Source organism: Bacillus massilinigeriensis, assembly GCF_900117315.1.
GTDB lineage: Bacteria > Bacillota > Bacilli > Bacillales > Cytobacillaceae > Bacillus_BE > Bacillus_BE massilionigeriensis.
In genome coordinates this window covers 3,173,003-3,230,673 of the sequence record NZ_LT630337.1, presented here as the reverse complement: position 1 = coordinate 3,230,673, position 57,671 = coordinate 3,173,003, and the positions used below count along the sequence as shown (strand labels likewise).

53 protein-coding genes (2 of these 53 running past the window's edge) are annotated in these 57,671 nt (G+C 35.5%); 40 read left to right on the top strand and 13 right to left on the bottom strand.

Annotated elements, in window-relative coordinates:
- Positions 1-998 carry the 5' portion of a replication-relaxation family protein gene (locus tag BQ6100_RS16060; RefSeq protein WP_075982590.1) on the bottom strand. Its footprint begins 1 nt before the window's first position, so 998 of the gene's 999 nt are visible here — the first part of the coding sequence; its start codon is at positions 996-998; only part of the stop codon is in view: it crosses the left edge, with 2 bases visible at positions 1-2.
- Positions 999-1,811: 813 nt separating this feature from the next.
- Between BQ6100_RS16060 and BQ6100_RS16055 the strand changes: the two genes are divergently transcribed.
- Together BQ6100_RS16055 and BQ6100_RS16050 are read left to right on the top strand one after the other, a co-directional pair.
- Positions 1,812-2,864: a hypothetical protein gene (locus BQ6100_RS16055; protein WP_075982589.1), complete on the top strand. Its 1,053-nt coding sequence runs from the start codon at positions 1,812-1,814 to the stop codon at positions 2,862-2,864.
- 206 nt (positions 2,865-3,070) lie between these two features.
- A complete protein-coding gene (locus BQ6100_RS16050) occupies positions 3,071-3,904 on the top strand; it encodes a TIR domain-containing protein (RefSeq protein ID WP_075982588.1) in 834 nt (277 codons plus the stop codon).
- A 436-nt stretch (positions 3,905-4,340) separates the two neighbouring features.
- On the opposite strand, the gene BQ6100_RS16045 is transcribed toward BQ6100_RS16050, so the two are convergent.
- On the bottom strand, positions 4,341-5,711 hold the full coding sequence (locus tag BQ6100_RS16045) for a hypothetical protein (RefSeq protein WP_075982587.1): 1,371 nt from the start codon (positions 5,709-5,711) through the stop codon (positions 4,341-4,343).
- Positions 5,712-6,088: 377 nt separating this feature from the next.
- Between BQ6100_RS16045 and BQ6100_RS16040 the strand changes: the two genes are divergently transcribed.
- Together BQ6100_RS16040 and BQ6100_RS16035 are read left to right on the top strand one after the other, a co-directional pair.
- Positions 6,089-6,478 (top strand): type II toxin-antitoxin system MqsR family toxin, encoded by a 390-nt coding sequence (locus tag BQ6100_RS16040; RefSeq protein WP_084780436.1) that lies wholly within the window; start codon positions 6,089-6,091, stop codon positions 6,476-6,478.
- A gap of 17 nt (positions 6,479-6,495) precedes the next feature.
- Complete coding sequence (locus BQ6100_RS16035; protein ID WP_075982586.1) at positions 6,496-7,509, top strand: type II TA system antitoxin MqsA family protein; 1,014 nt, start codon at positions 6,496-6,498, stop codon at positions 7,507-7,509.
- A gap of 213 nt (positions 7,510-7,722) precedes the next feature.
- Here BQ6100_RS16035 and rpsD read toward each other — a convergent pair whose 3' ends face one another.
- Positions 7,723-8,325 carry a 30S ribosomal protein S4 gene (gene rpsD / locus BQ6100_RS16030; protein ID WP_075982585.1) on the bottom strand — a complete coding sequence of 201 codons (603 nt, stop codon included), beginning with the start codon at positions 8,323-8,325 and terminating at the stop codon, positions 7,723-7,725.
- A gap of 521 nt (positions 8,326-8,846) precedes the next feature.
- Here rpsD and BQ6100_RS16025 point away from each other — a divergent pair.
- The gene (locus BQ6100_RS16025; protein ID WP_075982584.1) at positions 8,847-10,718 is read left to right on the top strand and encodes a sensor domain-containing diguanylate cyclase; all 1,872 of its coding nucleotides are present in this window, start codon (positions 8,847-8,849) and stop codon (positions 10,716-10,718) included.
- Positions 10,719-10,867: 149 nt separating this feature from the next.
- Here the strand turns inward: BQ6100_RS16025 and BQ6100_RS16020 are convergent, their stop codons facing one another.
- Entirely contained in the window at positions 10,868-11,347 is a 480-nt protein-coding gene (locus tag BQ6100_RS16020; protein ID WP_075982583.1) for a GAF domain-containing protein, read from the bottom strand.
- Between the two features lie 153 nt (positions 11,348-11,500).
- Between BQ6100_RS16020 and refZ the strand changes: the two genes are divergently transcribed.
- Positions 11,501-12,136, top strand: a complete 636-nt coding sequence (gene refZ, locus BQ6100_RS16015) for a forespore capture DNA-binding protein RefZ (RefSeq protein ID WP_075982582.1) — start codon at positions 11,501-11,503, stop codon at positions 12,134-12,136.
- A 53-nt stretch (positions 12,137-12,189) separates the two neighbouring features.
- On the opposite strand, the gene hisJ is transcribed toward refZ, so the two are convergent.
- A complete protein-coding gene (gene hisJ, locus BQ6100_RS16010) occupies positions 12,190-12,981 on the bottom strand; it encodes a histidinol-phosphatase HisJ (RefSeq protein WP_075982581.1) in 792 nt (263 codons plus the stop codon).
- A gap of 211 nt (positions 12,982-13,192) precedes the next feature.
- Between hisJ and ezrA the strand changes: the two genes are divergently transcribed.
- From ezrA to rarD, 7 genes are all read left to right on the top strand, one after another.
- Positions 13,193-14,914: a septation ring formation regulator EzrA gene (ezrA, locus tag BQ6100_RS16005; RefSeq protein WP_075982580.1), complete on the top strand. Its 1,722-nt coding sequence runs from the start codon at positions 13,193-13,195 to the stop codon at positions 14,912-14,914.
- A 140-nt stretch (positions 14,915-15,054) separates the two neighbouring features.
- Positions 15,055-16,197: a cysteine desulfurase family protein gene (locus BQ6100_RS16000; RefSeq protein WP_075982579.1), complete on the top strand. Its 1,143-nt coding sequence runs from the start codon at positions 15,055-15,057 to the stop codon at positions 16,195-16,197.
- A 1-nt stretch (position 16,198) separates the two neighbouring features.
- Positions 16,199-17,407 (top strand): tRNA uracil 4-sulfurtransferase ThiI, encoded by a 1,209-nt coding sequence (thiI, locus tag BQ6100_RS15995; protein ID WP_075982578.1) that lies wholly within the window; start codon positions 16,199-16,201, stop codon positions 17,405-17,407.
- 84 nt (positions 17,408-17,491) lie between these two features.
- On the top strand, positions 17,492-17,704 hold the full coding sequence (locus BQ6100_RS15990; RefSeq protein WP_075982577.1) for an alpha/beta-type small acid-soluble spore protein: 213 nt from the start codon (positions 17,492-17,494) through the stop codon (positions 17,702-17,704).
- A gap of 255 nt (positions 17,705-17,959) precedes the next feature.
- A complete protein-coding gene (gene mbcS, locus BQ6100_RS15985) occupies positions 17,960-19,543 on the top strand; it encodes an acyl-CoA synthetase MbcS (RefSeq protein WP_075982576.1) in 1,584 nt (527 codons plus the stop codon).
- A 61-nt stretch (positions 19,544-19,604) separates the two neighbouring features.
- Positions 19,605-21,212, top strand: coding sequence for an amidohydrolase (locus BQ6100_RS15980; protein ID WP_075982575.1), 1,608 nt, complete (start codon positions 19,605-19,607; stop codon positions 21,210-21,212).
- Between the two features lie 83 nt (positions 21,213-21,295).
- A complete protein-coding gene (rarD, locus tag BQ6100_RS15975; RefSeq protein ID WP_075982574.1) occupies positions 21,296-22,222 on the top strand; it encodes an EamA family transporter RarD in 927 nt (308 codons plus the stop codon).
- 72 nt (positions 22,223-22,294) lie between these two features.
- Here rarD and BQ6100_RS15970 read toward each other — a convergent pair whose 3' ends face one another.
- The gene (locus BQ6100_RS15970) at positions 22,295-23,095 is read right to left on the bottom strand and encodes an NAD kinase (protein ID WP_075982573.1); all 801 of its coding nucleotides are present in this window, start codon (positions 23,093-23,095) and stop codon (positions 22,295-22,297) included.
- A gap of 146 nt (positions 23,096-23,241) precedes the next feature.
- Here BQ6100_RS15970 and sppA point away from each other — a divergent pair, with 146 nt between their 5' ends.
- The 9 genes from sppA to BQ6100_RS15925 all read left to right on the top strand — a co-directional run bounded on the left by sppA (position 23,242) and on the right by BQ6100_RS15925 (position 31,039).
- Positions 23,242-24,255 (top strand): signal peptide peptidase SppA, encoded by a 1,014-nt coding sequence (sppA, locus tag BQ6100_RS15965; RefSeq protein ID WP_075982572.1) that lies wholly within the window; start codon positions 23,242-23,244, stop codon positions 24,253-24,255.
- A 185-nt stretch (positions 24,256-24,440) separates the two neighbouring features.
- On the top strand, positions 24,441-24,833 hold the full coding sequence (locus tag BQ6100_RS15960) for an RDD family protein (RefSeq protein WP_235816593.1): 393 nt from the start codon (positions 24,441-24,443) through the stop codon (positions 24,831-24,833).
- Positions 24,834-24,914: 81 nt separating this feature from the next.
- Complete coding sequence (locus BQ6100_RS15955) at positions 24,915-25,592, top strand: DUF2953 domain-containing protein (RefSeq protein ID WP_075982570.1); 678 nt, start codon at positions 24,915-24,917, stop codon at positions 25,590-25,592.
- 246 nt (positions 25,593-25,838) lie between these two features.
- Complete coding sequence (gene ytfJ, locus BQ6100_RS15950) at positions 25,839-26,306, top strand: GerW family sporulation protein (protein ID WP_075982569.1); 468 nt, start codon at positions 25,839-25,841, stop codon at positions 26,304-26,306.
- A 164-nt stretch (positions 26,307-26,470) separates the two neighbouring features.
- The gene (tpx, locus tag BQ6100_RS15945; RefSeq protein WP_075982568.1) at positions 26,471-26,971 is read left to right on the top strand and encodes a thiol peroxidase; all 501 of its coding nucleotides are present in this window, start codon (positions 26,471-26,473) and stop codon (positions 26,969-26,971) included.
- Positions 26,972-27,129: 158 nt separating this feature from the next.
- On the top strand, positions 27,130-28,116 hold the full coding sequence (locus tag BQ6100_RS15940) for a class I SAM-dependent methyltransferase (RefSeq protein WP_075982567.1): 987 nt from the start codon (positions 27,130-27,132) through the stop codon (positions 28,114-28,116).
- A 269-nt stretch (positions 28,117-28,385) separates the two neighbouring features.
- Positions 28,386-29,579 (top strand): acetate kinase, encoded by a 1,194-nt coding sequence (locus BQ6100_RS15935; protein ID WP_075982566.1) that lies wholly within the window; start codon positions 28,386-28,388, stop codon positions 29,577-29,579.
- A 109-nt stretch (positions 29,580-29,688) separates the two neighbouring features.
- Positions 29,689-30,537 carry an EcsC family protein gene (locus BQ6100_RS15930; RefSeq protein ID WP_075982565.1) on the top strand — a complete coding sequence of 283 codons (849 nt, stop codon included), beginning with the start codon at positions 29,689-29,691 and terminating at the stop codon, positions 30,535-30,537.
- The gene (locus BQ6100_RS15925; RefSeq protein WP_075982564.1) at positions 30,527-31,039 is read left to right on the top strand and encodes a MogA/MoaB family molybdenum cofactor biosynthesis protein; all 513 of its coding nucleotides are present in this window, start codon (positions 30,527-30,529) and stop codon (positions 31,037-31,039) included. The genes BQ6100_RS15930 and BQ6100_RS15925 overlap by 11 nt, the downstream gene beginning before the upstream one ends.
- An 81-nt stretch (positions 31,040-31,120) precedes the next feature.
- Here BQ6100_RS15925 and BQ6100_RS15920 read toward each other — a convergent pair whose 3' ends face one another.
- Positions 31,121-31,450: a hypothetical protein gene (locus BQ6100_RS15920; protein WP_075982563.1), complete on the bottom strand. Its 330-nt coding sequence runs from the start codon at positions 31,448-31,450 to the stop codon at positions 31,121-31,123.
- A gap of 212 nt (positions 31,451-31,662) precedes the next feature.
- On the opposite strand from BQ6100_RS15920, the gene BQ6100_RS15915 reads away from it, so the two are divergent.
- Positions 31,663-32,871, top strand: coding sequence for an argininosuccinate synthase (locus BQ6100_RS15915; RefSeq protein WP_075982562.1), 1,209 nt, complete (start codon positions 31,663-31,665; stop codon positions 32,869-32,871).
- Complete coding sequence (argH, locus tag BQ6100_RS15910; protein ID WP_075982561.1) at positions 32,868-34,250, top strand: argininosuccinate lyase; 1,383 nt, start codon at positions 32,868-32,870, stop codon at positions 34,248-34,250. Before BQ6100_RS15915 ends, argH begins: the two co-directional genes overlap by 4 nt.
- A gap of 37 nt (positions 34,251-34,287) precedes the next feature.
- Here argH and BQ6100_RS15905 read toward each other — a convergent pair whose 3' ends face one another.
- The gene (locus tag BQ6100_RS15905; RefSeq protein WP_075982560.1) at positions 34,288-34,737 is read right to left on the bottom strand and encodes a universal stress protein; all 450 of its coding nucleotides are present in this window, start codon (positions 34,735-34,737) and stop codon (positions 34,288-34,290) included.
- A 111-nt stretch (positions 34,738-34,848) separates the two neighbouring features.
- On the opposite strand from BQ6100_RS15905, the gene BQ6100_RS21495 reads away from it, so the two are divergent.
- Positions 34,849-35,016, top strand: a complete 168-nt coding sequence (locus tag BQ6100_RS21495; protein ID WP_173719858.1) for a hypothetical protein — start codon at positions 34,849-34,851, stop codon at positions 35,014-35,016.
- A 269-nt stretch (positions 35,017-35,285) separates the two neighbouring features.
- The gene (ald, locus tag BQ6100_RS15900; RefSeq protein ID WP_075982559.1) at positions 35,286-36,407 is read left to right on the top strand and encodes an alanine dehydrogenase; all 1,122 of its coding nucleotides are present in this window, start codon (positions 35,286-35,288) and stop codon (positions 36,405-36,407) included.
- 56 nt (positions 36,408-36,463) lie between these two features.
- Here the strand turns inward: ald and BQ6100_RS15895 are convergent, their stop codons facing one another.
- Positions 36,464-37,561 carry a M24 family metallopeptidase gene (locus tag BQ6100_RS15895; RefSeq protein ID WP_075982558.1) on the bottom strand — a complete coding sequence of 366 codons (1,098 nt, stop codon included), beginning with the start codon at positions 37,559-37,561 and terminating at the stop codon, positions 36,464-36,466.
- 166 nt (positions 37,562-37,727) lie between these two features.
- On the opposite strand from BQ6100_RS15895, the gene BQ6100_RS15890 reads away from it, so the two are divergent.
- The 3 genes from BQ6100_RS15890 (at position 37,728) to BQ6100_RS15880 (ending at position 40,152) form a co-directional block, all read left to right on the top strand.
- Positions 37,728-38,408: a metal-dependent hydrolase gene (locus tag BQ6100_RS15890; RefSeq protein WP_075982557.1), complete on the top strand. Its 681-nt coding sequence runs from the start codon at positions 37,728-37,730 to the stop codon at positions 38,406-38,408.
- Between the two features lie 83 nt (positions 38,409-38,491).
- Complete coding sequence (locus tag BQ6100_RS15885; protein ID WP_075982556.1) at positions 38,492-38,725, top strand: hypothetical protein; 234 nt, start codon at positions 38,492-38,494, stop codon at positions 38,723-38,725.
- Between the two features lie 107 nt (positions 38,726-38,832).
- On the top strand, positions 38,833-40,152 hold the full coding sequence (locus tag BQ6100_RS15880; protein ID WP_075982555.1) for a CBS domain-containing protein: 1,320 nt from the start codon (positions 38,833-38,835) through the stop codon (positions 40,150-40,152).
- A gap of 85 nt (positions 40,153-40,237) precedes the next feature.
- Here BQ6100_RS15880 and BQ6100_RS15875 read toward each other — a convergent pair whose 3' ends face one another.
- A complete protein-coding gene (locus tag BQ6100_RS15875) occupies positions 40,238-40,540 on the bottom strand; it encodes a YtpI family protein (protein ID WP_075982554.1) in 303 nt (100 codons plus the stop codon).
- Positions 40,541-40,732: 192 nt separating this feature from the next.
- Here BQ6100_RS15875 and BQ6100_RS15870 point away from each other — a divergent pair, with 192 nt between their 5' ends.
- Positions 40,733-41,662: a DHH family phosphoesterase gene (locus BQ6100_RS15870; protein WP_075982553.1), complete on the top strand. Its 930-nt coding sequence runs from the start codon at positions 40,733-40,735 to the stop codon at positions 41,660-41,662.
- Positions 41,663-41,735: 73 nt separating this feature from the next.
- On the opposite strand, the gene ytrI is transcribed toward BQ6100_RS15870, so the two are convergent.
- Positions 41,736-42,239: a sporulation membrane protein YtrI gene (gene ytrI / locus BQ6100_RS15865; RefSeq protein ID WP_075982552.1), complete on the bottom strand. Its 504-nt coding sequence runs from the start codon at positions 42,237-42,239 to the stop codon at positions 41,736-41,738.
- Positions 42,236-42,574: a YtrH family sporulation protein gene (locus BQ6100_RS15860; protein WP_075982551.1), complete on the bottom strand. Its 339-nt coding sequence runs from the start codon at positions 42,572-42,574 to the stop codon at positions 42,236-42,238. Before BQ6100_RS15860 ends, ytrI begins: the two co-directional genes overlap by 4 nt.
- A gap of 162 nt (positions 42,575-42,736) precedes the next feature.
- Between BQ6100_RS15860 and dnaE the strand changes: the two genes are divergently transcribed.
- From dnaE to pyk, 7 genes are all read left to right on the top strand, one after another.
- Positions 42,737-46,102 carry a DNA polymerase III subunit alpha gene (dnaE, locus tag BQ6100_RS15855; RefSeq protein WP_075983600.1) on the top strand — a complete coding sequence of 1,122 codons (3,366 nt, stop codon included), beginning with the start codon at positions 42,737-42,739 and terminating at the stop codon, positions 46,100-46,102.
- A gap of 83 nt (positions 46,103-46,185) precedes the next feature.
- A complete protein-coding gene (locus tag BQ6100_RS15850; RefSeq protein WP_075982550.1) occupies positions 46,186-47,415 on the top strand; it encodes an NAD(P)-dependent malic enzyme in 1,230 nt (409 codons plus the stop codon).
- Between the two features lie 15 nt (positions 47,416-47,430).
- On the top strand, positions 47,431-48,054 hold the full coding sequence (locus BQ6100_RS15845) for a FadR/GntR family transcriptional regulator (RefSeq protein WP_075982549.1): 624 nt from the start codon (positions 47,431-47,433) through the stop codon (positions 48,052-48,054).
- Positions 48,055-48,220: 166 nt separating this feature from the next.
- On the top strand, positions 48,221-49,090 hold the full coding sequence (gene accD / locus BQ6100_RS15840) for an acetyl-CoA carboxylase, carboxyltransferase subunit beta (protein WP_075982548.1): 870 nt from the start codon (positions 48,221-48,223) through the stop codon (positions 49,088-49,090).
- Positions 49,084-50,061 carry an acetyl-CoA carboxylase carboxyl transferase subunit alpha gene (gene accA, locus BQ6100_RS15835; RefSeq protein WP_075982547.1) on the top strand — a complete coding sequence of 326 codons (978 nt, stop codon included), beginning with the start codon at positions 49,084-49,086 and terminating at the stop codon, positions 50,059-50,061. The genes accD and accA overlap by 7 nt, the downstream gene beginning before the upstream one ends.
- Before the next feature lie 302 nt (positions 50,062-50,363).
- Positions 50,364-51,323, top strand: a complete 960-nt coding sequence (pfkA, locus tag BQ6100_RS15830; protein ID WP_075982546.1) for a 6-phosphofructokinase — start codon at positions 50,364-50,366, stop codon at positions 51,321-51,323.
- A gap of 23 nt (positions 51,324-51,346) precedes the next feature.
- The gene (gene pyk, locus BQ6100_RS15825) at positions 51,347-53,107 is read left to right on the top strand and encodes a pyruvate kinase (RefSeq protein WP_075982545.1); all 1,761 of its coding nucleotides are present in this window, start codon (positions 51,347-51,349) and stop codon (positions 53,105-53,107) included.
- Between the two features lie 40 nt (positions 53,108-53,147).
- Here pyk and ytvI read toward each other — a convergent pair whose 3' ends face one another.
- Complete coding sequence (ytvI, locus tag BQ6100_RS15820; protein WP_075982544.1) at positions 53,148-54,272, bottom strand: sporulation integral membrane protein YtvI; 1,125 nt, start codon at positions 54,270-54,272, stop codon at positions 53,148-53,150.
- Positions 54,273-54,485: 213 nt separating this feature from the next.
- Between ytvI and BQ6100_RS15815 the strand changes: the two genes are divergently transcribed.
- The 3 genes from BQ6100_RS15815 to icd form a co-directional block, all read left to right on the top strand.
- Positions 54,486-54,965 (top strand): DUF441 domain-containing protein, encoded by a 480-nt coding sequence (locus BQ6100_RS15815; protein ID WP_075982543.1) that lies wholly within the window; start codon positions 54,486-54,488, stop codon positions 54,963-54,965.
- Positions 54,966-55,427: 462 nt separating this feature from the next.
- On the top strand, positions 55,428-56,546 hold the full coding sequence (gene citZ / locus BQ6100_RS15810; protein WP_075982542.1) for a citrate synthase: 1,119 nt from the start codon (positions 55,428-55,430) through the stop codon (positions 56,544-56,546).
- A 268-nt stretch (positions 56,547-56,814) separates the two neighbouring features.
- A protein-coding gene (icd, locus tag BQ6100_RS15805) for an NADP-dependent isocitrate dehydrogenase (RefSeq protein WP_075982541.1) crosses the window boundary here: on the top strand, positions 56,815-57,671 show its 5' portion. Its footprint extends 412 nt past the window's final position; 857 of the gene's 1,269 nt are visible here — the first part of the coding sequence; its start codon is at positions 56,815-56,817; the stop codon falls past the right edge of the window.

The window sequence follows — 57,671 nt, the reverse complement described above, 5'->3', positions numbered from 1 at the left end:
CAGTATTTGCTTAGTGCATCAAATACAATTTGATCGTTTTGTTTCAAAGGAGAAACAATTATTTTCAAACCAGATTGTTTCACTCTATTTGCAATTGCGGAATCTGATACAAATTGTTTCATTATGTTTTCTGCCCTTTTAATTCCACTGCTAAGTGTGGACCGGTTAGAGAAGCTGTTATCAGCGATTACAATGTCCATTATGTGAAGGACGTCTGGGTTCTTTTCTGCTAGGATTGCATATTTAAACACTTTTTGTGCCAATGTTTCGTAAGGTTCCGTTCCCATATCCAATTCTATATTAATGATTGCATCCCTTATTTTCTTGCTTCCTTTTAATTCGATAATCCAATCTGGTTTTACAATCATCATTGTTGCTCCATTTATCTCTGTATTTGATTTATTTTCCGTCATGTACTTTGCTACTTTTGCATGGTAGGCGCCGCTATTTTGCCGGTGTAGGTTTTTATATTTCCTTATCCATTCAGTATACGGAAAAGTAGCAGGTGAGTGGGAGAAGGCAGTTAAATTATATAGAATAGAGTACTTTATTTCATCTGTATTTGGATCTTTTATTAATTCAGCATTTAAATTGGTTAAAATATTGATTGCTGCCTGTTGTGTCGCTAAAAAATGCATAAAGTTCTTTTTTTGATTAAATTTGTAGATTTTTGATTTGTTGTAAGAAATGTCGAGCAGTTTATTTTCTATTAACAAATCCACAGCTTTGCTACCAATACACAGGAATTTAAAGCGTTCTCCGTTAAACCCTTCACTATAATGATCGCCACGAATCAAATGATATTCCTCAAATTTCCGGATTCGATTCTTAAAACTATATTCTGTAATTTTCATTTCAATCAAGTGTTTAGCAGCTTGATAGAATTGTTGCAGCGTTAACATTCGTTGCTGTTCTAAGAATACTAATAGCTGTAAATCAGATTTAGTTAGTTCCAACCGTTGTCTTGCATTTTTCTTTAAGACAATTTTATCTTGCATCGTATTTTCTCCTTTCTTTAGTGTGAATAATATTTGTTTGGCAGAACACTTTTGTGAGTTCATTTTTCACTAATATTGTCAGCATAAAAAAATGCTTCTCAAACATTGTCAATAACGTGAGTAATAGACTTTTCACAAGTAATATGGTTTTTACATTAAATTTTTCACAACGAAGTACATTACTCAGGTGAAACTTTTAAGTGTTCTTAAATAGTGTACTTTTATATTTTGATATTTCTAGTCGACTAATAAATAGCTTTGGAAAAAATTAAAACATGTAAGGAAATACAAAATTTTAAAAGAACATTATAATGAAAAAAGCGGATTGTGAAAGGATGTAGAGGGCAACGTTTAAATTAGTATGCCAAAATAGGCGGTGTTCTAAGGGGGATGATAAATTTGAAGATAGAAAAAGATGATTATAGGAAGAGAAGATTGATTACTACCACCGAAATGCAACAGTAATGACATAATATTTACAATGAATGGCAAGGGATTTACAACAGAATGACAGGTTTTTTACCGGTTTAAAATAATCGTTTAGATTTTACCACCTCTCAAAAAATGACTAATTGAACATATAACACGGTTGAAAAACAACTTCTACAATAAGATGTCACTGGTTATACAGCGATCTTCGGCAAAAGGGCCATTTCCTTGAATAATACTAAAAAAAGAAAATCGAATATACATGTTATAATATAGGGAATATCATGAAAGCAACGCTTAAAAGTAACCGTTAGCTTTTTTTATAATAAGTGCAGTGACTTATTACTTTAATAAGCAAGATTGTTTAACTAGGGGGGAGTAAAAATGGGGAGTGATATAACTGGATATGCAACTTACAACATTTTCAATGATAAGAATGTAGATTTTATTAAAAAAATTGATATTCAAGAAGATATACTTTTTGATTATAGAGAAGATCCTAGTTATTTGAATTGGGTAGATAAAAATAATCAAAGTACATTAATGAGACAATATCAACCAACTACCGATGAGTTAAATAAATTACGAAAAGATTATTACAGCGCTGTCGAACTTATAGTTTACGCCCCAAATGAAGATATTGCTCAGAATATAAGTAATTTAATACATGGAGGAAGGCTTTTAGCCTATCCTGATATTTTCCATAACCCAAGTCCAAAAATTGTTTATGACATAAAAAATAATTTCATATTGTATGAAAATTATAGGCAAAATGAGATTAATGAAAGTATGTTATTTGCATGTCTCGTTGCCGCAAGAAGTTGGAAGAATAAAAACCTGATATACAGTATAGAAAAATATAGATTTAGTCTACAATTAGATTCATTTACACCTCGTTCTGCCTCACCAATACACGGACAAATATTTTCAGTTGAAAACAGAGGTTACACTTACCATGTTTCAGCAGCCTATGCATTTTTAAGTGCTTATTCTATAATAGAAGAGTTAGGTCTTGATATACGTTCAAGTCAGAAAAAACCACGATTTACTAAAAATGACGAATGGAATTCAGTCGTTAAAGAGGATATTATTAAAAGACTTTCTGGTATAGGTGTAAAAGAATATGAAACAATTAATTGGCTTATAAGAGGTACTCCCAGTGAATTATATAAAAGTATTAAACCTAAACTTGGAATTAAATCTAAATGGAATGACGGTGAAATAGTGAATGATCAAGAGATGAAGATTTATGATGCAATTCATTATTGTAGTTACATAAGAAACTTTTTTATCGGACATAAATTTGATGAAGTAATCTCTTATATAAATCCCTATGACATCCATAATGTTCAAATGCTAGTAAGAAGGTTGATATTAGGTAATTTAGACCTTTGGAATTTTGATGAAGATGCACCAAATAAATATATAACAAATTAATTATAATAAATAAGAATACGACTTTGTTCAAAAATTGGAGCGCTTAAAACTAATAAGGAACTAAACTAAAGAGCTTAAAATATGCAAGTTATATGCACTATTGATTTTTTGTTTCTAGTGAAGTAAAAAATGATAGGATATTTATAGACAACAAAGACTTTTTTATCGCAGCGAATAAATTTTTACAAAGGGTTGAGGCTCATATTATGCCAAGTATATCGTTATTGGAATCAAAAATAAAAAGGCTGCACACAGATATAAGTAGATTAGAAGGTAAACGAGCTGGTGCTGTAAAGGAAGAAAGTAACTCAATTAAGAAAATAAACAGTGCTAACTCGGCGTTACAAAGAACGAAGAATTCATCCACAATTTCCTCCAAATTAAAAGAAATAGAACGTGAAAATATAAAAATTCAAAAAGCAAAGGAAGAACAGGCAAAGTTGATGTCTGAAATAGCAAAAAAGAATACGGAACTAAATAAAACACTAACGGAACTAAGTAAAACACAGCAAAAAGAAGCTGGAAAAATATATGCTCAACAGGAAAAAATGGTAAAAGAATTACATGCCCAACAAAAATCTGATTTGAAAATTATAACTTCTTTGCAAAATAATGAATTAGAAGAGACTAAAGAATATGATGTTTTTATTTCCCATTCGGCTAATGATAAAGACAATTATGTTTCAGAATTGGCGGAAGAGTTAAAAGCATCTGGTGTTACCATCTGGTACGACACTGACAACATCGGCTGGGGGCAAAGTATTAGAAAAGAAATCGATAAAGGACTTGCAAACTCCAAATATGGAATAGTGGTTATTTCTCCAAGTTTTATTGAGAAATATTGGACCAATTATGAACTTGACGGAATTTTAAATAAGGAAAGTTCAACTGGAAACCAAATGATACTTCCTATTTGGCACAACGTTACAGCAGACCAAGTAAAAAAATACAGTTATTCCTTAGCAGGTAAATTAGCCCTTAATTCAGCTATTAATACAATTGATGATATTGTTGAAAATGTAAAAAAACTTATAAAATAATAAGAAGAATTGGCTACCGAATAAATTCGGTGGCTTTTTTAATTATCACTTGTTTTTCCAAGTTATACTGTTGGAAAAATTCAGTTGGTCATTTGTGGGTAAAATGTTAATTTCAAGCAGCGAAGAGATGTGCTTAAAGTAACAGACGTTAGCACAATCAGAGATAGTTAAGATTTTCCACAATCGTGGCTTTTATGAGTAACTAAAGCCTAATTTTCAATCTACAACACCGAGAATTAGGCTTTTTATACTTGGTATTCTATACAGTTTAAATCCGCATTTTCCTGACGCTACCCCTCCTTACAAGATAATGAATTAGATGTGCATTTTATTGGTATGGAGTAAGCAAAGCGTTGGAAATTGCTTGTCAAAGACTGGTACAAAAGATGGCAATAGTGGCAAATAATAATGGTCTGTAATCAGGGAAGATCTATATTTAATTTAAATAATATAGATCCTCATTAAAAATGTTAAAAGGAAAAGTATTAATATATGTTGAAACATCTTTTGGACAAGAATACTTTTTACTATTTTTAAGAGAGTGAATACAGTGGCTTTCTTTTTCACAACTTTCTCCCCAATTATTAATCCAGTCTATAAAAATCCCCGGAGTTGATTTTACCTCAAGCATTTTTTCGTATTTATGATATGCATAAGTGTTATGTATATGGCAATATGGACATAATACCATACCACACCATAATTCATTGGCATAGAAAGGAAAGTGTTTTTTTGCATAGAGATGATGAGCGTGCATTTCTGATCCGGATCCAGAATAGCCACAGTTAAAGCAAGTATAATTTTGGTTGATTTTGATTTTATCTGACCACTGTTGCAGGAGGTGGTTAGGTTTATTGTAATAATTTGAGTTACAAACTGGACAGCCGGAGGTAAGTATATCCTTGACTGGTTTGAAGCCACTATATATTCTGCAGTTTTTACATTTACATTCAATCCTATATGAGTTATTTTTGTATTCTAAATTGAATTTTTCCTCAGTTGTAATGAGCAATAGCCCTTTTATTTTAAATCTTTTTATAACCTCTTGATAGGTTAATCTACGATCGATATTAATGAACTCACTTGAACAATGCTTATGCATAAGATGATGAGCTTTAATATCTTGTAATTTTCCCTTTTTTTCTTTTCCGCAATATACACATGTATATCTGATTTTAAATTTTTCACTTTTTCCTTTATAACTTTCATACTCTGTTTTTGTTGTTAAAAGCATAATACTAGGGTAGAGAGATTTCAATTCAGAAAATAATTTTTCAACCTCATTAAAAGGGTAACGAAGTTTATTTCTTTTTCTTTCGTCACCACATTTTTTGCAGCATCCTAGAAAAATTAATGCATAAGGCATATTTATTTTATGACCTTTTGGACATTTAAGCTGATGTATTTCATGGTAACTTTTATATGGTTCAAGTAATTTATATCCAAATTTAGTTGCTTTTTTTTCTGCCTCATCGTGAGAAAAGCCTTTTACAGTTGATATACAAAAGGAACAAATTTGGCCTTTACTGATTAATTCGAGACTGGTGTTAAATGTGTGATCATGGATGATACATTTTACATTAAATGATGACCCCCAGTTTATATACGTAAAGTTTTTCTCTTCTGGAGATAAGTTTAATAAATTAAGCAACTCTAATATCAATGAAGTATTCCAAGATAATCTTTGTTTGCAATTAAGAAGCTTCTTCTTTTTATCTTTAAAATTATTAATAAACTCCTTGACTAATTTATGTTTTATATTCCACTTAGCATCTAAATACTCAACAGGCAAATAAAAAATTTCCATATATACCCCCAAATATGTAATTTTTAGTAAATATCTCCAAATTTCAAAACTTATATTCATGTATTTACAGAGGAAATCACTCCATGACATTAGCAATAAAGTCAATGGTGGAGGAAAAGGAGTGGTTCTTTATCCGTGATTTTGGCTCATTTTGCTCTGTCCGTGATCTGTTACTATTTAAGAAGTATATTTAGCAATTATACAAAATAGAAATGCACTTAATGGGTATATAAGAGCGGTTTTTAATGTTTAATAATTAATTTTAGTGGAAATAATACATATTACTGTTATCGGATGATAACAAAATGATTGACGTTCGGCAATGTTCAGGATATTATAAATGTAGATAGAAAGGTGATCTAGGGTGTGAATTAGTATTGAATGTAGCTTCTAAGCAACAAGTCAACTCAATTCTTTTAAAAATTAAAGAAAGTATACAACACGAACAAGGCAAAAATTTTATTTTTAAAAACAGGGATAAAAATAAGGCAACCTTAACCAAGTTAGGTTGGCTACCATCTCATGTTAAACGAGAAATTTTGACATTAACCTATAAAAATTACAGCAAAGGTCCTGAACAGAATAAAAGTAGTAGTGGAAACAGCAAAGGTTCGGTCTGGACCTTTGGAAAGAAGATTGAAGGTTTAGATATCTATATTAAAGTACATGTAATTCCTTTTGGAATTACTCAATGCGTGTGTATTTCCTTTCACGAGGAAGATTTGGAAGAAGAAAAACTAACTTTCCCATATGCAGATGAAAATTAGTCTTGGAGGTGCTTTTTATGGCATTTGAACATTTCTGTCCAGAATGTTTAGAGACGAGGGGATTTGAAAGTATTTTCATCGAAGAGGACTACCCTGTTAAGAATGAAGTAATAACGATTGATTCACATTATTATAAGTGTAATGAATGCGGAGAGCTTATTCTTGATCCGGAAAATGAAGATGAAAATTACGTAAATGCTTATAATGAATACAGAAAAAGAAAAAACTTATTGTTTCCAGAGGAAATAATAGAAATACGCGAAAAGTATGACATAAGCCAAAGACAAATGGCTAAAATTCTTGGCTGGAGTCACGCAACATTGTCCCGTTATGAAACTGGAGCTTTACAGAGTCAGAGTCATAATAATGAACTTGTCTTACTGCAAGACCCAGTAAATATGTTGAAGATCATTGAACGGAACAAAGATAATTTAACAAAACAGGAATATGATCGAATTAAATCTAAAGTTAAAACAATGATAGTCGACCATAGTAGCAAAAGTTTATATACTATGGTAGAAAGTTCTTTTATAACTGAGCCATGTGAATATAATGGTTTTACCACATTTAATTTAGAGAAACTAATTAATGTGGTTAAATACTTTCTTTACAGAGACTCACAGGTATATAAAGTGAAATTAATGAAATATCTTTGGTTCACTGATTTCCTTCACTTTAAAAATTGGACTGTATCTTTAACAGGGCTGAAATACGCCAAGTTACCGATGGGTCCAGTACCTGACAACTATGATATGTTAATTTCCTTGATATTAAATGAAGATAAGTTAATTAATCGGGAATATATTGACTTTGGAAATGGTCAAGGAGAGTTATTCACTGTAATTGAAGATTTTGACTCGTCATTATTTACAGAAGAGGAAATAAAAACATTAGAGATCATATCTAAACTTCTTCAACCTCATAATTCAAGATCTGTATCTGAACTGAGTCATAAAGAGTTGGCTTGGTTAGAGACAAGAGACAGAGAATTAATAACATATAAATATGCGGAGCAACTAAGTCTAAGTTAAAACAAAACCACAAGTGGAAAAGCATCTTGTGGTTTTTGTTTTATGTTCCGTCTGTCCACACTAATTAATTAAAAATGTCCCCCAAAACCTCCCCCGAATCGTTGGTGGAGAATACATTATTCTACAAAGCTGAATACAAACAAAAAACCCTAGAACCATTGATATATCAAGGTTTCTAGGGTTTTTGAATATGCTATTTACAAAGCATATTAATTAACGAGAGTAGAACTCAACGATTAGAGATTCGTTAATATCAGCTGGTAATTCAGAACGTTCAGGAAGTCTTGTGTAAGTTCCTTCTAATTTATCAGCATCAAATGTTAAATAATCAGGTACGAAGTTATTTACTTCGATTGCTTCTTTAATGATATCAAGGTTGCGAGATTTTTCGCGAACACCGATTGTTTGACCAGGTAATACGCGGTAAGATGGAATATCAACGCGGCTTCCATTTACCAAGATATGACCATGGTTAACTAATTGACGAGCTTGACGACGAGTACGAGCTAAGCCTAAACGGTAAACAAGGTTATCTAAACGAGATTCTAAAAGAATCATGAAGTTTTCACCGTGGATACCTGCTAATTTGCCAGCTTTATCGAATAGGTTACGGAATTGACGTTCGTTCACGCCATACATATGACGAAGCTTTTGCTTCTCTTGTAATTGTAAACCATATTCAGATAATTTTTTACGTTGGTTTGGACCATGTTGTCCAGGAGCGTAAGGACGCTTTTCTAATTCTTTACCAGTACCGCTTAAAGAAATTCCAAGACGGCGTGATAATTTCCAGCTTGGGCCAGTATAACGAGCCATGAATGACTCCTCCTTATGTTTTTATTTTGAGTAAAATAAAAACCGTGTGACAGCAATTATCACTATTTTGTTTTCTAGTACCTTCGCCCTAGCAGCAGAGGGTTACACAGTACCCCATCAATAGAACAACAAAGTCATAGTAAAAAACTATTAACTACTTTCAGCCATAAAAGGTTCTAATGAGGAACAAAATAGAAAATAAAAGTATTTCACATAGGCTGCAATATTTTACACAAAGAATATTATATTATCGATTATTAGTTAAAGTCAAGAACTTTAATAAGTGAGATTGATAAATAATAAAACTTTAATTACATACATATGATATAATAAGAATACGGTTTTTTTGATTCTTTAGACCTATAACTAGAAAATAATGGAAAAATATGGCTATTTTTCAGTAATATTCACATTTTTTTCAGGAAATATAAGTAAGAAAACTATATAATAAAATACATGTAAATGAAATAAAGTTGCTTATATATGAACTTTTGAAACAGATAAAACAGGTGATGATAGGGATGGAAATTCACAATGCCCAACTTATACAGAAACTAAAAGGTCATTTTCTAGATCTCATTAATTTAGATGACGACTTATTAAACTATGAGCTATTGCTAGAAAAAATGATTTTTTCTATTCAACAGCTAACCCACTCTAATGAGGTTACACTTTTAAGTTGTAATAGTTTTACAAATAAAATATACACTGAGGTCTCAACAAAAAAAGAACGGGACAAGAGTACGAAAATACCCTCTATTTCCTGTGCTGATTTATATGAAATGGCCGACTCCTATCCAATCATGCGCACACCTATCTCCATTTCAGGCTTTGAGCAATATGACCTGGTTTTATCATTAGTAAATGAAGGTACCTATCAAGGCTACCTAGTGTTTAAAAATGATCACTCTATGGCTAATTTAGAGGACGAGCTTTTATTGGAATTGGCTGTGGAATGCAGTAAATTTATTAAAAGGATCAAGCACCTATCAAAGGTTCTTGTAGAGGAGAAAAGATATAAACAGCTGTTTCGTGTGACCGAAAAATTCCACTCGTCCATGAATATGGATGTTGTTTTAGGAGAAATCATTGATACTTTAAAAGAAGTCTATCCAACTTTTACCTATTACTTATTGTTATCTCATGATAATAATAGCAATTCTAATTTACCTATCAAGGATTTGGAATATGATAGTGAAAATCTTGCAGCGATGCAAGCATATGTGACAGGCTCTATCCAATTCGAGGATTCCATCCAAGAAAAGCGTTCTGTTCTCTATGCACCTTTGAAGGGTAAGCAAGGTGTCTATGGGGTATTACAAGTCATCACTCCAAATACGCTAGTGTTTCCTGAAAATGAAGTAGAATTTATTACCCTCTTAGCAAATACAGCAGGATCAGCATTAGAAAATGCTCAGCTATATCAGCAGTCAAAACGATTAGTAACCGACCTACAGTTGATAAATGAAACATCACATCGCCTCAATTCCAATCTACGTTTAACTGAAACGATGACATTTATGTCAGAACAAATTATTAAATCCTTCAATGCAGAAGTGGTTGGATTTGTTCTAATATCTGAGGAACGATATGAACCAAAGATTTTAAAAGGCAGTAGCGAATTTTTTTATTCAGAGGATGCAAAAAAATACATTCATTACATTACAAAGAGACTAGAAACTGAACAGGATTCATTGTTCATTGGGGACTTAAGCCTAAAGGAGGAAGAGGTTCGAATTCAATACAAATCTATAATGGCTGTTCCAATGGTACAGACCGGAGTCTATGGGTTTGCTCTAGTCATGCATCATGAACCTTATCATTTTTCTTTTGATAACTTTAAGCTACTTCAGTCGCTAATCCATCATTCAACATTGGCCTTTACCAACGCTATGCTGAGAGAAGAATTAGAAAAAATGGTCATAACAGATCACTTAACAAAGCTTTATTCAAGAAATTACCTCGATAATAATATTCATTCATCGATGGAAAGTGATGCAGAAGGAACCTTTATTTTAATAGATATCGATAATTTTAAAGCTGTAAACGATACTTATGGACATCAGGTTGGGGATGAAGTCCTCATCCAAGTAGCAAATATTATTAAGAGACATATTAGAAAGACCGATATCGGCTCAAGATGGGGAGGAGAAGAGCTTGCCATCTATCTTCCGAACACACCATTAAATTTTGGAGTAACCATTGCAGACCGATTGGTAAATGCAGTCGCAGAGTATTCAAATCCACATGTCACCATTTCTTGTGGTGTATCCTATTGGGCAAGAGATTGTAGTGATACATTTCAGGGGCTATTTAAAAAAGCTGATACAGCTTTATATATCGCCAAGGAAACAGGGAAGAACAAAGTTGTTATACAAAATGAATTACAATAGTAGATGATAATAACAAAATGGCTGCCTCTAAAAGTATTAATTTTGGGGGCAGCTTTTTGTTTACATTTCTTTAAGCCCTGTGAATATAAAAACTGACTCAATAGAGTTGCATCATTAACAACCTTTTGAGTCAGCCCTTCTTACATCTACTATATAAAAGGTAGAATTGCTTCAACAAATTCCTCTAGCTTTTTCTGATCTAATTCATCAAAACGGTTTTTAATTGGTGAATCGATGTCTAAAACGCCAATTAATTCCCCGTTCTTTAATAATGGTATTACAATTTCCGATAGAGAAGCCGCATCGCAGGCTATATGCCCAGGAAATTGATGGACATCCTCCACTCTTAATGTTTTCTGCTGCTTGGCACTAGCACCACAAACTCCTCTTCCTAAAGGAATTCGGACACATGCTGGAAGTCCTTGAAAGGGACCTAAAACAAGCTCGCCATCCTCCATTAAATAAAACCCCACCCAATTAATTTGGTCTAGAAACTGATTTAATAACGCAGAGGCATTGCTCAAATTCGCGATGACATTAGATTCACCTTCTAGTAAAGCCTTTGCTTGTTTTATCACTAAATTGTAATTATCCTCACGGGAGCCTTGATAAGATTCGACTTCAAACATTGTTTTTCACCTAATTCTTGTAAATTTTATATTCTATTCTAGCAAAATAACGGGAAAAAGAGGAGACTTTGTCGAGTTGTTTTCAAAGGAAAAATCATACAAACCAAGAATGTATTAAAAAAGGATATTTTTTTACAAAAGGAGCAGGAGAAAATGAGAAAAAACTCAAAAGATGCCATTGTAGATGCGGCCATAACATTATTTAATATTAAAGGGTTCACCGGGACATCCATCCGGGATATTGCCAATAAGGCCAATATTAATGTAGCCAACATTTCCTATTACTTTGATAATAAACATGGTCTTCTTGAGCATTGCTTTACTATTTTCTTTGAAAGCTATCTTCATGAAATAGAAAAAGGGTATTCCAATGCTGATTTAAGCGCTACTATTGCTCTAAAAGAAATGTCCAAAAACATCATACAATACCAAAGCAAAAATGTTCATTTAACAAGATTTATTTTAAGAGAAATATCCATAGATTCACAGGTCATTAGAGAAATCATGTCAACATATTTCGTTAAGGAAAGATTTTTCTTTAAGGAAGTGTTAGAAAAAGGAATGAAAACAGGAGAATTTCGCAACCTTTCCATTAATTATACGATTATGCAGTGGAAAGCCCTGTTAGCCATGCCATATTTAAATAGCCAATATGCAAGGGAGGTCCTTCAGATCTTCCCTAATGAAGAGTACTTTGCTGACAAATATACTTCAGAAATAAACAATTGGATTGACACGGTGATTACAAATCCATTTATGGAACAGAAGCTAATGGTGGTAAACCAATAGTGCATTGAATCTGAAGATGGTTTCAAAGGTAAAACTTATAATAGATCTTCTTATCACACCATTGAATGAAGCCCTTGTCCTAACTCCTTAACTTGATGGGCATCGGATCCATAAATTAGTGAGATTCCTAGCTCCTTGGCTTTTTTTGCTACCCATTTTGGTGGATAGGTCTCGCGGCAAAGTGGTTTTGCTGTTCCTGCTCCATTGTAATCTAGCTCGTAGCCCTTTGCTTTTACTGCCTTTAATACTCGAATGAAATCTTGCTCGATATCACATTCAATTGGGTATTTTAATTGAAATTTTTTCACTAAGGATATATGCCCGATTCTTTTCGGCTTATACGGTCCTAAATCCGCATTAATAGATAATAGAAGGGTATTGAAATACTTTTTATAAACCTTTTCAATGGACCCATATTCGACGATCATTTGAGAAAAATATTCTGGACTATAGTCCAAGCAATGGTATTGATCCCCATTTTTTAAAAAATGTACGGAAAGGATCGCATCATCGAGTCTACTTCCTATTGTTTGAAGAAAAGATGTAATCTCATTTTCATATCCCTCGATAAAGTCTACCTCTAGACCTGTATTAATTTTTATATCACTTGCATATTCTTCTTTTAATTGCTCAACTTCAGCAAAATACAAATCAAGCTCATCAAACTGCATGGCGCTGTCCTGTTCTGGAGTTGTGTCGATAAAGCCATGAGGCAAGGGTGCATGCTCTGTGAATGTAATCTCTTGAAAACCTAAAGTAATGGCTTTTTCAATATAAGAATTAAAAGAATCCTTTGTACCATGTGGGCAATATGGCGTGTGAATATGACCATCCTTCAAAAACATTTTCAGTCCCCTTTTCCTAAATTTATATAAAAATTTTCTTTTATGTAGAAAAAATGCAAAAAAAAACGGACTTCTTACAAGATTTTGCATAAAAAAATGAAAATAATAGTCAAAAAATGTCGTTTACATGTTATCATAATTACATTGAAATGAACATTCTATCATTTAATATAAATTGAAAATTAGCTCGTAACAGAACAGGGGGCTTATCATGGGATACATCATTGCAGGCATAGTAATTATACTATGTTTATACATAACCGGTATTATCATGAAGAAAAAGAATTATAAGGAAATTGATCGTTTAGAAGAATGGAAAATAGACATAGTCAATCGACCTGTGTTAGATGAGATGTCAAAGGTTAAGCAATTAAATATGACCGGTGAAACGGAAGTTCTATTCGAGCGTTGGCGAAATGAATGGGACGAAATTGTTACAGCCGAACTCCCTGATGTTGAAGAATATTTATTTGATGCAGAAGAGTATACCGATAAATATCGATTTAAAAAGTCAAAAGAAGTTCAACAGCTCATTCATAATCATTTAGTAGAAACGGAAGAAAAAATTAAGGCACTTGTAGCTGAAATTCATGATTTAGTCGGTAGTGAAGAAAAGAACAAATTAGAAATTGAAGACTTAAAGGATCAATACCGTGAAAGGAAAAAAAATCTGCTTGCTTACCGTCATAATTTTGGGAATGCGGAAGGTACTCTTGAGAAGAAGCTGGATGAAGTAATTTTGAAATTCCAGGAATTTGATGAAAAAACAGTAAATGGAGACTATTTAACAGCAAGAGAAACGGTATTAGTGATTAAAGATTTAATAAGTAAAATCAGTGAATTAATGGAACAAATCCCGAATTTACTTGTGGAGTGTCAAACGAATATTCCATCTCTTCTTGAAGATTTAAAGGATGGATATCGAGAAATGGAAGAAAAAGGGTACATCCTTGAGCATATCCAACTGAATAAAGAAATTAAAAGTATGGAAGAAGAGCTCGCCATGTATCTTTCCAATATTGAGGCTGCAGAAATTGGCGATGTACAAAAAGGGATAGATGATATAAAAGAAAATATTGAATTATTATTTGATCTTCTTGAAAAAGAGGTTCATGCAAAGCATTTTATTAGTCAAAATGAAGCCGAGACAAAAGAAACATTAAATAAAGCAAAGGAAGCTAACAATGAACTACAATTTGAAATGCAATCTGTAGCTCTCAGTTATCACATTCCTGAAAGTGAGCAAGAAATACAAAAGGAAATTGAAAAGAAACTATCACAGCTTTCAAAGCGGTTTGAGATCCTTGAGCTAAATATTCAAAATCAAAGTATTGCTCATTCTTTACTAAGTGAGGATATGGAAGAGATTAAAACGCAACTTCAATCCATTGTAGATGAACAAGCAAGCTTAAATGAAAAGCTTCATACACTGCGAAAGGACGAGCTGGCTGCGCGGGAGAAAGTTCAAGAACTAACAAAAAAAGTATCAGAATCGATTCGTCTCGTTTACAAAAGCCATATTCCGGGGCTACCACATGATTTCAAATATTTAATCGATGATTCCAAGGAAAGCATCCAAAATGTAAAATTAAAGCTTGAAGAACATCCATTAGATGTTCCAAGTGTGCAAAAGTACTTAGAGGTTTCGGTTATGACAGTTGACAAATTGTATAATCGAACGATTGATATGATTGAAACCGTTATGCTCGCTGAAAAGGTTATCCAATATGGAAACAGGTATCGCAGCAGCAATTCAAGTGTAAGAAAGGCATTGGAAGAGGCAGAGGCGGCTTTTAGAGGCTTTGATTATCATGCTGCATTGGAACAAGCAGCAACCACTATTGAAGAGGTCGAACCTGGTTCATTGAAAAGAATTGAAGATTTCCTTGCTAATGAAGACAGTTCAATAAATGAAGGTACGGATAGAGGCTGACAAATCGTCGGCTTTTTTCTTTGTATAGGAGTAATATTCATGATAAGATTGATTGTTAACACTTGATGAATACGTAACGATAAAATGATTACACCTTAAATGCAAATAATTGTAGTATTCCTCGCAAGGAGGGGATTTGGATGATATATTTTGATAATAGCGCTACTACTAAACCATATAAAGAAGTTCTGGATTCCTTTGTAAAGGTATCAACCGATTATTTTGCTAATCCATCATCCTTACATCGTATGGGTGGACAAGCGGAGAAATTGATGTTCCAGGCTAGAGAACAAATAGCTAAACTATTAAATGTGAAGTCAAATGAAATTATTCTTACTTCTGGAGGAACAGAAAGTAATAATTTAGCGATAAAGGGTACTGCTCTAATGCATCAAGGTAGGGGGAGACACATTATTACTACAAGTGTAGAGCATCCCTCCGTAAGTGAATCAATGGAACAGTTAAAACAATTAGGATTTCGTGTTACTTATATACCTGTTGACGAATATGGACGGTTGAATGTGCACTCAATCGAACAAGCTATTAGTAATGATACCATTCTGGTTTCGGTTATTCATGTTAATAATGAGGTTGGAACGATTCAACCAATAGAAGAAATTGGTCGTGTATTAAAGAAATATCCTAAGGTTTTATTTCATGTGGATCATGTTCAAGGCATTGCCAAGGTGCCATTAGACTTACATCAAAGCAATATTGACCTATGCTCCATCTCTGGACATAAGTTTCATGGCCTGAAAGGGACAGGAATTCTTTATATTCGGGAGGGTGTAAGAATTTCGCCTCTTCTCTCAGGCGGAAAGCAAGAAAAAAATATCCGCAGTGGCACAGAAAATGTAGCAGGAATTGTGGCAATGGCAAAAGCATTAAGATTAGTAAATGAAAAAAGGAAAACAGGGCTTGCCAACTTGAATGAAATTAAGCACTATCTTTATAATGAGCTTGATTCTTGGGATGGAGTTATGATTCATACACCAAAGGAAAACAGCGCCCCGCATATCATAAACTTTTCGATTCATGGATTTAAAGCAGAAGTTTTTGTCCATGCGTTAGAGGAAAAAGGGGTATTTGTATCGACAACAAGCGCCTGTTCATCAAAAAGGAAATCAACTAGCAGCACCTTGCTTTCGATGGGAGTATCAGAGGAAATAGCTAACAGCGCAATACGTGTTAGCTTGTCATATGATAACACGATGGAAGAGGCCCATCTTGCTGTACAAGCCTTCAAAGAAGTAATTTCAAATTTACGAAAGGTAATGAATTAAAATGAATTATGACCGAATATTAATTCGCTACGGAGAAATCTCAACCAAAGGGAGAAATCGAAATAAATTTGTTGAAAAACTAAGAAATAGTATTAGACATGCCCTAAGTGATTTTCCAAAGGTAAAGATTGAGGCAAAAAGAGACAGGATGTATGTCGTTTTGAACGGGGAGGAAAGTGACAGGATTATTGAACAGTTAAGGGATATTTTTGGAATTCAATCCTTTAGCCCTGCAGTCAAAACAGGAAAAGACCTAGAAATTATGAAGGATACTGCACTCGAGCTTTTTAAAGGAATATATAAAGAAGGAGATACCTTCAAAATTACCGCAAAAAGGGCTGATAAAACCTTCCCTTTGCATACGGGTGAATTAAACCAAACATTTGGTGCCCATCTTTTAGTAAATATCCCAGGATTAAAAGTAGATGTGAGAAATCCAGATATTAATCTTCAAATAGAGGTTCGTGACGAGGCGGTTTACTTCTCATGCGAAAATATCCAAGGAGCTGGCGGTTTACCTGTTGGATCCAGTGGAAAAGCCATGCTTATGCTTTCTGGAGGAATTGATAGTCCAGTGGCAGGATTTTTATCCATGAAAAGGGGAATGGAAATCGAAGGGGTCCATTTTTACAGCCCTCCTTTCACAAGTGAAAGGTCAAAGCAGAAAGTTATTGACCTTGCGCAAAAATTAGCTTCCGTCAGTGGGGCATTCACTCTTCATATCGTTCCATTTACCGAAATACAGCAGCTTATTCATAAACAGGTTCCTGAGAATTATACGATGACCACGACTAGAAGGATCATGCTCAAAATTACTGACCGAATTCGCGAGAAAGAACGTGCGCTTGCAATTGTAACAGGAGAAAGCCTTGGTCAGGTTGCAAGTCAAACACTTGAAAGCATGTTTGCTATTAATGATGTAACGAATACACCTGTTTTGCGCCCGCTAATTACAATGGATAAAACAGATATAATAAAAATTGCTGAACAAATTGGAACGCATGACATCTCGATATTACCTTACGAGGATTGCTGCACGGTGTTTGTTCCTGCATCTCCTAAAACAAAGCCGAAAAAGGAAAAGGTTCAATTCTATGAAAGCTTTGTTGATTTTGAACCGTTAATAGAAAAGGCGGTTCATGGAGTGGAAACTATAGTTATCAATTCTAAATCTGAAAAACAAGAGGATACATTAGAGGAATTATTCTAAAAAGTTGTGAACAATTACCAACATTATAATGGTATGAAGGCATGTGATATTACACAATCTATACTCACAAGGAGGTGATATCACATGCCAAGCAGCAGAAGCAATAACTCAAACAATTTATTAGTTCCTGGAGTACAACAGGCTCTAGAGCAAATGAAATATGAAATTGCAACTGAATTCGGTGTAAATCTTGGAGCAGATACAACTTCTCGTGCTAACGGTTCAGTTGGAGGAGAAATTACTAAACGTCTAGTTCAAATGGCTGAACAGTCATTAGGCGGAGGTTTCTCTAAATAACATTAAAAATATATATCATGGCTACAAGGAGCGGTCTATCCGCTCCTTTTTATAATGAAATGATAGATAGTAATAAATGAGTGATATATTACTTGGTCCAACCAGAATCGTTTTCTCATCCCCCATATATATTTGACCCATTTATTAGAAACTATTACAAAAAGTTGTAATTCAAAATTTTTAAATAATTTAGTATAATATTTTCTGAAGGGGAGAATTGTTGTTTAATAATTATTGATATAAGGGGGAAATTCGATGAATCGTGAAAGTCTAATCGCACCTGAGGAATACAACTTAGTATCAGAAATCGAACGTTTTTCAAGTGTACCAAACAAGCTTGCTTTAATATGGGAAAACGAGGAAGGTACGACCAAACAGATAACCTATCAAGAGCTTATGCAAAACGTCAACAGAATCGGAAATGTTTTCTTAGAAAATGGGCTACAAAAAGGTGATGTTCTGTTAATCATTGTCCCACGCTTAATCGAAGCCTATCAAGTTTATATTGCTGCTTTAAAAACAGGTCTTGTTGTTATTCCAAGCTCAGAAATGTTGCGGTCAAAAGATTTACAATATCGAATTTCTCACGGTGATGTGAAAGGTATTATCAGCTATTATCCCTATGTCGATCAGTTTGAAGAGATTTCAGGAATCGAGAGCATTCCGAAATTTGTTATTGGGAAAAACGAAGACGGTTGGATTCATTTAGAAGAAGCAACAAAAAACGCCTCCATTGATTTAGAAATGGCAAAAACCAAAAAGGATGACATGGCGTTTTTATCTTATACATCTGGAACCACTGGTAATCCAAAGGGCGTTGTACATACACATGGTTGGGCTTATGCACATTTAAGAGCTGCAGCCCCAAATTGGCTCTGTATCCATGAGGAGGATATCGTATGGGCAACAGCAGGTCCAGGTTGGCAAAAATGGATATGGAGTCCGTTTCTATCGGTTCTTGGATCAGGGGCAACTGGCCTAATTTATCATGGAAAGTTTGAGCCAAATAAATATCTCCAACTATTGGAGAAATATCAGGTTAATGTATTATGCTGTACTCCTACAGAATACCGCTTGATGGCAAAGGTAGACAATCTTTCTGATTACAGCCTTCCAAAGCTTCATAGCGCGGTATCTGCTGGAGAGCCATTAAATAGAAATGTAATTGATACATTCAGGAAGTATTTTGGAGTGGATGTTCGAGATGGCTACGGTCAAACGGAGAATACCCTATTAGTCGGCATGGTCAAGGGAATGGAATTGAGACCTGGCTCAATGGGGAAACCGATTCCAGGAAATCGGGTTGAAATTATCAACGAAGAAGGTGAAAAATGTCCAGTAGGAGAAGTGGGGGACATTGCGGTTCATGTAGAAACACCAGCCTTATTTAAAAAATATTATAAAGACCCTGAAAGAACTGCTATGCAGTTTCGGGGAGAATATTATATTACTGGGGATAAAGCCAAAAAGGATGAAGAGGGATATTATTGGTTTGAAGGTCGTGGGGATGATATTATCATTAGTTCAGGATATACCATTGGACCTTTTGAGGTTGAAGATGCCTTAGTCAAACATCCGGCAGTTAAGGAATGTGCAGTAGTAGCAAGTCCAGATGAAATTCGGGGGCATATTGTAAAGGCCTTTGTTGTTCTTAAGGATGGGGTTGACCAAAAAGATTCTGACCTAATTCCTAACCTACAGGAGCATGTTAAGCTGTTAACAGCTCCATATAAATATCCAAGAAAAATAGAATTTTTATCAGAGCTTCCAAAAACAACTTCTGGGAAGATTCGTCGTGTAGAATTGAGAAAAAGAGAATTAGAAAAAGCAGTACAATAATATTAAGAAATGCAGACCGTGGTTGTCTGCATTTTTATCTTATATGCTGGAGGTTAAGAGCATGGGAACTCTTTGGTTTGGCGGGCCAATCTACACTCTTCAATACGAGGGTCATCAGGTTGAAGCCGTTTTCGTAGAGGGAGATCGAATTATTGAAATTGGTCCTTTGGCAGAGATAGAAAGAAAATACAAGGAGGACATTACACATATAAGGAATCTAAATGGGGACGTGATGATTCCAGGATTAGTAGATAGTCATCTCCATTTAATTGGTCATGGGGAAAAATTGTTAAAGCTGGATTTATCTCAAATGCAGTCGAAAACAGAGGTTTTAGCTGCAGTGATGGAATATTCTAAGGGAGTTCCAAATGGTGATTGGATGATCGGTGAGGGGTGGAATGAATTTTTATGGGAGTCACCTGAACCTATATTTCGAGAAGAATTGGATGAAATTGTCCCAAATCACCCTCTAATCCTAAAACGTGTATGTAGGCATGTGTTAGTCGCCAATTCCTTAGCTTTAAAATTGGCTAATATAAATGAAGATACGATTTGCCCACCAGGAGGCAGGATAGAAAAGAATCGAGAAGGGCGATTAAACGGCCTTCTAAAGGATCAGGCACAAGAATTATTATATTCAAAAATTCCTAAGGCTTCAGATGATTTTTTAATGAAGTCTTTAAAAACAGCCATTCAAGATGCGTACCGCTTAGGGCTTACCGGCGTTCATACGGAGGATTTAAATTATTATGAAAGCTTTAAAGGGACCTTACAAATCTTCAAAAAGGTTATTGAGGAGGAGGGACTTAGATTTCGGGCGCATCTACTTGTCCATCATGGTGTTATAAGAGATTTTGAAGCAGAAAGCGGCGCTTATTTAAAGGGAAATCACTGGATTGAATTCGGTGCAATAAAAATTTTTTCTGATGGGTCATTAGGAGGGAGAACTGCGCTCCTAAGTCACCAATATGCGGATGATCCATCAACAAATGGAATGGCAATCCATACGCAGGAGGATTTAGAAGCGATTGTGAAGGAAGCAAGGAGAATAAAAATGCCCGTAGCTATTCACGCAATTGGAGATCAAGCCTTTGATATGGCATTAACGGCCATTGAAAGGAATCCGTTGGAGGGATGTGGTAGAGACCGTCTTATTCATGCACAAATCTTACGTAAGGATTTAATCAATCGTGTGAAAAAACTTCCTTTGATTTTGGATATTCAGCCTGGATTCGTTCCATCTGATTTTCCATGGGTACTAGATAGGGTTGGTATGGAAAATATGGAATACAATTATGCATGGAAAACCTTATTAGAAATGGGCATTCCATGTGCGGGAGGGTCTGATGCACCAATCGAGCCATTAAGCCCGTTCTTGGGTATTCATGCAGCTGTTAATAGGATGAAAAAAGATGGCCGAAGTAATACCGTTTATGTTCCAAAGGAGCGGTTAACTGTTTACGAAGCATTATGTTTATATACGAAAGGGAGCGCTTATGCTGCCTGTCAGGAAGATATACGCGGTCAAATAAAAGAAGAATACTTAGCAGACTTTACAATAATCAATCAAGATCTTTTTAAGATCAATCCAAGCATGATTTCAGAGATTATCGTGAATGGTACGGTTATTGGCGGGGAACTCGTCTATGAAAGAAAAGAATCCTATTAAACGGCAATTTCTTTTTATTGTTATCCTCACAAGTTTCGTTATATAATTTTGTTTCGAGACTAGAAAGAATTGAGGCATTTATAATGAATAATACGGAAACAAAGTCGGGTATCATTTATGCCGGCGCATCCTATGTCATTTGGGGTATACTGCCTATTTATTGGAAGCTACTAGGAGATGTAGGCTCAGATGAAATATTAGCGAATCGAATATTTTGGTCGTTTATTTTTATGATTTTTATTTTGATCTTTACCAAAAAATGGGGGAACTTTGTTTCTACCTTAAAGGGTTTAAAAGAAAATAAAAAGCAATTTGCTGCCTTGGCCGTTGCTTCCTTTTTGGTTAGCGGCAACTGGTTTATTTATATTTGGGCAGTCAATAGTAATCATATGATACAGACTAGCCTTGGATATTATATCAATCCATTGATTAGCGTATTTCTTGGTATGTTTGTCCTTAAGGAGAAACTATCAATAGCACAATATGTATCTTTTATTCTTGCCTTTATTGGTGTTCTAATCATAACGATTTCATTTGGGGAAATTCCATGGGTTGCCATTGGTCTTGCGTTTACTTTCGGATTATATGGATTGGCAAAAAAATTAATAAAGCTGGACTCATCCGTTGGTTTAGCTCTCGAAACGATGGTTGTAGCCCCTATTTCATTAATATATATGATTTACCTAGCGATTAATGGGACGCAGGCATTTTTATCTATTTCATTAAAAACAGATATTTTGCTTATTGGGGCTGGGGCAGCTACGGCGATACCTCTCCTTTATTTTGCCAAGGGTGCACAACGAATTTCCTTGGCTACTTTGGGAATATTGCAATATGTCTCACCAACCTTAACGTTAATTCTTGGTGTATTTTTGTACAATGAACATTTTTCTAAAGTCCATTTGATCTCCTTTTTGTTTATTTGGTCCGCATTAGCTGTATACTCATTGGCAAGTACGAAAATGATGTCTAATTTAGAAATGAAATGGAAAAGACAAAAAGCATCTTAATATTTGAAAAGGCTATTAGAAAGGAAAGGTCCTAGGAACCTATCCATTTTCTAATAGTCTTCTTCTCTCAGATTATAAAAAGGTTCGTTTCACCTTTTCCCAAAAGGAATTATCCTTAAGCTTTACCGTTTTAATCTGTTGGTTACTGAGTTTTACCTCAATCTTCTCAACATGTTGAATACTTAATGCTTCGTTGTCCATTCCCATGGTTGGAAAATCATTTCCGTCCTCGTTCACCTTTAATATTAGGACTCGATCGCCGTTTAGGATAAAAGAGGATCCTAAGGTCCGGTAGCGATTGTTATTTAAGGAAGCAAGCTCACTTACTTGAATACATGGAATGAGAGGGTCCACAACTGCACCGTTTAAAGATTTATTATAGGCTGTACTTCCGGTAGGAGTGGCTACAATCATGCCATCACCTCTGAAGGTTTCAAAATGCAAGTCATCAATAAAGACATCTACAACAAAGGTCTTAATAATTGCTGATTTAATACTAAATTCATTTAAACAGTAAAATGAAGTATTATGATCGACTTTAACCTCTAATACTGGATACTTTCGAACTTCAATCTGTTCGTTATTAATAGCATCAAGGATTTTTTGTGAATCCTCAAGTAGAAAATCGCAATATAAATTGACTTTCCCAATAGTTGATATACCAGCATAAAGACAATCATTTCTAAATCCGGTTTTCCTCACAGCCTGCAGAAACGCTCCATCCCCACCGATGCTTACGATAATATTAGCCTCTTTCATATCATTCACTACACGAAATCCATTTTGAGTAGCTAACTGAATAAGGCTATTTGCCTTTTCTTCTATCTCCTTATCTCTTTTATAAAAGAAATATATATTACGACGATCCTTCATTTGCTGTGAACCCCCACTTCATTAAATGATTACTCTTTTATAAGTTATTTTGATAAAATGAATATAATTGAGTCTAGTTTACAATGTTTTTGAATTTTTTAAAAGTTTCAGGTATTAATGTTAATAACAGTAAGGAGGACAACTTAGTGAATGGTAAAAGATGGGCAGCAATAGCAATTGCAGGCGGCTTGTTTATTTTTTCAGTGATTATTAACTTCTTAACAACATTTGCATTAACAGATTTTGAGTCAACTTTCACAGAGATATTTGAAGAAAATGATCGAATGCTTCAAGAAGAAGTTGTAAAGGAAGGAAACGATACAAAGAAGATTGCTGTGCTGGAAGTAAACGGGACGATACAGGATACTGGAGAAGCGGAATCGCTTTTCAATGCTGGTGGATATAACCACCAAGCTTTCTTAAAAAGACTTGACTATGTGAAGAATGATCACACAGTTAAGGGGATTATTATTAAGGTAAATTCACCTGGCGGAGGCGTGGTAGAAAGCGCTGAAATTCACGATAAAATAAAGGAAATTCAAAAAGAAGCGAAGAAACCAATCTACATATCAATGGGGTCTATGGCTGCCTCTGGAGGATATTATATTTCCGCACCGGCTGATAAAATTTTTGCTAGCCCTGAAACCTTAACAGGATCTCTAGGTGTTATCATGCAAGGCTATAATTATTCTGGACTTGCAGAAAAATACGGTGTGAAATTTGAAACAATAAAAAGTGGAAAATATAAGGACATAATGAGTCCAACGAGGGATATGACAAAAGAAGAAAGAAAAATTTTACAAACAATGATTGGTAACTCCTATGAAGGCTTTGTTAAAGTGATTTCTGAAGGAAGAGATATCCCGGTAGAGAAGGTTAAACAACTTGCTGATGGTAGAGTTTATGATGGACGACAAGCAAAAAAACTCAATTTAATTGATGGATATGGATATTTTGAAGATGTTATTGATCAATTAAAAAAGGATTATCATTTGAACGGAGCGCAAGTAGTAAGTTATTCAGAGAATTTTGGAATAGGCTCTTTATTTAGTATGACAGCTCAAAAATTTATCAAAGATGAAAATGCGGAACTTGCTGGTCTATTGAAAGTCTTGTCCCAATCCAATTCACCTAGACTTATGTATTTATATGCTGAATAAGGAGGTGTGAAGATATGAACTCAAATGATATTTCCAATGAGGAGAAGAAGGAAAATAACGAGCTGAAAATTGACTCCTCCTCTAGTGTGGAATTAAAACATAATGAGGAACAAAGTGAAATAGAACAATTAAATTTGGGAGCACCTCCTTCACAACCAATAAAAATAAATTACGCTGGTTTTTGGATGAGATTCTGGGCCTATTTGCTGGATTTAATTGTGATTGGAAGCCTTAACCGGTTGCTAATCTATCCTCTATTTCGTTTCATGGATATCGATGTACATGCGACAAGCATGTTCGCACCGGTTTCGATTGCTACTGCTGTTATTTTCTATCTATATTTTGTATTAATGACCAAATACCTTGGTCAGACCTTGGGGAAAATGGTATTTGGTCTTAAGGTGATTAGTTTAAAAGGAAAAAAATTGTCATGGGGTGCGATCATCTTTAGAGAATGGATTGGTCGGTTTATTTCTGTGACCCTTTGGATCAGCTATGTAATAGTAGCTTTCCTTCCAAAAAAGCAAGGGCTGCATGATTTGTTTGCAGACACAACAGTCATTCACGAAAGATTATAAAAATAAACCTGTCAACATAAGTTGGCAGGTTTATTTTGTATCTTTTAGAACATACTAATGGGCTGAAAGGTGTGAAAAACATTGAAATGGTTGTTCCTTGTTTTAATTATTCTTTTGCTCCTTATTATTGTAATCATTTTTTCTCGAATTAATGTAATCGTAAATTATTACCATGGGCAGGACAATGATGATTTAAAAGTCGAGTTTAAAGCTTGGTTTGGTCTCATTAAATATAAAATACACGTACCATTGATTAAACTGGATGAGGATTCTCCATCCATTGTTACAAAAGAGGAAACAACAATGGGGGAAGGCGAAAATAAGGATAAGAAGAAAAGAAGGTTTACTGCGGAAGATTTAATGGATAGTTTCCACGATATGAAGGTCATATTGAATCATGTTCTAAACCTTCATCGTCTGATTCGAGAATTTTTACATAAAGTGAAGGTGCGGAATTTACAGTGGGATACAGAGATTGGGGTTGGAGATGCTGCTTATACTGGGATGCTAGTTGGAGCATTCTGGGGCATAAAAGGAGGAATCATAGGGATTATTAGTCATTATATGAAAATGATTGAAATGCCCATCATAAGAATTACTCCAAACTTTCAAAAGGCGATTTCTCAAACAAAGATTGTTTGTATGTTTCAATTTAGAATCGGGCATGCTATGTTTGCAGCAATTAAACTAGTTAAATTGTGGAAGGGTGGAAAACCAGAATTTAAGTCTAAATCTTTATCGCAGGTTAACGGGCAGTAAGATTCCCCCACTTAAGACTTAGAGAATTCGAAGAAGATAGGTGGGGGATCAACTGCCCGTAAACGCCCGATTGGTTCAACTAACCATCAGTGGGGGATGAAATCGACTAAATAGGTCACGTCTTATGGCAACGTCGACACTAGCTCTTGGTGTGGGTTGAAAAATCCCCACTGATGGAAGTTTCACTTTATCCATTCTTTCTAATAACAAGTCTAATATGGTATAGAAGAGGAGGAGTCACTTATTATGTCCGATCATCCAATTCAAGGATTAATGACAACTGCAATGGAAAATTTAAAAGAAATGATTGATGTAAATACAATTATCGGTGATCCGGTTGAAACACCTGATGGAAGTGTGATTCTAACAGTATCCAAGGTTGGTTTTGGGTTTGCAGCTGGCGGTAGTGAATTTATCATAGACGGTCAATCAGGTGGAGCCCAAGGGCCTGAAAAGCATCCTTTTGGTGGTGGTAGCGGTGGAGGTGTATCCATTACCCCAATCGCCTTCCTAATTGTCAATTCTAAAGAAGTGAAAATGGTCCATATGGATGAAGGAACCCACTTAATAGAAAAAATTCTAGACCTAGCCCCTCAAGCAGTTGATAAAATTCAGCAAATGATGTCCAAAAAGGGGTCAGACGGGGGCTCAGGGGGTAATCAGCAGAGTGACCCTAGTAAATATGATGGTCCAAAGGAAGATTTGAATATTTAACAACTAGGAGGCCACCTGCATACTTTGGTTTTGCAGGCCTCTGTTTTTTACTTTTTGTCCATTTTTTATTCTCAAGAGTGTAATTAAGCTAAACTATTTGCAATACTTTAAATAAAAAGATATATTTTTACTGTACATATGTTGTTAAAGGAGGAGATTGTTTTATGGCATCCGTAACATTTAAAGGAAATCCAGTGACACTTCTTGGTTCGGAAGTGAGGGTTGGAGATAAAGCCCCTAATTTTACCGTCCTAGCAAATGATTTATCAGAAGTAACATTAGATGATACAAAAGGTCAGGTACGTTTGATAAGTGTTGTTCCATCCATTGATACAGGTGTATGTGACGCACAGACCCGTCGCTTTAATGAAGAAGCTTCAAAATTAGATAACGTCAAGATCTTAACAATTAGCGTGGATCTACCTTTTGCACAAAAGCGTTGGTGTGCGGCAGCGGGAATTGAAAACGTTCAAACATTATCTGACCATCGTGATCTTTCCTTTGGTGAGGCATTTGGAGTTGTTATGAAGGAATTAAGACTCTTAGCACGTGCAGTATTTGTCATTGATTCCAATGATGTTGTGACTTATGTGGAATATGTTAATGAAGGTACCAACCATCCGAATTATGAAGCAGCGATTGAAGCAGCAAAAGGTGCGAAATAAAACAAAAATGTGAGATGGGTCTAATCATTATCTTTTGTACGAATGTTCGAAGGATAATGATTGGGCCCTTTTTTTTCTTTGGAGGCTGGGAATAACTTGAGAATAGAAAGGTTCACGGCTACAATAGGGAAATAGAATATAAACAGGAGGAATGAGAAGTGAAAGTCTCTCCGGTTGAGGAATTATTTACAACCTTTAATGAAACAGCTGTTCTTTTACAAGAAGAATTATCGTGTACATATTTAGAAGCTTTAGCAGAAACAGGGGAAAACATTTTTCATCAGTCCATTCTTCAAGAGGAATTAAGTGAATTGGCAGTGAAAAGGTTAGAAAAACGCTATGAATCGTTAAAGCTAACGAAATTTAGTCCGGAAGAAATAAGAAAGTCATTTCAATTGGCCATATTAAAAGGGATGAAGGAAAATGTACAGCCCCACCATCAAATGACACCCGATTCCATAGGAATGCTTATTGGATATTTGGTTGCTAAATTTGTAAAGCAAACCAATTTTAGGATTCTAGACCCTGCAGTAGGAACAGGAAATTTGCTTACTACGGTATTAAATCAGCAGGGGGATAAGGAGATTCAATCTATAGGAATAGAGATTGATGATTTATTGATAAAATTATCTTATATAAATGCTAATTTACAAGAGCATGCTATTGAGTTTTTTAATCAAGATAGCCTTTCAAACTTATTTATTGATCCAGTTGAAGTGGTGGTAAGTGATTTGCCAGTTGGATATTATCCTGATGATATACGTGCATTAGACTACCAATTAAAGGCAGATGAGGGCCATTCCTATGCACATCATCTTTTTATTGAACAAAGTGTAAAGTATGTGAAGGATGGAGGGTACTTATTCTTTTTAGTTCCTTCTAATCTTTTTGAAAGTGATCAAGCTGGTAAACTCCATGAATTCATAAAGGATCATGTCCACATCCAAGCTCTTTTACAATTGCCAATGTCGTTGTTTAAGAATAAGCAAACAGCAAAAAGTATATTAGTTCTCCAGAACAAAGGTGAAAATGTTCGTGCTCCAAAGGAAGTTCTTTTAGCAATGCTTCCTAGCTTGTCTAATGCTGCCCAAATGGAGCAGGCTTTAGAAAAAATAGATCGATGGATTCGAGAAAATAAAAATTAATGTTGTTTCATTCTTGCCCTATAGACACAAGTAATCTTTTGTGTTTATAGGGCCTTTTATATTAAAGGTAATAATTATTTTAATTGAGTGAATAATCCTAAAATACTTATTTTATTGTGAAAACGTTCACATGTATAAAACTCCCTTGAAAGAAATCACTTTGAGTGATTTAATGAAAAATTGAGAGATAAGATAGGATGTTTAAGTACAAAATAATAATGACATATTAAGAAATAAGTTTTTTATGTTTTGAAAAAGGAGCGGTTCTAATGGCAAAGGTTATTGCTATAAATGCTGGGAGTTCATCATTAAAGTTTCAATTAATTGAAATGCCTAGTGAAGAAGTAATTACAAAAGGATTAATCGAAAGAATAGGGTTAAATGATTCTATTTTTAATATTACTGTAAACAATGAAAAACAAACTGAGACAACTGATATACCGAATCATGCTGTTGCTGTCAAAATGCTTTTAGACAAGTTAACGAACTTAGGAATCATTCAATCACTAGATGAGATTGAAGGAATCGGTCACCGTGTTGTTCATGGAGGGGAAAAATTCAACGATTCCGTTTTAATTACAGATGAGGTATTAAATACGATTGAAGAGATTTCAGATCTTGCACCATTACATAATCCTGCGAATGTCACAGGAATTAAAGCCTTCCAAGAGGTTCTTCCAAATGTGCCAGCAGTTGCAGTATTTGATACAGCTTTCCATCAAACAATGCCTGAAAGCTCTTATTTATACAGCTTGCCATATGAGTACTATGAAAAGTATGGTATTCGTAAATATGGATTCCATGGTACATCTCATAAGTATGTATCACAAAGAGCTGGAGAAATGCTTGGTCGTCCATTAGAGCAGCTTCGCCTTATTTCCTGTCACTTAGGAAATGGTGCAAGTATTGCTGCAATTGAAGGTGGGAAGTCAGTAGATACTTCTATGGGATTTACTCCGCTTGCTGGTGTTACAATGGGGACTCGTTCAGGTAATATTGACCCGGCATTAATTCCATTTATAATGGAAAAAACAAACAAATCCGCAGAAGAAGTATTAGAAATTCTGAACAAAAAAAGCGGAATGCTAGGTGTTTCTGGTTTCTCTAGTGACCTTCGTGATATCGAAAAGGCTGCCAACGAAGGAAATGACCGTGCAGAATTAGCACTTCAAGTGTTTGGAAGCAGAATCCATAAATATATTGGTTCCTATTCTGCTCGTATGAGTGGTGTTGATGCAATCATCTTTACTGCAGGTATCGGAGAAAACAGTGATACGATTCGTGCACGCGTACTAAAAGGTCTTGAATTTATGGGAGTTTACTGGGATCCAGCTTTAAATAAAGTACATGGTGAAGAAGCATTTATAAGCTATCCACATTCTCCAGTTAAGGTTATCGTAATCCCAACGAATGAAGAAGTAATGATTGCTCGTGATGTGGTAAAGTTCGGTAATATTTTATAATATCTTTCAATTTAGAAGCAACCGTCCATGCTGGCGGTTGCTTTTTTTTTGATAATTGAGCTTTGTGATATACTAGGAAATATACTCCAATTGATAGGAGGATTTATTAATGGCGCTAACTGAAAGAGAAAAATCAGTCTTAATGAATATTAAGGAATGGGAAAATAGGCTATTTGAATATGAGGCTAATGATTTTGAATTAATGTATGAAAAGTACTTGGAGAAGTCATTTTCATTGCTACCTGAAGAAATTCAAACGAAATTTTTCACTCTTCTTGATCAATGGCTTTTTTATTTACATGCTATTATTCAGGGCTCTCAGTTGCAGGTAGACGCACGCGAGAGAATCCTCTCGGCTGGAAGGGTTTTTTATGCTGATATAGAGAGTGTTGACGACCTAAAGAAATTAAATATAGATCAGTTGCAATACATAGCAGAACAGCAAATTGCTCGTCATCGCTTTTATTCTTTTGCTCAAGGGGGAATATCTGGAACAGGTGGGGCATTGCTCCTTGGCTCTGATATCCCTGCTATCGCCATAATTAATTTAAAGGTAATACAATTAATTGCTACGACCTATGGATTTGAAATCAATAAACCTTATGAAATGATGACATCCTTAAAGGTCTTCCATGCTGCTACATCTCCTAGAAGAATGAAAAAGAGTGGTTGGGAACAGCTTATTCAGGAAATAGATAATCAAAAAGAGCATTACTTCTATGAGGGGAAAGAGGAAATTACAGATATATCTTGGATGGATCAACCCTTAGTCCATATATTAAAAGCTTTTACGATATTAATTTTTAGAAAAAGGTCGATTAAGGGGGTTCCTTTTATCAGTATGGCTATTGGTGCTGGAACTAATTATCAACTAACAAGAAGTGTGACGGATTTTGCCCATAAATATTACCAATTAAGATATTTATTGGAGAAAGAGCAGGGCTTACATGAGTATTAGAGATCATAAAATGGAAGCACCTCGGCAGGTCAGTTGTAAGGTCATTACGATAAGTGACACAAGAAATAAAGAGACAGATAAAAGTGGTCGGTTAATGGTTGACTTGCTTCAACAATCCGGTCATAGAATTATTGATTATGTCATTGTTAAAGATGAACAGGAAAAGTTGCGATTAGAGGTTCTTAAAGGTTGTGAGAATCCGGAAATTGATGTGGTTATCACTAATGGCGGAACAGGCATTGCAAAGAGAGACATTACGATTGAAACAGTGACCAGCCTATTCCAAAAGGAAATTAGTGGATTTGGAGAATTATTTCGCATGTTAAGCTATCAAGATGACATTGGCTCTGCTGCAATTCTTTCCAGGGCAACGGCAGGTGTGGTGAATAATAAAGCAGTATTCTGCACACCTGGATCAACTGGTGCTGTCCGATTAGCGATGAATAAACTAATCCTTCCAGAGCTTGGTCATATTGTTCGGGAACTGAGAAAGAATTTATAGAATAAAAGAGACTCACATCTGTTTTCGTGAGTCTCTTTTATTTTTTTAGCGAACTAATAATTAATGTTGTCTTCATTTTGTCTATTGGTATCTCATTCGATCATTTTCAATTTCTGAAATATCCTGATGAGTTCGATACCAGAGCCATAGGTCATTAATCACTGAGGCAAGCTCTGCAATCTCGTTGTTTAATTCACAAGAACGTTCGAAGTCACTTTCATCATAAAGTTCAGCTTGTTTTAAATTAATTTCTTTCTCTAGTTCAGCGATTCTATCTGGGATGCTGCCACGAATTGTTTCCCAATGGAATAGTATATCCTGTTGCATTTCTAAAGGATACTCATCCCATTCCATAGCTAAAATTGGGATTGAAATTCCTAAACGATCATCTTTTCTAAATTGTCCTTCCATAAATAATCGCCTCCTTCTAATTTAACTATACATGATAGGAGCCTAGCTGTGTATTCAATCAAATGATTTGTTAGAAAAATGTAAAAATAAATTTTTATACATTTTGACGAATAAGTATTGAATTTTTTTTAAAATCTTGTTAAATTGATAAAATAGAAAAAGTAATTAAAATTTATACGGATGAATATTTATTCAAACGAGGAGGAAACGTAGTGACAAATCAAAAGGTTGTTCTCGCCTATTCAGGCGGGTTGGATACATCTGTAGCTATCAAGTGGTTACAGGACCAAGGGTATGCGGTAGTAGCTTGTTGTTTAGATTTAGGGGAAGGAAAGGATTTAGAATTTGTTAAAGAAAAAGCCCTTAAAGTGGGTGCTGTTTCATCCTATATGATTGATGTGAAAGAGGAGTTTGCTAATGAATATGCATTAAAGGCTCTTCAAGCACATGCATTATACGAAGGGAAATATCCTCTAGTTTCTGCTTTGTCTCGTCCTCTTATTTCAAAAAAACTTGTTGAAGTAGCAGAAAAGGAAAATGCTGTAGCAGTAGCACACGGTTGTACGGGAAAAGGAAATGATCAGGTGCGTTTTGAAGTATCTATTAAAGCATTAAATCCAAATTTAAAGGTATTAGCTCCAGTTCGTGAGTGGAGTTGGTCTCGTGAAGAAGAGATTCAATATGCGAAAGAGAAGAATATTCCAATTCCAATTAATTTGGATAGTCCATTCTCTATTGACCAAAACCTATGGGGCCGCAGTAATGAGTGTGGAATATTAGAAGACCCTTGGGCAGCGCCTCCAGAGGATGCATATGATTTGACACAAAGTCTAGATAAGACACCTGATACTCCTGAAATGATTGAAATTGATTTTGAAAAAGGAGTACCGGTTGGTTTAAATGGTCAAAAGTATCCTTTATCTCAGTTGATATTACAGTTAAATACAATTGCCGGGAAACATGGGGTTGGACGTATTGACCATGTAGAAAATCGTCTAGTGGGGATAAAATCACGTGAAGTATATGAATGTCCTGGGGCTATTACTTTAATTACAGCTCACAAGGAATTGGAAGATTTAACTTTAGTTAAAGAGGTTGCTCACTTTAAGCCAATTATAGAAAAGAAAATTACAGAAACAATTTATGATGGACTATGGTTTTCTCCTTTACAATCAGCCTTATTTGCTTTCTTAGAAGAAACACAGAAATATGTTACTGGTACAGTAAGAGTTAAGCTTTTCAAAGGCCATGCGATAGTTGAAGGAAGAAAATCTCCTTATTCATTATATGATGAGAAACTAGCTACTTATACATCAGATGACGAATTTGACCATACTGCAGCTGTTGGCTTTATTAACCTTTTTGGACTACCTACAAAGGTTCAAAGCATTGTACACAATAATAAGAAGGTGACAGTGTGAAAAAACTGTGGGGCGGAAGATTTACACAAACAGCAGAAGAATGGGTCGATGAATTCGGAGCCTCCATATCATTTGATCAGCAATTAGTTTTAGAGGATATAGAAGGAAGCCTTGCACATGTCACGATGCTATCAAAATGCGGAATCGTTACAGAAGAAGAGGCTGACATAATAAAAAAAGGCTTGAATGCCATAAAAGAAAAGGCGGAAAGAGATGAACTATCTTTTTCCGTTCAGCTCGAAGATATACATTTAAATATTGAGAGTATGTTAACTGATATGATTGGACCTGTTGGAGGAAAGCTTCATACAGGTAGAAGTAGAAATGATCAAGTTGCAACGGATATGCATTTATATTTACGAAATCAAGTTGAACAAATAATTGAACTAATAATAGAAATGCAAAATGAATTAATCACTTTGGCGGAAAATCATGTTGAAACGATAATGCCAGGGTATACGCACCTTCAGAGGGCACAACCGATTTCATTTGCCCATCATTTACTTGCGTATTTTTGGATGCTGGAAAGAGATAAAAGGCGCTATGAAGATAATTTGAAGAGAATTAATGTTTCTCCACTAGGTGCGGGGGCACTTGCTGGAACCACCTTTCCTATCGATCGTTATTTAAGTGCAGAAATTCTCGGCTTTGATTCAATCTATGAAAATAGCTTGGATGCAGTAAGCGATCGGGATTTTATCATTGAGTTCTTATCTGCAAGCTCCATTTTGATGATGCATCTGTCTAGATTTGCAGAAGAGATCATTCTTTGGTCAAGTCAAGAATTCCAATTTATCGAGCTATCAGATAGCTTCTCGACTGGTAGCAGCATCATGCCGCAAAAGAAGAACCCTGACATGGCAGAATTAATTCGTGGAAAATCTGGTAGGGTTTATGGGAACCTATTCGCTTTACTAACTACCTTGAAGGGCCTACCACTTGCCTATAATAAGGATATGCAAGAAGATAAGGAAGGAATGTTTGATACAGTTAAGACAGTGAGTGGTTCCTTAAAGATTTTTGCAGGAATGATTCGTACGATGAAGGTTCGGACGGAACAAATGGAAAGAGCAACACAGAATGACTTTTCTAATGCGACTGAGCTAGCAGATTATTTATCTTCTAAAGGCTTACCTTTCCGTCAGGCTCATGAAATTGTTGGTGAATTAGTATTATCCTGTGTTCAAAAGGGTTGTTTCTTGAAGGATCTTAGTTTGGATGAGTTTCAAGTAGCAAGCTCTTTATTTCAGGGGGATATTTACGATGCGCTTGAGCCAAAGACAGCTGTGAAGCGCCGAAATAGCGCTGGTGGGACAGGCTTTGAACAAGTATATCAGGCCATCCATAAAGCAAAAGAATTGGTGAATAAAGAAGGGTAGACCAAAAATTTGGTCTACCCTTCTTATATCCTACTAACTACTCTTCTTTATTTGTACGAACGACAAGAACATCACAAGTAGCATATCGTGTAATGTGCTCAGAGACACTTCCAATTAAGAAGCGTTCAACCATATTTAGACCTGTCGCACCACAAATGATTAAATCAATTTTATGTTTTTTTGCCATGTCCTTAGGAATTTTCACTTTTGGTGAGCCATATTCAATATCATAAGAAACATCTGAAACCCCATTTTCTAATGCTTCTTTCTTATAATTTTCCATGAGCTCTTTCCCAAATTGCTCTGCTCTTTCTGCAATCGTACGATCATATGCTTCAACTGTTGCAAAGGTACGTGTATCAATAACATGAGCCAGTACAATACGAGCGTTATTTCTTTTAGCAATTTCTAGAGACTTTTTAAACGCCCATTCTGCTTCTTTTGAACCGTCTACTGCTACTAGGATATTTTTATAAGTTAATCCCATTCTCCATCTCCTCCTTTTTCCTAAATTATACAATAGTTAAATGTGAATATGTGTAACAAATTATCGAACAATAAGAGGGGATTTCAGTTTTTGTGAAGGGAGATAAGATGAATGGATAAAAGAGGGTCAGGTCAACAATCTCAATATTATTATGATGAACAGGGTGCAGGGCACGTAAGTCAACAAATTGTGGATGCGTATAATAGTGGGGTCATTGATAGTGAGAGTGGTCAATTCGATATGGATAAATTTAACAGAAACCAATCAATTGAAGAGTAAATATACTTTCTTGCAGTATGGAAAAAAGGTTGTCTTAAGGTACGTGGTATCTTTTGTACAGCCTTTTTTATTATGGTGATAAATAAAATATAGAAATACTCCTTAGTAGGTTTGGTTGGAAGATACCTATCTTTCTGTAGATACTTTAATGATTTAAATAGTTAAACGATTGGGTTTTTATGTTGAGTTTTGTTTATTAACTAGTTTTATTTGGTAATTAAAGGTGATATAGTAAAATTATACTTAAGATAATAATTGGGGGATGCGAAATGCGTATTGGAGTACCTAAGGAAATAAAAAATAATGAAAATCGCGTGGCAATGACACCAGCTGGAGTCTTAAATCTAATTTCTTACCAACATGAGGTATATATTGAGACTGGAGCTGGATTAGGATCAGGATTTACAGATTATGATTATGAAAAAGCAGGAGCAAGGATTGTAAAAACAGCAGGGGAAGCTTGGGGTACCGATATGGTTATGAAGGTAAAGGAACCGCTCCCTGATGAGTATCATTTTTTTCGTGAAGGATTAATCCTATTTACATATTTACACTTAGCCCCTGAGCCTGAATTAACTAAAGCCTTAGTTGATTATAAGGTGGTCGCGATTGCTTATGAAACGGTTCAGCTTTCAAACGGGTCATTGCCCCTGTTAACTCCTATGAGTGAAGTAGCAGGGAGAATGGCTACGCAAATCGGTGCACAATTTTTAGAGAAGGTACATGGTGGTAAGGGAATTCTCCTTTCCGGAGTACCGGGTGTACAAAGAGCTAATATTACCATTATCGGTGGTGGAGTTGCTGGTACAAATGCTGCAAAGATGGCCGTTGGAATTGGTGCTAAAGTAACGATAATCGATTTAAATCCTGATCGGCTTCGTCAATTAGATGACATATTTGGAAGTGATGTGACAACCCTAATCTCTAATCCTTATAATATAGCAGAAGCAGTCAGGGAATCAGATTTAGTAATTGGGGCGGTGTTAATACCGGGTGCTAAAGCTCCAAAGCTCGTTACGGACCAAATGATTAAAGAAATGAGTCCTGGGTCTGTTGTTGTGGATATTGCCATCGATCAAGGAGGAATTTTTGAAACAACTGATCGAATCACTACCCATGACAATCCTACCTATGTCAAGCATGGTGTTGTTCATTATGCGGTCGCGAATATGCCAGGTGCTGTACCGAGAACATCCACTATAGCCTTAACAAACGTGACAGTTCCATATGCTGTTCAAATAGCTAATAAGGGTTACAAGCAAGCTTGTATAGATAATGAGGCATTATTAAAAGGGATTAATACATTAAATGGATTTGTAACCTATGAAGCAGTGGCAGAAGCTCATAATATCGAATTTTCAGATGCCAAATCATTACTAGCTCAAGTATGATATACAAAATGAGAAAACAAAAAATCCATGGACACTTAATCCATGGATTTTTTGTCTTACTTTATAATCTGTAGTTCTTTTGGGAATTTAGTTAGAACCTCTACACCATTTTCAGTTACATAAACGTCATCTTCAATTCTTACACCTGCAACCGTTGGAACATAGATTCCTGGTTCGATGGTAAATACCATTCCTTTTTCAAGAAGAAGAGGATTCGTTTCGGTGACTGATGGATATTCGTGAATGCTAATACCTAATCCATGTCCTAAACGATGTGGGAAATACTCTCCGTATCCAGCATCCGCAATTAATTTCCTAGCTGTTAAGTCTACCGCTGAACAGGTAATGCCAGGCTTAGCTGCTTCAATAGCTGCAAGCTGGGCTTTTAGAACGGTATCATATATTTCCTTTTGCTTTTCTGATATGTCACCAAAGGCAACCGTTCTAGTAATATCTGAGCAATAGCCATCCACAACAACACCCAAGTCAAATAGAACAAGGTCTCCTTTTTTTATCTTTGTTAAACCAGGTGTACCATGTGGAGAGGCAGCATTCGCTCCAGTTAAAACCATTGTGGCAAATGACATTTGGGTGACCCCTTTTTTCTTTAATGCGAATTCAATTGCAGCAATGATTTCTAGCTCAGTTTTTCCTTCGGCTAATTCCTGACACCCTACTTCTACAGCGTAATCTGCGAGGGCACATGCCTCTTTAATGGTGGATAGTTCCTTTTCGTTCTTTACCATGCGAAGCTTTTGTAGCTCTTCCTCTGCAGAAACAAAGGTGGCATTCATAAACAAATGCAATAGCTCCTCATAACGTTCTACATTTAAATGCTGCTTTTCAATGGCCGCCTTTTGAATGCTTTGCCCTCTCTTATTGATGGATTGATTAATCATATCCCATGGATTTTCAATATCGTTATACCCAATAATTTCATAATCCCAACCGGAGTTTCTTGCCTCCTCCTTTTCCATGCTAGGTACAACTAGGAAGGGCTCTTTATCCTTAAATACCGCAAGAGCAAGTAATCTTTCATGTGGATCACTAAGGAATCCGCTTAAATAAAATACATTTTCAGGTGATGTGACGAAACAAACATCGATATCTTTCTTTTTCATCCATTCGGAGATGTTTTGTAATTGTAATTTCATGATTGAATCCTCCCCAACATTTTAATATTTTGAGATTATCAATTTTTTCGGAAAAAGTAAACTTATGTCTTTGATAAGAATAGGCAATAAATGATAAAGAAAGGTGATTGAAAGGCAACTAAGATTGTATAATTTAAATAAGGAATAAATAGAAAGGGTGAATCAAATGAAAGTTTCTTATCATGGACATTCTGTAGTGAAAATCCAATCAAATGGTTACACCATTCTTATCGATCCATTTATCACAGGTAATGATTTAACAGACCTAGAAGTAAAAGACTTAAAACCAGATTATATTATTGTTACACATGGGCATGATGATCATCTTGGGGATACAGTTGATTTAGCAAAGAAGAACAATGCCTTAGTTATAGCTAATTTTGAATTAGCTACCTATTTAGGTTGGCAAGGTGTCAATACCCATGGCATGCATATCGGTGGCGCCCATGAGTTCGAATTTGGAAGAGTGAAGCTCACTCAAGCTTTTCATGGAACAGGGCTTGTAACGGAGAATAAGGAAATCATCTATTGTGGGATGCCAGCAGGAGTACTAATTACAATCGAAGGTAAAACCATTTATCATGCAGGTGACACAGGTTTATTTTCTGATATGAAATTAATTGGGGATAGACATCCTATTGATTTAGCTTTTCTTCCAATAGGTGATAACTTTACAATGGGACCGGAGGACGCAGCTTATGCAGCTGAGCTATTATCTGCAAAAAACGTGGTACCCATTCACTACAATACCTTCCCGCGAATTAAACAAGATCCTTATCAATTTATTAAATTATTAAAGAGTGATGTGGGAAAGGTATTAAAACCTGGTGAAGGAATAGAACTCTAAAAATGTAGGATTCCTATTGATAACACATTTTTTCAACCTGTCCGCATAATATGTATCAATAAGCATTTTAGGAGGAAGAAATGATGAATAGGAATCGTTACTTATTGTGCTTGCTAGTTATTGGTGTAATGCTATATTATGCAGTACCAAGGATTTCTGTATTAAATACCGGGACAGAAGGTATTTTTGCTGTAACTTGGCTAATATTTGCCTTATTTGCTGTTGCTGGAAATTTAACTGCCCTATTACACTCACCTAAAAAAGGAAGAAGAGTAAGTGGACAATCAGAAGGAAAAAAAAGAGTCCGTTCATATTAGCATCAACCTTCAAGAGTTGAAAACAAAATTGAAATCATGCTCTCGTTAACCTTATAATAAGGAATAGGAAAACAATTGGGGAATCTATCCGTTAGAAGGTGAAGCTCTTGGCTACGAAGCATGAACAAATATTAATGTATATTGATGGTCTGCCGGTAGGAGAAAAAATTTCAGTCAGACAAATTGCAAAGGCAATGAATGTTAGTGAAGGAACAGCATATCGGGCGATAAAGGATGCCGAAAATAAAGGATATGTCAGCACGATTGAACGTGTTGGAACGATAAGAATTGAGCAGAAAAAAAAGGAAAATATAGAGAAACTTACTTATGCCGAGGTTGTTAATATCGTAGACGGACAAGTATTAGGTGGAAAAGCAGGCTTACATAAAACTTTAAATAAATTTGTCATAGGTGCTATGAAACTCGAAGCGATGATGCGTTATACAGGAGCAGGTAACCTTCTCATTGTCGGAAATCGTACAAATGCGCATGAATTGGCTCTTAGAGCGGGTGCCGGAGTTCTCATTACTGGTGGCTTCGATACAGATGACGACGTAAAAAAGCTAGCTGACGAACTACAGCTTCCTATAATATCAACAAGCTATGATGCATTTACCGTTGCAACCATGATTAACAGGGCAATTTACGACCAGTTAATAAAAAAGGAAATCATCTTAGTTGAAGATATATTAACACCATTAGCTGAAACATCCTACCTAAAGACTACCGATGCAGTCTCAAATTGGCACGAGCTAAATGGTCAAACCTTCCATAGTCGCTTTCCGGTCGTGGACCAAAACTTAAAGGTCCAAGGGATGGTAACATCAAAGGATATATTAGGAGTTTCAAATGATACTTCAATCGATAAAGTAATGACAAAGAATCCAATGACTGTCAGTGGAAAAACCAGTGTTGCCTCCAGCGCGCATATGATGGTTTGGGAAGGGATTGAGGTTCTTCCTGTCGTCGATGAGTCTCATCGACTAGTAGGGATTATTAGCAGACAGGATGTTTTAAAGGCTTTACAGATGATTCAACGCCAACCACAAGTGGGTGAAACAATTGATGATATAGTGACTAACCAACTTGTTTTGTTAAAGGGAAAGACGAAAAATGAAGAGGTGTTTCGTTGTGAAATCACACCACAAATGACAAACCATATTGGTACCATTTCCTATGGTGTATTCACGACGATTGTGACAGAGGCTGCTAATCGATTATTAAGAGGGTACAAAAAAGGTGACTTAGTTGTTGAAAACATGTCTATCTATTATTTAAAGCCTGTTCAAATGGACAGTAATTTAGAGATTATCCCAAGAATATTAGAAGTGGGTAGGAAATTTGGGAAAGTGGATGTTGAGGTTTTTAACGAAGGAGTTTTAGTCGGCAAAGCCATGATGATGTGTCAATTAATTGATAGAAACTAATATCAGATGGCATATTAAGAATAATAACAAAGAAAAAGTGAAAAGCCTTGTCTCACAATAAATGACAAGGCTTTTGGCTTTACTATTAATTTTTAAATTCCTCAGCTTCTTTAATAGCGATTGGAAGAAAAAATTTATAGGCTTTTATTCCACCCCATACACTTAATAAACCAATAATGACAAAAATAGCTGCGATGATATAGGTAAGAGTCGTGTTATAAAGGAAAATTTGGTTTACACCAAATAAGGCAACAAACAATCCTAAAGCAATGCTTGATTTAGATGATATCCATTTCTTTTCTGCAGGGCGTTTGCATCGAACGCTTTTTATCTTATAGAAGATGTAAAAAGAAAAGGAAAGAATAATAAAAATAACCAATATTGGCATTCCTAGTTCCTCCAAACTTCGACAGTATTCTTCTATTTTAACGATTTTTCTTTGAAATTTCTACAGTAGAAGCTTTTGTATTTTTCTGATATATGATTTAATTAAATATCATAAAATATTGGCCCTGCAAGACAAAAAATGACTTTCGCTCTTTTATGACGATTAACATAACCAAAATAAAAGGAGTAGACGATGAACGAAAAAATATTAGAAGAGATAAAAAGGTACGAAACGATAATCATCCATCGCCATGTAAGGCCGGACCCTGATGCATATGGATCACAGGGAGGATTGGCCGAAGTACTAAAGGCTAATTTTCCTGAAAAGAATATCTATACTGTTGGAGAAGAAGAACGTTCCTTATTATTCCTACGGCGCATGGATCAAATAGAAGATGCTGTATTTAAAGGTGCATTAGTCATTGTATGTGATACAGCAAATAAAGAAAGAATATGTGACCAAAGATATCATTCAGGAGACAAATTAATTAAAATTGACCATCATCCTAATGAAGATCCGTACGGAGATTTATTATGGGTAGATACGACAGCTAGCTCTACTAGTGAAATGATTTATGAATTTGCTAAAGAAAATAATTTAAAAATGACAGAAGAAGCGGCAAGACTTATTTTTGCTGGGATTGTAGGAGACACAGGTAGATTCTTATATCCGAGCACATCTGATAAAACCTTTTTAATTGCTGGGGAACTCATTCATTTTCCATTTTCTCGAACGGAGCTATATGATAGGATGTATGAGCTACCGCTTAATGTCGTAAAGCTCAATGGATATATCCTGCAAAATTTCGAGTTAAGCAAAAACGGTGTTGGTTCTATGATAATAGATAAAGAACTGTTAGATAAATTTGAAACCGTTCCTTCAGATGCATCCTTGCTTGTAAGTACATTGGGAGATGTCGAAGGAATCAAGGCATGGGTTTTCTTTATTGAGGAAGGAGATCAAATCCGTGTCAGATTACGCTCTAAAGGCCCGATTATTAATGGGATTGCTAAAAAGTATAATGGAGGCGGTCATCCTCTAGCATCTGGTGCGTCCATCTATTCATGGGATATGGTGAAAAATGTGATAGAGGATTTAGAAGAGGCCTGTAAAAATCACTAATGGATGGTGAGTATTTACATCATCTATCTCTAAATAAATATTCAGGCATTCCTCTATTAGGGGGTGCCTGAACCTATTCTTCTAAATGAATATGTAAATTTATAGATAATGTCGTATAAAAGACAATCTCTCTTACTTCAAGCTTGTAGCGTTTTCCATGGATTTTAAATGTTTGATTTTCAATTACCTTGGTGATTAAATCACGACTATTATAGGCAGTTTCAATATCCTTTGCCAGTAACATATAGATATCTTCCTTCACCTTTTCCTCAACTTCAAATTCACTAAATGTATTTAGTCGATATCTTTCACTATTCGTAATTCGAACTTTAATTTTTTGAATGGTTAATTTCTCTTTATTTTCTTTATTTAATTTTTGAAATTCTTGCTGCCATATTTTTTTATCCTTAGTTAAATCTTGAATATCCTTTGCCTGCTTTTTAATGGTTTTGCTGTATTCATTTTGCCATTCTCCAAATATATATAGAAATATGCCCCAGCTAATGACTCCACCTATAGCCATTCCTGCAAAAAAGCGCTGCCATGATGGTTTCTTATATAAAGGAGGAATTCTCATGATGAGATTTGCTCCTGTGCTAACCAATTAATGATGATGGCTCCCGTTTGCGCTCCACCCATTGCAGATAATATCAACAAGAATTGTTTAAAAATATCCTTTGTTTCCCCTTCTAAGAATCCCCGTTCAAAGCTATACACGGTATCAAATGTGCCGCCGATAGCCGCAATAATAGCCCATATTCGAATCGAAGAAGATATACGTACGATTTCAGTTAGAGGCGGTTTCCCTGTAATGAAAGAAGATAATCCTCCGATTAAAGTCCCACCTAGTAATACACCTAGAGCGATGAAATAACTTTCAAATAAATGGGGGAAAAAAGGTTCATTTTGCATGGTAACCACCCTTACGAAAATTTATTAACAACCAACCGTTACTTCATCATATGGACAAACAAGAATAAATATTCGAATAAGAAAAAACAGAACATATTTTCCTTTTTCAGTGGTGAGTTTTATAATAAAAAAATAAAGAAGATAGATAAGGGTGTGAAAAGCATGTCATTTATACACCTCCAAGTATATAGTGCTTACAGTTTATTAACGAGTACCGCAAAAATAGATCAATTAGTAATTGATGCAAAGGAAAAAGGCTATAAAGCAATCGCATTAACCGATCGAAATGTCATGTACGGGATGATTTCCTTTTATAAGGAATGCTTAAAAAATAAAATAAAGCCCATTCTGGGATTGACAGTAGATATTATGAGTTCCTTTGAAGAGTCTAGTTCTTACCCATTAGTCCTATTGGCCAAAAATCAAGAAGGATTTCAAAATTTAATTAAAATTTCTAGCGCAGTTCAAACAAAATCACCTAATGGCCTCCCCATTAAATGGTTAAAGCATTATACGGAAGGTCTCATCGCAATAACTCCTGGTAGAGAAGGAGAGGTTGAAGGCCTACTCAGTAATGGTGAGTTTAAGAAAGCAAAGGAGACTGCCTCCTTGTACGCCAATCTTTTTGGAAGGGAGAACTTTTATTTAGCAATCCAAAACCATGGATTAGAGGAAGAAATAGCAACCATTAGAAAGATAATAGAAATTGCTCAAGAAGCTAATCTTGAATTAGTAGCAACCAATCATGTTCATTATCTTAATAAAGAGGATGCGCGTGCACATGAATGTCTATTAGCTATTAAAAATGGAGACAAATTACAGGATGATTCTCGAGAAAGATTAGAAAGTGATGAATATTATTTAAAAACTCCAACTGAAATGGTGGAGATATTTTCAGATTTTCCGAGCGCCCTAGAAAACACAATCTATATTGCTGAAAAATGCAATGTGATGATTGAGATGGGGAAGAAAAAGTTGCCAAAATATCCAACCCAAAAAGGACAGGCATCATATGATTTATTAGAAGAGCTCTGCTATGAAGGCTTAAGTAATCGATATGAAAAGCCAACAGGTGAGCATATAAAAAGACTAGAATACGAGTTAAGTGTAATTAAACAAATGAAATTTAGTGATTATTTTCTTATCGTATGGGATTTCATGAAATATTCAAGAGAGAATGGAATTTATACAGGTCCTGGTAGGGGATCTGCAGCAGGCTCGATGGTAGCCTATGTTTTGTTTATTACGGAAGTTGACCCGATCAAGTATAACCTTTTATTTGAAAGATTCTTGAATCCAGAACGAATTACCATGCCAGATATTGATATAGACTTCCCGGACCATCGTCGGGAGGAGGTAATTCAATATGTGTCGAGCAAATATGGTGAGCTTCATGTAGCTCAAATATTAACCTTTGGAACATTAGCTGCTAAGGCTGCTGTTCGTGATGTAGGAAGGGCCTTTGGATTAAATACAAAAGAATTGGATCAATTATCAAGGCTTATTCCAGCTAAGCTAGGAATATCTCTTCAGAAGGCCTATAAAGAATCTGGCGAATTAAGAGATTTTGTAGAAGCTTCTCCTTTTAACCGCAGTCTTTTTGCAACGGCAATAAAATTAGAAGGCCTCCCTAGACATACTTCAACACACGCGGCGGGAGTAATCATTAGTGAAGAGCCATTAGTCAATGTCATCCCCATTCAACAGGGCCATGACCAAGTATACTTAACCCAATATTCAATGGAACACCTTGAGGATTTAGGTTTGTTAAAAATGGATTTTTTAGGTTTAAGAAATTTATCTTTTCTAGAATCCATATTAACTTCCATTAAACAAAAAACAAGTGTGGGGCCTCAAATTAATTCCATTCCATTAGATGATAACCTCACATTTGATTTATTGAGCAAGGGGATGACCACAGGGATTTTTCAATTAGAATCCGATGGTATGAGAGATGTTCTAAAAAGGCTGAAGCCTAGTAGTTTTGAAGATATTGTTGCTGTTAACGCTTTATATCGGCCAGGTCCAATGGAAAATATTCCACTTTTTATTGATCGAAAACATGGACGTGAACCAATATCTTATCCACATCCAGACCTATTGCCTATCCTAGAAAGCACATATGGGGTAATTGTCTATCAGGAACAAATAATGCAAATCGCCACAAAACTAGCAGGATTTTCATTAGGAGAATCTGATTTGTTAAGAAGGGCTGTAAGTAAAAAGAAAAAAGAAGTTCTTGATAAGGAAAGAAACCATTTTGTTAAAGGTGCTTTAAAAAATGGATATAGTGAGGACATAGCAAATAATATTTATGATTTAATCGTTAAGTTTGCCAACTATGGTTTCAATCGAAGCCATGCTGTAGCCTATAGTATGATAGCCTATCAGTTGGCCTATTTAAAGGCGCATTACCCGATTCATTTTATGGCATCCTTATTATCTGCTGCCATTGGAAATGAAGGGAAAATTGCTGAGTATACGAGAGAATTAAAGGAAATGAATATTTCAATATTAATGCCATCGATTAATAAAAGCGGTTATTCCTTCTTAGTTGAAAATGGAGCGATTCGCTATAGCCTTTCAGCAATAAAGGGGATTGGGATAACCGTGTTAAAGGATATTTTTCAAGCAAGAAAAGTAAAGAAATTTACAGATATGTTTGATTTTTGTCTTAGAATCCCTCAAAAGAGTCTCAATCGAAAGGTGTTAGAAGCATTAGTTCACTCGGGTAGCTTTGATGAGTTTGGTGAGGATCGGGCGGTATTATTAGCCAGCATAGATGTAGCAATCGAGCATGCGGAGTTAGTGAAGCCTGCTGAGATGGACCAAATGGGCCTATTTTCAGATGATGAGTATTCCATCAAACCAAAGTATGTTGAGGTCGATCCGATACCCCTCGAGGAGAAGTTGAAGTTTGAAAAGGCTGTTTTAGGTCAATATTTATCTAGTCATCCTGTTTCTGTTTATGAGTCTGATTATCCCATTCTTGGTGCAGAGCCAATTAGTAATCTTTCACAAATTGGCAGGCAATATAAAGTTATTGCATTTATCTCCGAAGTGAAGAAAATTAGAACAAAAAAAGGGGATGCAATGGCATTTATCAAAATTAGTGATCAAAGTGGGGAAATAGAAGCGGTCACCTTTCCAAAGGATTATCGGCTTTTGAGCTCATTACTTAAGCAGGGACTAATACTTTTAGTTACTGGTAAAGTAGAGGAAAGGTCTGGAAATAGGCAATTAATTGTTCAAAAGGCAAGTTTAATTGAGGAAGAAATAAAAAAATATGAAAAACAAAAAGGTGTTTTGTACCTAAAGGTCGAAAAAAGTATAGAGACCATTGAAAATTTAAAAAAATTAAAATATTTAATTAATAAATATAGGGGAAACATAGAGATAATATTATTTTATGAAAATTCACGAAAAACGATTCGTTTGGGAGAAAATGACCGAGTAAATGTTACAGAAAAATGTCTCTCAGAATTGAGGAGTTTATTAGGGGAAAACAATGTTATATTAAAAGAGTAAAAATTCGCAAAATGTAGTTAATAAAATGGATTTAATTAGGTTATTGTGGTCTTACCACTTGAAATTATTGTGGGGTGAATCGTTTGACATTACGTGAAGAAGCATTGCATATGCATCGAATAAATAAAGGGAAATTAGAATCAAAATCAAAGGTACCTGTTCAAAATGCAAAGGACTTAAGTCTTGCTTATTCTCCTGGGGTAGCAGAGCCTTGTAAGGTTATTTATGAAAAGCCTGAAACGGTTTATGAGTACACCATGAAAGGGAACATGGTTGCTGTTGTTTCCGATGGTACGGCAGTATTGGGTTTAGGAAATATTGGACCAGAGGCTGCTTTACCAGTTATGGAAGGAAAAGCGGTTTTATTTAAAAGCTTTGCAGGTGTAGATGCTTTTCCAATTTGCCTAAATACGACCGACATTGACAAAATTGTTGAGACAGTGAAATTACTGGAACCAACCTTTGGAGGTGTCAATCTGGAAGACATAGCAGCACCAAATTGTTTTGCGATAGAGGAACGTCTCAAAAAAGAGGCAAATATTCCTGTTTTCCATGATGACCAGCATGGGACAGCCATTGTAACAGTTGCTGGATTAGTTAATGCATTAAAAATAGTAAGCAAAAAAATGAATGAAATAAAAGTGGTTGCTAGTGGAGCCGGTGCAGCTGGAATTGCCATTATTAAACTTTTATATAATTATGGTGTTCGCGATATTGTTATGTGTGATACAAAAGGTGCTATTTATGAAGGACGTCCTTATGGAATGAATGAAATAAAAGAAGAAGTTGCCAAATTTACAAATAGGGAAAATAAACAAGGAAGCCTTGCAGAAGTGATAAAAGGTGCAGATGTTTTTATCGGTGTTTCTGCAGAAGGTGCTTTAACTCCAGAAATGGTTGAATCCATGAATGTAAACCCAGTTATTTTCGCTATGGCTAACCCAAATCCAGAAATAATGCCTGATTTGGCAAGAAAAGCTGGGGCGATGGTAGTAGGAACAGGTCGATCCGATTTTCCAAATCAGGTAAATAACGTTCTTGCATTTCCTGGTATTTTCCGTGGTGCGCTCGATGTTCGTGCTACTCACATTAATGAGGAAATGAAAATGGCTGCCGTAGAAGCTATCGCAAGTCTAGTTAGTGAAGAAGAGCTAAATGCAGATTATGTCATTCCCGGACCATTTGACCCTAGAGTTGCACCTGAAGTTGCAGCAGCAGTAGCTGCGGCAGCAATGGAAACGGGTGTAGCACGAATCAAATTGGAACCTGAGGAAATTAAGAAAAGAACAAAAGAATTAGCAAGCATCAGATAAAGTGAGTGCTATCCAATGAGTTCAACCAAAAAAAATTCAAAAGTATATTTAAAAATTGTAAAACAGTTACGGGATATGATCGAGCTTGATGGACTAAAACCAGGGGATAAACTTCCCTCCGAACGTGAGTTGTCTGAGCGCCTTAATGTAGGGCGCTCCTCTGTTCGAGAGGCATTAAGAGCTTTAGAGCTTTTAGGTCTTATCGAAACGAGGATAGGAGAGGGAACGTTTATTAGGGATTTTAGGGATAATCAGCTCGTTCAATTATTAAGTACATTTATTCTACAAGAGAATCAAGCAATAAAGGATGTAAAGGAAACAAAATATTTCATTGAAATGGACTGTTTAAGACTATTAATCCTTAGAAATAATGATGAACAAATACATAAATTAAAAAATTGGGTTGAAATCAAAGATTTTAATGATGACGAATTCTTTTCAAAAATCGTTCAGCTTTCTGAAAATCATCTTATGCAAAGAATTTGGATGATCTTAAAAGATTATTATAATTCCTTACCCATTGAGATCAAAAGGTTATCTAAAAAGGAATATTTAGACCTACTGGATGCCATTTTGACAAGAAAAGAAGAAGACACAATCCTTTGTTATAGGCTGCTAAGGAAATTGTCGAATGAATGAGACATATTTCTGTAGATTTCCTAAGACTAGTATTTTACAATGAAATAATATACAATCTTAAGAGCTGCCTATAATAATAGGTATTTATTTTTCCTTAAGTGGTCTGACCAGTGGTTACAAAATTTTACAATTTCTTTTGATTGCAACGAACGGGGGAGGTTTAACCTTGCTTAAAGACATATTTACAAAACAAAAGAAGAAGAAATATGCAACCATTCCTTCTGAAACAACAAAAAAAGACGTACCAGAGGGAATAATGACAAAATGTCCAAATTGTAAAAAAATCATGTATACAAAAGAATTAATAAAAAATGTGAAGGTATGTTTTGAATGTGGTTATCATCATCCGATGAATGCGAAGGAACGGTTGGACAGCTTTGTTGATAGCGGGAGCTTTCGGGAAATTGACAAAGAACTGCTATCTGTTAATCCCCTGCAATTTCCTGATTATCTGGAAAAAATCGAAAAGGATCGGGAAAAGACTAAACTAAATGAAGCTGTAGTAACGGGGATAGCTAAATTAGATGGAAAGGAATTCGCCATCGCAATAATGGATTCCACTTTTCGAATGGGGAGCATGGGCTCCGTTGTAGGGGAAAAAATCACTAGGGCAGTTGAAAAGGCAGATGAATTATCGATTCCCTTTATTATATTTACAGCCTCTGGCGGTGCCAGAATGCAAGAGGGTGTATTAAGCTTGATGCAAATGGCTAAAACTAGTGTGGCGCTAAAGAAATTTAGTGATAATGGAGGTTTATTTATCTCTATCATGACTCATCCAACGACTGGTGGGGTATCTGCGAGCTTTGCATCCCTTGGAGATTATAATTTTGCAGAGCCTGGTGCATTAATTGGCTTTGCAGGAAGAAGAATCATTGAACAAACTATAAGAGAAGAATTACCGGAGGATTTTCAAACAGCGGAAATCCTATTAAAACATGGTCAATTAGATGCTGTAATCTCTAGACTTGAGCTAAAGGAAAAAATATCCTTGATATTAGACATACATCAGACAGGAGTTGAGCTTGATTGGTAGGAGAATTAGAATTTGAGAAGCCTATTATAGAACTTCGTAAAAAGATTATTGAGTTAAAGGAATTTACTCAAAATGCTGATGTAGACTTATCTATGGAAATTGAGAAATTAGAAGCTAGGTTAGTAAAGCTAGAAAAGGAAATTTATGATCATATTGAGCCTTGGGATCGTGTTCAAATTGCACGACTTCCAAGCCGACCAACTACTTTAGATTATATTCCATATTTGTTTTCCGATTTCTTTGAATGTCATGGGGATCGATCCTTTGGAGATGACGAAGCAATCGTCGGGGGGATAGCTAAATTTAATGGCCTCCCCGTAACCGTAATTGGGCATCAACGAGGTAAAGATACAAAGGAAAATATACGAAGGAATTTTGGAATGCCACATCCAGAAGGTTATCGTAAGGCGTTGCGACTAATGAAGCAGGCTGAAAAATTCAACCGTCCAATCATTTGCTTTATCGATACAAAAGGAGCTTACCCGGGGAAAGCTGCAGAAGAAAGAGGTCAAAGCGAAGCAATCGCAAGGAATCTTTTTGAAATGGCTGGTTTAAAGGTACCGATTGTTTGTATTGTCATTGGTGAAGGAGGAAGTGGAGGCGCTCTTGCATTAGGGGTTGGTGACAGAATTCATATGCTAGAGAACTCAACGTATTCCGTTATTTCACCTGAAGGGGCTGCGTCAATCCTTTGGAAGGATGCTGCATTAGCCAAAAGAGCTGCAGAATCAATGAAGATTACTGCTCCTGATTTAAAAAGTTTAGGAGTAATAGATGAAATAATCCCTGAGGTAAAGGGTGGAGCACATAAAGATACACAAATCCAAGCAAGTTTTATAAAAGATGTTTTATATCAATCATTAAAAGAGCTAAGGAATTTAACTGAAGAAGAACTATTAACGCAGCGCTATAGAAAGTACAAGGCAATAGGAAAATATTCTATAGACAAGGAAAATATTGGGGCGCTTTAAAAACGTGCATTTAATGATGTGCGTTTTTCTTATTTCCTATATTAATAAGTGGATTAACAAAATAATAAGAAGAAAAATAGCAAATATTACTCTTAAAAGCGCTTCCAGTTAACTGACAATTACGTCTATTTGACAATATTTTTGAATTTGTTGTGATAGCATTTTCTTCGTGGTATTTTAGAGATATTCCGCGGGTATTTTATTTATTGTTATTATTAATAATATTATTATCAAGCTAATATCTAATGTATTTCTTATGACTATTTGATGTGGCTTCTATCAAAATTGAGGTGAATTATATAATGAAAAAAATTGGAGTTTTAACTAGTGGTGGAGACGCACCTGGTATGAACGCAGCGGTTCGTGCTGTGGTTAGAAAAGGAATATACCATGAACTAGAAGTGTATGGTATTTATGGTGGGTATGCAGGGTTAATTAGTGGAAATATCCATAAATTAGAACTTGGTTCAGTAGGTGATATTATCCATCGTGGAGGTACTAGCCTATACTCTGCAAGATGCTTAGAGTTCAAGACAAAAGAAGGACAACAAAAAGGAATTGAACAATTAAAAAAACACGGAATTGAAGGGCTAGTAGTTATCGGTGGAGACGGCTCATATATGGGAGCAAAAGCCTTAACTGAGCAGGGATTTCCATGTGTTGGTGTCCCAGGAACAATTGATAATGACATCCCAGGAACAGAATTTACGATTGGGTTTGATACAGCTTTAAATACCGTAATCGATGCCATTGATAAAATCCGTGATACAGCTACTTCCCATGAAAGAACCTTTGTTATTGAAGTAATGGGTAGAAATGCAGGAGATATCGCATTATGGGCAGGTCTTGCTGGCGGTGCTGAAACGATTTTAATCCCTGAGGAAGGGTATGATATGGATGAAATCATTCAGCGTTTAAAAAATGGTGTTGAACGTGGTAAGAAACATACAATTATTGTGGTTGCAGAAGGCGTTGCAAGCGGTATGGAGATAGGTCAGAAAGTAAAAGAAGCTACACAATTTGATACTCGTGTTTCTGTACTAGGACATATTCAAAGAGGTGGCTCACCAACTGCGTTTGACCGTGTACTTGCAAGCAGACTAGGTGCGAAAGCAGTAGAGTTATTACTTGAAGGTAAAGGTGGACGCGCAGTAGGAATTGAAAAGAATGAATTAGTGGATTATGACATTATTGAGGTTTTATCAAGAAAGCATGCAATTAATTATGATCTACTTAAATTATCTAAAGAGTTGTCAATTTAATATACCAGGAGGATATTTTGAATATGCGTAAAACGAAGATAGTTTGTACAATAGGCCCCGCTAGTGAAAGTGTGGAAAGGTTAACACAACTAATTGAAGCTGGAATGAATGTTGCAAGGTTAAACTTTTCACATGGTGACCATGATGAGCATGGTCAAAGAATTAAAAATATTAGAGAAGCATCCAAAATAACTGGAAAAACAGTTGCTATCCTATTGGATACAAAGGGACCTGAAATTAGAACAAATGACATGGTTAATGGTGCTATTGATCTTGTTCCTGGTCAAGACATCATCATTTCTATGACTGAAGTAGAAGGTACAACAGAAAAATTCTCTGTTACATATGAAGGCTTAATTGATGATGTTCATGTTGGTTCAAAAATCTTATTAGATGACGGTCTAATTGGATTAGAAGTAACTAGCATCAATAATGAAGCTGGTGAGATTACTACTAAAGTGTTAAACGCTGGAACTTTAAAGAATAAAAAGGGTGTTAATGTTCCAGGTGTATCCGTTAATTTACCAGGTATCACTGAAAAGGATGCTAATGATATAAGATTTGGAATTGAACAAGGTGTTGACTTTATTGCAGCATCATTTGTACGTAGAGCATCAGATGTTTTGGAAATTCGTCGTTTGTTAGAAGAAAACCAAGCAACTCACATTCAAATCATCCCTAAAATTGAAAATCAAGAGGGCGTAGACAAAATTGATGAGATCCTAGAAATCTCAGATGGATTAATGGTTGCTCGTGGTGATTTAGGGGTAGAAATTCCTGCTGAAGAAGTACCATTAGTACAGAAGCAATTAATTAAAAAATGTAATACACAAGGTAAGCCAGTTATCACAGCTACTCAAATGTTAGATTCCATGCAAAGAAACCCTCGTCCAACTCGCGCAGAAGCAAGTGATGTAGCCAACGCTATTTTTGATGGAACAGATGCAATCATGCTATCAGGCGAAACAGCTGCAGGACTATATCCAGTTGAAGCTGTTCAAACGATGCATAATATTGCATCCCGTGCAGAATCAGCCTTGAATCATAAAGAAATATTATCCAAGAGAAGCAAGGATAGTGAGCATAATATTACGGATGCTATCGGGCAATCGGTTGCACATACAGCGTTAAACTTAGAAGTCCATGCCATTATTACACCTACTGAAAGTGGCCATACAGCAAGAATGATTTCTAAGTATCGCCCAGAAGCACCTATCATTGCTGTTACCTCCAATGATTATGTTGGTCGCCGTTTATCATTAGTATGGGGTGTTTATCCTCAAATTGGTAAAAAATCGAACTCAACTGACGAAATGCTTGATGTTGCAGTAGAAGAAAGCTTAAATAGTGGAATTGTAAAGCATGGTGACCTCGTTGTCATTACGGCTGGGGTTCCTGCAGGGGAATCTGGAACAACAAATATGATGAAAATACATGTCCTTGGTGACATTCTTGCAAAGGCACAAGGGATTGGACGTAAATCAGCTTACGGAAAAGTTGTCATTGCGAAAAATGCTGAAGAAGCCCTAAACAAAACTACAGAAGGCTCTATCTTAGTAACGATTGGGTCAGATCGTGAAATGGTACCTGCCATTGAAAAATGTAGTGCCTTAATCACTGAAGAAGGCGGCCTTACAAGCCATGCTGCCGTTGTCGGATTAAGTATTGGTATACCTGTTATTGTAGGAGCTCATAATGCAACAAATATCCTTAAAGAAGGCCAAGATATTACTGTTGACGCCCATAGTGGGATAATCTATAACGGTCACGCTCGTGTCCTTTAAAATAAAAAAGTCAACTCATTCATGAGTTGACTTTTTTATTTTACTTAATTATTTCCTCTTTCCCTTTAATAAATGCCCAAATATCTTTAAAAACATTGGCTCTATGCAAAGTGGAAATGATGACTAGTGTTACAGGGCCAACGATTAAACCAATAAATCCAAGCAACTTAAACCCAACAAACAGGGCAATTAATGTTGCAAGTGGATCCAACCCGATATTTGAAGATAGAACCTTTGGCTCCATTATTTGTCTTTGAGCAAGCACGATTACATATAGAACACCTAAACCAATAGCTAAACCAACGTCTCCTGAAATGACTTCATAAATAATCCAAGGGACAAAAATAGCACCCGTACCCAAGTAAGGAATAATATCTACTAAGCCCGCAATAAGTGCGATAGTAATGGCATAATCAACACGTAAAATAAGCAACCCGATTAATATGATTACAGTTGTGATGGATATTAAGGTTAATTGCGCTTTGATAAAACCAAATAATGCCTTTTTTAAATCAAACAAAACCGTTCTAGAACTATCCATTGCACGATTAGGTAATAGTTTTGCACCCATGCTTGACAAACGGTACCAATCTTTACTAATAAAAAAAGTACCAAGCAGGGAAAAGATTAAGACGCTTGCAGCATTTGGAAACCATGAAATAATGTTAGGAATATTACCGAAAAAGTTTTGAATAAATGATCCAACAGTTGAACCAATGTTTTTTCCTACATTTTGAATATTGGACATAATCGTATCTTGTTGACCAGCATCCAAGTTATTGAATAAACTAGTCAACTGGTTGTAAAGAGGGATAATTTGGCCAGCAAAAAAATTTTCAAGATAATTGATTAATGTATCAAGATGACTAGGTACTACATTTGCCAAATAATCCGCACCAGACACAATTTCTGCAATAAGAAGAGTAATTAATCCTGCAAAAATCGCGAGTATTAATACAATGCTTATAAGAACAGCTAAGGTTCTTGGCATTTTCGCCTTTTTCTCTAAAAAATTCACAAGAGGATTAATAAAAAAGGCAATAATAAGACCAATTAGAAAAGGATATGTAACTTTGGAAAGAAAGAATAATGCTAGAAATGATAAAATTACAATTCCTACAACTAGTAGAAACCGAATGCTTCGATATAGATATTTGTAATTCAAAAAGGTACCTCCTTTTAGTTATTCTATTTTTATTGTAATTACGATTAAAGGAAAACGAAAGTTTCATGACTACTTTGTTTTTCAAAAATATATTAACATAGCCATTTCTTGAATAATATGACACATGTATCTGCTTTGGAACATTCTATATTAAAATGAAAATGGTTCAAGAATCTTTTTATCGTCTATAGAAAGGGGATAGAAGACATCTTAATGAAGGGAAGGATTCCATTGCCATTTGGACCATATATTTTTCTTTTGCTCTTATTAATAATGGGCTTCTTATCTAAAAATAATTCACTTATGGTTGCTGTGGGGTTTTTATTATTGCTAAAAATAATAGGATTGGATTCAAAAATATTTTCCTTTATTCAATCTAGGGGCATTAATTGGGGAGTTACAGTTATTACCATTGCCGTTTTAGCTCCTATTGCAGCTGGTGAAATAGGTTTTAGGGATTTATCAGGTGCATTTAAATCCCCTTATGCATGGATTGCATTAGTTTCTGGGATAGCTGTGGCTATGCTCGCAAAAGGGGGGGTATCATTATTAGCCGAAGACCCTCATATTACAACAGCTCTTGTCCTTGGGACGATCATTGCTGTTGCTCTTTTTAAGGGAGTTGCTGTTGGCCCATTAATTGGTGCTGGAATTGCATATTTGGCAATGAAGGTATTTGAATGGTTCCATTAGGTATAAATCAAGGTGGGGAAAATAATGATTCTTCCTCAATAATATAGGTGTATTCACCAATGGACTAAAGGAGTAGCTTTTAATATTGCTACTCCTTTAATTCTTTAAATAGAAAAAGATATAGTTTTCTAAAAAAATAATATTTTTACATAATTTGAGCTTTCCCATTCACAAAAATCTGATAATTGTTTATAATAAAACTTGTAGCGCAGCCCAAGTGTGGAATTTGCGCATTTCGATATATACACTATAAATATATTATTTAAATTAGAGAGAAATGTAAGCATTTTCTTTAATATGATCTAAATGTTTGGATCTTATTAATATAGAAGGGCTTAGATAGTGCTATGTTGGGCATGGGATGGTCCAATTTTTCGCTTATATTTAGGAGAAAACCATTAGCACCATAAGAACAATGACAAAAGGGCAAGGGGAAATTTTTATAGTAAAGGAGAATGAATTATGACAGTTACACGTGGACTTGAAGGGGTTGTAGCAACAACTTCCTCCATTAGCTCTATTATTGATGATACTTTAACTTATGTTGGGTATGACATCGACGATTTAGCAGTAAATGCTAGTTTTGAAGAGGTTATCTACCTTTTATGGCACAGAGCACTCCCAACAGTGTCTGAGTTAGAGGAATTAAAGCACCAATTAGCAGAAAATGCTGACTTACCAAAAGAAGTATTAGATCATTTTACAATGTATCCTATCAATAACGTTCATCCAATGGCAGCACTTCGCACCGCAGTCTCATTGCTTGGCTTATACGATGATGAAGCTGATAAAATGGACCCTAAAGCAAACTACCGTAAAGCCATTCGTCTACAAGCAAAAATTCCTACCATTGTAACCGCATTCGCAAGAATTAGAAAAGGATTAGAGCCAGTTGCTCCAAGAAAAGATTTAAGCTTCGCTGCAAATTTCCTCTATATGTTAACAGGTGAAGAACCAAAGGATATTGCAATAGAAGCATTTAATAAAGCACTCGTTCTTCATGCGGATCATGAATTGAATGCGTCAACCTTTACTGCTCGTGTTTGTGTGGCTACTTTATCTGATATATATTCAGGCATTACTGCAGCTATTGGAGCATTAAAAGGACCACTTCATGGTGGGGCTAATGAAGCAGTTATGAAGATGCTTTCAGAAATCGGTTCTCTCGAAAATACCGAGCCATATATTCGTGAAAAGCTAAATAATAAAGAAAAAATTATGGGCTTTGGACATCGTGTTTATCGTAATGGTGATCCACGAGCCAAACATTTAAAGATTATGTCTGAAAAGCTTACTAATCTTACAGGTGAACCTCAGTGGTATGAGATGTCAACTAGAATTGAAGAAATTGTAACTGGGGAAAAGAATTTACCACCAAATGTAGATTTTTATTCAGCATCTGTGTATCATAGTTTAGGTATTGATCATGATTTATTCACACCAATTTTTGCAGTTAGCCGTATGTCAGGATGGTTAGCTCATATTCTAGAACAATATGATAATAACCGTCTGATCCGTCCACGTGCTGACTATACTGGACCTGGAATGCAAAAATACATTCCGATTATTCAAAGAGGCTAATTCTTCATTGCTAGTTAAAGAGCACTTGCGAGTAAATCTCGAAAAGTGCTTCTTTTAACAATATATAAAAATAGAAAAACAGCTGTTACATAATTAGTAAAAAAGCTGTAAAAGAGAAATTAGGGTAAAGGTTAGAGGCTCCAGCTTTCTAACCTTTGAATTATGATGAAAAGTCTAAACACTTTGTCTTTTCTTTATGTGAAACAAGGGATATGATAGAAATTGACAAAAAGTGTTCAAACTTTTCTATTTTGGAGGGAGAAAAACTATGCAAGGTGAAAAAATCACGGTTAAAAACGGGGTATTAAATGTACCAAACAATCCAGTGATCCCTTTTATCGAGGGTGACGGGACTGGCCCAGATATTTGGGCAGCTTCTTACAGAGTATTAGATGCAGCTGTAGAAAAGGCCTATAAAGGCGAACGTAAAATTGTATGGAAGGAAGTTCTTGCAGGAGAAAAAGCCTTCAATCAAACTGGCGAATGGCTCCCTGCAGAAACACTAGATGTAATCAATGAGTACTTGATTGCAATAAAAGGTCCATTAACCACTCCAGTCGGTGGCGGAATTCGCTCATTAAACGTAGCATTACGTCAAGAGTTAGATTTATTTGTATGCTTACGTCCTGTCCGTTGGTTTGAAGGAGTACCTTCCCCAGTAAAACGTCCACAGGATACAGATATGGTTATTTTCCGCGAAAACACGGAAGATATTTATTCTGGAATTGAATATGCACAAGGAACAGAAGAAGCTAAAAAGCTACTAAACTTCCTGCAAAATGAATTAGGTGTGACTAAGATTCGCTTCCCAGAGACTTCTGGTCTTGGAATTAAACCAATTTCAAAAGAAGGTACTAGCCGCTTAGTTCGTGCTGCCATTAATTATGCAATTAAAGAAGGACGTAAATCAGTTACGATTGTACATAAAGGAAATATTATGAAATACACCGAAGGCGCGTTCAAAAATTGGGGCTATGAACTAGCCGAGGCAGAGTTTGGTGACCAAGTATTTACTTGGGCCCAATATGATCGTATAAAGGATGAACAAGGAGTAGAAGAGGCAAATAAAGCACAGGCAGAAGCTGAAGCAGCAGGAAAAATTATCGTTAAGGATGCCATTGCAGA

Excerpts from the sequence above, each read along its gene's own strand:
- rarD (WP_075982574.1), top strand. The coding sequence starts at position 21,296 with ATGAATAATACGGAAACAAAGTCGGGTATCATTTATGCCGGCGCATCC.
- BQ6100_RS15920 (WP_075982563.1), bottom strand. The coding sequence starts at position 31,450 with ATGGAAGGACAATTTAGAAAAGATGATCGTTTAGGAATTTCAATCCCA.
- rpsD (WP_075982585.1), bottom strand. The coding sequence starts at position 8,325 with ATGGCTCGTTATACTGGCCCAAGCTGGAAATTATCACGCCGTCTTGGA.
- BQ6100_RS16020 (WP_075982583.1), bottom strand. The coding sequence starts at position 11,347 with ATGTTTGAAGTCGAATCTTATCAAGGCTCCCGTGAGGATAATTACAAT.
- BQ6100_RS15970 (WP_075982573.1), bottom strand. The coding sequence starts at position 23,095 with ATGAAGGATCGTCGTAATATATATTTCTTTTATAAAAGAGATAAGGAG.
- BQ6100_RS21495 (WP_173719858.1), top strand. The coding sequence starts at position 34,849 with ATGGATAAAAGAGGGTCAGGTCAACAATCTCAATATTATTATGATGAA.
- tpx (WP_075982568.1), top strand. The coding sequence starts at position 26,471 with ATGGCATCCGTAACATTTAAAGGAAATCCAGTGACACTTCTTGGTTCG.
- BQ6100_RS15885 (WP_075982556.1), top strand. The coding sequence starts at position 38,492 with ATGAATAGGAATCGTTACTTATTGTGCTTGCTAGTTATTGGTGTAATG.
- pyk (WP_075982545.1), top strand. The coding sequence starts at position 51,347 with ATGCGTAAAACGAAGATAGTTTGTACAATAGGCCCCGCTAGTGAAAGT.
- ezrA (WP_075982580.1), top strand. The coding sequence starts at position 13,193 with ATGGGATACATCATTGCAGGCATAGTAATTATACTATGTTTATACATA.
- citZ (WP_075982542.1), top strand. The coding sequence starts at position 55,428 with ATGACAGTTACACGTGGACTTGAAGGGGTTGTAGCAACAACTTCCTCC.
- ald (WP_075982559.1), top strand. The coding sequence starts at position 35,286 with ATGCGTATTGGAGTACCTAAGGAAATAAAAAATAATGAAAATCGCGTG.
- thiI (WP_075982578.1), top strand. The coding sequence starts at position 16,199 with ATGAATTATGACCGAATATTAATTCGCTACGGAGAAATCTCAACCAAA.
- BQ6100_RS16055 (WP_075982589.1), top strand. The coding sequence starts at position 1,812 with ATGGGGAGTGATATAACTGGATATGCAACTTACAACATTTTCAATGAT.
- BQ6100_RS16035 (WP_075982586.1), top strand. The coding sequence starts at position 6,496 with ATGGCATTTGAACATTTCTGTCCAGAATGTTTAGAGACGAGGGGATTT.
- BQ6100_RS15845 (WP_075982549.1), top strand. The coding sequence starts at position 47,431 with ATGAGTTCAACCAAAAAAAATTCAAAAGTATATTTAAAAATTGTAAAA.
- hisJ (WP_075982581.1), bottom strand. The coding sequence starts at position 12,981 with ATGTTTTTGAAGGATGGTCATATTCACACGCCATATTGCCCACATGGT.
- BQ6100_RS15935 (WP_075982566.1), top strand. The coding sequence starts at position 28,386 with ATGGCAAAGGTTATTGCTATAAATGCTGGGAGTTCATCATTAAAGTTT.
- BQ6100_RS16050 (WP_075982588.1), top strand. The coding sequence starts at position 3,071 with ATGCCAAGTATATCGTTATTGGAATCAAAAATAAAAAGGCTGCACACA.
- ytfJ (WP_075982569.1), top strand. The coding sequence starts at position 25,839 with ATGTCCGATCATCCAATTCAAGGATTAATGACAACTGCAATGGAAAAT.
- BQ6100_RS16025 (WP_075982584.1), top strand. The coding sequence starts at position 8,847 with ATGGAAATTCACAATGCCCAACTTATACAGAAACTAAAAGGTCATTTT.
- BQ6100_RS15895 (WP_075982558.1), bottom strand. The coding sequence starts at position 37,561 with ATGAAATTACAATTACAAAACATCTCCGAATGGATGAAAAAGAAAGAT.
- BQ6100_RS16045 (WP_075982587.1), bottom strand. The coding sequence starts at position 5,711 with ATGGAAATTTTTTATTTGCCTGTTGAGTATTTAGATGCTAAGTGGAAT.
- BQ6100_RS15875 (WP_075982554.1), bottom strand. The coding sequence starts at position 40,540 with ATGCCAATATTGGTTATTTTTATTATTCTTTCCTTTTCTTTTTACATC.
- dnaE (WP_075983600.1), top strand. The coding sequence starts at position 42,737 with ATGTCATTTATACACCTCCAAGTATATAGTGCTTACAGTTTATTAACG.
- mbcS (WP_075982576.1), top strand. The coding sequence starts at position 17,960 with ATGAATCGTGAAAGTCTAATCGCACCTGAGGAATACAACTTAGTATCA.
- BQ6100_RS15815 (WP_075982543.1), top strand. The coding sequence starts at position 54,486 with ATGAAGGGAAGGATTCCATTGCCATTTGGACCATATATTTTTCTTTTG.
- BQ6100_RS15890 (WP_075982557.1), top strand. The coding sequence starts at position 37,728 with ATGAAAGTTTCTTATCATGGACATTCTGTAGTGAAAATCCAATCAAAT.
- BQ6100_RS15960 (WP_235816593.1), top strand. The coding sequence starts at position 24,441 with ATGAGATTCTGGGCCTATTTGCTGGATTTAATTGTGATTGGAAGCCTT.
- BQ6100_RS15905 (WP_075982560.1), bottom strand. The coding sequence starts at position 34,737 with ATGGGATTAACTTATAAAAATATCCTAGTAGCAGTAGACGGTTCAAAA.
- BQ6100_RS15990 (WP_075982577.1), top strand. The coding sequence starts at position 17,492 with ATGCCAAGCAGCAGAAGCAATAACTCAAACAATTTATTAGTTCCTGGA.
- BQ6100_RS15980 (WP_075982575.1), top strand. The coding sequence starts at position 19,605 with ATGGGAACTCTTTGGTTTGGCGGGCCAATCTACACTCTTCAATACGAG.
- BQ6100_RS15860 (WP_075982551.1), bottom strand. The coding sequence starts at position 42,574 with ATGCAAAATGAACCTTTTTTCCCCCATTTATTTGAAAGTTATTTCATC.
- ytrI (WP_075982552.1), bottom strand. The coding sequence starts at position 42,239 with ATGAGAATTCCTCCTTTATATAAGAAACCATCATGGCAGCGCTTTTTT.
- refZ (WP_075982582.1), top strand. The coding sequence starts at position 11,501 with ATGAGAAAAAACTCAAAAGATGCCATTGTAGATGCGGCCATAACATTA.
- BQ6100_RS16000 (WP_075982579.1), top strand. The coding sequence starts at position 15,055 with ATGATATATTTTGATAATAGCGCTACTACTAAACCATATAAAGAAGTT.
- BQ6100_RS15870 (WP_075982553.1), top strand. The coding sequence starts at position 40,733 with ATGAACGAAAAAATATTAGAAGAGATAAAAAGGTACGAAACGATAATC.
- BQ6100_RS15925 (WP_075982564.1), top strand. The coding sequence starts at position 30,527 with ATGAGTATTAGAGATCATAAAATGGAAGCACCTCGGCAGGTCAGTTGT.
- BQ6100_RS15930 (WP_075982565.1), top strand. The coding sequence starts at position 29,689 with ATGGCGCTAACTGAAAGAGAAAAATCAGTCTTAATGAATATTAAGGAA.
- pfkA (WP_075982546.1), top strand. The coding sequence starts at position 50,364 with ATGAAAAAAATTGGAGTTTTAACTAGTGGTGGAGACGCACCTGGTATG.